The organism is Nitratidesulfovibrio sp. (assembly GCF_040373385.1).
Lineage (GTDB): Bacteria > Desulfobacterota > Desulfovibrionia > Desulfovibrionales > Desulfovibrionaceae > Cupidesulfovibrio.
Genome location: NZ_JBDXXH010000005.1, coordinates 57,672 through 115,342 on the forward strand (window position 1 = coordinate 57,672; position 57,671 = coordinate 115,342).

Below are 57,671 nucleotides of genomic sequence, written 5' to 3' on the forward strand. Positions count from 1 at the left end.
CGCATCCCTCTGCGGTGTTTCCGGAACGCAAGGGGGCCGTCCCCGCAAATGCGGAAACGGCCCCCCTTATGTCACCTATCGGCTGAAGTCACGCTTACTTGAGGTTTTCCGCCAGAAGTTCGGCGATGTGGCCGACCTTCATGCGGCTGCCGCGCTTTTCGGCGCCGCCGCGAATCTGCATGATGCAGCCGGGGCAGTCGGCCACCATGCGGGTGGCGCCGGTGGCTTCGGCGTTGTTCAGCTTCTTGTCCAGCAGTTCCTTGGACAGTTCCGGGAACTTCATGGAGAAGGTGCCGCCAAAGCCGCAGCACACCGCTTCTTCCTGGGCCGGGCAGTATTCCGAGCCGGAAGACGCGATGAGCGCGCGGGGCTGCTCCACCACGCCAAGGCCACGGCACAGGTGGCACGAGGAGTGGTAGGCCACCTTCTCGCCCTTGCCCTTGAAGTCGTCGGCGGTCATGCCGAGCACGTCATGGACGAAGGAGCTGAAGTCGATGATCTTGGAGGCGAACAGCTTCACCTTGCCCGTCATGTCCGCCTGACCCGCGAGGATGTTGGGGTAGCCTTCCTTCAGGTGCGAGGCGCACGAGGCGCACAGGGTGACGATGTAGTCGTACTTGGCCGCGTCGAACGCCATGACGTTCTGGCGCGCCACGTCGATGGTGGCCTGACGTTCGGCCATCATCTGCACGGGCAGGCCGCAGCAGCTCTGGTCCATGGGGAAGTCCATCTCCACCCCGCGCGAGGCCAGCACCTTGACGGCGGCCTTCATCTGCTCGGGGTAGACGAAGTCCTGCACGCAACCGGAGAACAGGGCCACGCGCAGCTTGGCGCCCGACACGCGCGGACGGATGGTTTCCCATTCGTCGCGGAAGGCCTTTTCCGCAATGGCGGGCAGCGCGCGGAACCCGTGGTCCTTCATGAATATCTGCGGCAGATGGCGCAGATACGGGGTGCCGCCGGTAACCGGCTTCTGGGCGTACTTGCCGAAGCGCAGCAGGGTGTGGAACAGCTTGCGGTTCTTCAGCACCTTGCCGAGCAGGGTGGCTTCCACGGGTGCGCCGTCCTCTTCGCTGAGGCGGGCGCGGATTTCCTTGATCAGGCGGGGCAGGTCGATGCCACCCGCGCAGATGCTCTTGCACGATTCGCAGTTGATGCAGTTCTGCACCAGGTTGCGGGCCTTGTCCTTGCCATGGAAGAAGTAGGTGAGGATGAGGCCGATGGCGCCGATGTAGATGTGGCCCATCTTGTGGCCGCCCACCAGGCGGTACACCGGGCACACGTTGGCGCACGCGCCGCAGCGCACGCAGCGCATCACCTGCGAGAACAGCGGGTCCTGGGCCAGGGCGCGGCGGCCGTTGTCCAGGAACACGATGTGCATTTCCTTCTTCTCGTCGGCGGCAGCCTTGCACTCGTTGGCACCGGTGATCCAGGTGACGTACGAGGTGATGGCCTGGCCGGTGGCGTTGCGGGGCAGCACGCGCAGCGACTTCAGGGCATCGTTCAGGCTGGGGGTCAGCTTGTCCAGGCCGCACAGGGCCACGTGCACGCGGGGCAGGGTGGTGACGAGGCGCGCGTTGCCCTCGTTGGTGACCAGGCCGATGGTGCCCGATTCGGCAATGGCGAAGTTGGCGCCCGAAATGCCCATGTCGGCGGTGGCGAAGTGCTGGCGCAGTTCGCGGCGGGCCACCTTCACCAGGCGCTGGATGTCCACTTCCTGCTTCTGCTTGGTCACCTCGGAAAAGAGGTCGGCCACCTGATAGCGCGAAAGGTGGATGGCGGGCATGACCATGTGGGTCGGCCCTTCGTGGCGCAACTGGATGATCCATTCGCCAAGGTCGGTCTCGATCACTTCAAGGCCGTCGTCCTCCAAGCGGTGGTTGAGCAGCGTTTCTTCCGCCGTCATGGACTTGGACTTGACGATCTTCTTGCAGTTCGACGCCTTGGCGATGCGCGCGATGATCTCGTTGGCCTCGGTGGCGTCTTTGGCCATGTGCACCTTGACGCCGCGCTTTTCGGCCTCTGCCTTGAACTGGGCGTACAGGGCGTCCATGTTCTTGGCGGCGGCGTCCTTGGCGTCGGCCACTTCGGCGATCATGGCCTTTTCGTCAAGCCCGCGGAAGGCGTTGGCGCGGCTGACGGGGTAGGCCGTGGCGAACTTGTCCATGGCCTCGCGCAGAAACTCGTTGTCGAGGGATTCGCGCAGTTCCTTGCGGTATTCTTTCAGGGTCTTGGCGGTTTGCATCGACTAGTCCTCCAGCATCAGGATGTGCAGTTCCAGCGGGCCGTGCACGCCGATGGCCAGCACCCGCTCGATGTCGGCGGTACGGCTGGGCCCGGTGATGAACGCGGTGTAACGCGGCGTGCCGGTGTTGATCAGCGCGTTGACTTCCTGCTCGCCCTCGAAGGCCGTGGCCCTGATGCGCGATTTGGGCAGGATGGCCATGTGGATTTCGCTGATCATGGAGGACAGGCGCAGTTCCTCGCTGGTGGAGTCGATGACGCAGGTGCCGGTTTCGGCGATGGCAAGGTCGGCGTGGGCCACGCCGATGTCGATGCCCGCAAGGTGGCCGCGCAGGCCCTCGCGGATGCACTTCACGCCGCGTTCGGCGCACAGGGCCGAAAAGGCGGCGTATTCTTCTTCGGAAAGGTTGGGTGCGGCCACCACCTTTTCCTGCTTGGTTTCGCACAGGGCCTCGGCCTTGTCCGAAAGCTTTTCCTCGCAGCCGGAAACCAGCAGCTGGCAGGCTTCCTTCTTGTCACAGACGTCGAGGGCGTAGGCGAAGGCCTCTTTCAGGTCCTTCAGTTCCACCACGGTGGCGCCGACCGCCTCGGCTTTCTCACGCATGAGCCGGGCAAGGTCATTGGTAGCACTCATCAGTACTCTCCCTTTACTGAATGCCAAGTTGCGCCGTCAGCCGCGCAAGGTCCAGCGCATGCGCCACGAGGTCGGCCCCGCGGCGTATCTTGACCAGTTCGCGCAGCTTCTGGCTGTTCAGGATCTCCTCCATCTTCCGGGCCACGGTGTACGTGTCCTCGCGGACCACGACCACCGGAACCCCCAGCGCCTCTGACCGGGCGCGTATGATCTCATCGGGGGGGATGTTTCCGGTCAGGACCAGGCAAGGGCACTGCCCCTCCAGTGCGACAAGTTGCAGGTCCGTCCGGTCTCCTCCCACGATGGTTGCGCAGTTGGCGTGCCGCCGAAAGTGCGCCATGAAGTTCTCCACCTGCATGGTGCCGATGAGGAACCCATCCACGATGCGGCTGGCCCGCGCCGTGCCCGAGACCATGCGACCGCCCAGGCGGTGCGCCAGCTCCGACACCTTGATGGCGTTGAGGAGCGGGTCGTTGGGCACGATGCCGAGCACGGGCACGCCCCGTTCCGCCAGGAACGGGACAAGCACCTCTTCGGCGTCGCGCAGGTAGCTTTCGGGCACGTCGTTGCACAGGACGCCCGCAAGGGCGTCTCCCAGCAGTTCCTTTGCGTACAGGATGGCATCGTAGTCGATGCCGTGGGCATACCGTTCCACCAGCAGCACCTTGAGGTCGAGACGCCGGACGACCGAAGGGCCGTCCACGCCGCGTGCCTTGCCGGTGGTCAGGAACGCTCCGGCGCCGCCCACCAGCATGGTGTCGTGCCCGCGCGAAAGCGCCCCGTAGGCAGAGGCCACGCGCTCAAGCGCGTTGCCCCCCGACAGGGCTGCCGCCCGGATGTTGCCGGGCATGGTCACGGGGGTGAGCACCTCGGGCGGGGCGGAAAGCCCCAGCACCTCCTGCACCAGCAGGGCGTCCTCGTCGCCGGTCTGTTCGTCCACGGTCCGGGGCAACGTTCCCAGGGGCTTCATGAAGCCCACGTTGCGTCCGGTTTGCCGTAGCGCAAGACCAAGCGCCATGCAGACAAGGTTCTTGCCTGCCCGAGCCGCCGTAGATCCGATGTAGATGCCCACCATGTCCGTATGTCCGTTGTACGCAAGGCCTTGGGGTGGTCCGGGGGAACCTTGGGCCGTGGCCGCCAGCGGCCCCCGGGGACTCCGGGCATGGCCCGGAGAAACCCCGCCGCACGGTCCGGAAACCGATCCGGGCGGCGGGGAATATGGCGTCTGACAAGGGCCTGTTGTCGCCATGAGGATTTTTGTTCTCTGCCAAGGAAGAATCGCTTTTTATGGAGGGCGTGCCGCAGCCGTTAGGTGAGCGGAGCGAACCTTACGGATGAGGACCGCAGAGCGTACTCTTGTGGTATTCAACCGGAATAAAAAGCTGTTCTGACGAAGGCAGAGGGCAAAAGGCCCATGGCGGCGGCAGGCCTAGTTCTTGCCGTTCAGCACGGCAACAGTGGTCTGGGCGATTTCCAGTTCCTCGTTGGTGGGCACCACCAGCACGGGCACGCGCTGGCCGGGCTTGCCGATGTGGCGCGCCTGGCCCGAACGCTTGGCGTTGACCGCCTCGTCGATGTCGATGCCCAGGATGTCCATGTCCTTGCACACGGCAGCGCGCAGGAAGTCGTCGTTCTCGCCGATGCCGGCGGTGAACACGATGGCGTCCAGCTTGCCCACCACCACGGCGAACGAGCCGATGTACTTGCGGATGCGGTAGACGAACATCTGGAAGGCCAGTTCGGCCATCTCGTCGCCCTTTTCACGGGCGGCGTGGATGTCGCGCATGTCGTTCATGCCGCACACGCCCTTCAGGCCGCTCTGCTTGTTCATCACGGTGTCGATTTCGGCGCCGGACCAGCCCTTCTTTTCCATCAGGAAGGGGACCAGGGCGGGGTCGATGTCGCCGCAGCGGGTGCCCATCATCAGGCCTTCCAGCGGGGTGATGCCCATGGTGGTGTCTACGCAACGGCCGTTCTTCACGGCGGCCATGGAGCACCCGTTGCCGAGGTGGCAGGTGATGATGTTCAGTTCGTCCAGGGGCTTGCCCAGGAATTCTGCGGTCTTCTTGGTGATGTAGCGGTGCGAGGTGCCGTGGAAGCCGTAGCGGCGGATGCGCAGCGTCTTGTACAGGTCGTAGGGCAGCGGGTAAAGATACGCCTTCTTGGGCATGGTCTGGTGGAACTCGGTGTCGAACACGCCCACGGAAGGCGCGTGCGGGAAGAGTTCTTCCGCCACTTCGATGCCCGCAAGGTTGGCGGGGTTGTGCAGCGGGCCCAGCGGAATGTAGTCGCGGATGATGCCCTTGGCCCATTCGTCGATCTTGACGGACTGCTTGATTTCTTCGCCGCCAAGCAGCACGCGGTGACCCACGGCGTAGATTTCGCTCTTGTCGGCGATGACGCCCTTCTCGGCATCGGTGATCAGGTCCACGACTTTCTTCATGCCTTCGACATGATTGGCGAACGCCTGTTCGAGGACGATCTTTTCCTCGGCGTCGGTGTCGGGCTTGATCTTGTGGGTCAGTTTGCCCATGCCTTCGCCGATGCGCTCGACAAGACCGGAACACAGGGACTTCTCGGTGGTCATGTCGATGAGCTGGTACTTGATGGACGAGCTGCCGGAGTTGATGACGAGTACGTTCATGCGGGTCTTTTCCTTTCGGGGTGTGGCCCTCCGGGGCGTGTGGGCGACCCGGAGGGGCGGGTGCCGGGGGGAGTGTGGGCTGGCCCCCGGCTGTGGTTGCAAGTGTCCGGGGCTATTCCCAGATTGTCCTTTCGCCCGTTGGCTGACCGACCCGAAGGGCGCGGTGCGTGCCCGTTGGGCGAGCTTGCGAGCCTTACGGGCATCGAGCGCAGAGCGGTCAAACTTCGCCTTCCATTGCTTTGCTGTCCTTATCCGTAAGACTCGCGCTACGCGCTCGCCAAACGGCTAAGGCTCGGTCAAATACGAGAAGAGTACGCTCTGCGGTCGCCATCCGTAATGCTCGAAGACTCGCATAACGGCTGCCGCACTCCCTCATGGCAGGCTCGTTTTCCTTGCCAACGAACGAAAATCCTAATCTGGAAACAGCCCCAGGAAGATAGGGCTGTCAGCCTAGATAAGGCCCTTCTCGGCCTGCGCCTGAATGGCGGTGATGGCCACGGTGTTCACGATGTCGGGCACCGTGCAGCCACGCGACAGGTCGTTGACGGGCTTGTTCAGGCCCTGCAGCACCGGGCCGATGGCCACGGCCCCGGCGGCGCGCTGCACGGCCTTGTAGGTGTTGTTGCCGGTGTTCAGGTCGGGGAAGATGAACACCGTGGCCTGACCGGCCACCTGGCTGCCGGGAAGCTTGGTGCGCGCGACATCCATGTCGATGGCGGCGTCGTACTGCAACGGGCCTTCCAGCAGCAGTTCCGGCGCGCGTTCCTTGGCGATGCGGGTGGCCTCGATGACCTTTTCCACGTCCGCGCCCTTGCCGGACGAGCCGGTGGAGTACGACAGCATGGCCACGCGCGGCTCGATGCCGAAGATGCGCGCGGTGTGGGCCGAGTTGATGGCGATTTCGGCCAGCTGTTCCGCCGTGGGGTTGGGGTTCACCGCGCAGTCGCCGAAGGCCAGCACGCGGTCCTTCAGGCACATCAGGAACACGCTGGACACGATGGAGAAGCCGGGCTTGGTCTTGATGAACTCGAACGCCGGGCGGATGGTGTGCGCCGTGGTGTTGATGGAGCCGGAAACCATGCCCTCCGCGTCGCCCTTGTGCACCATCATGGTGCCGAAGTAGGTGACGTCGTTCATGGTGTCGCGGGCGCGTTCGATGCTGACGCCCTTGTGCTTGCGCAGTTCGAAGTAGGCCTGGGCGTATTCCTCGAACTTGGGCGACAGGTTGGGCTGGATGATCTGCACGCCGTCCAGGGCGATGCCCAGTTCGCTGACCTTGGAGCCCACCTTGTCGGCGTCGCCCAGCAGGATGATGTCGGCAACCTCGCGCCGGGCCAGGATGTCGGCGGCGCGCAGGATGCGTTCCTCCACCCCTTCGGGCAGCACGATGCGCATGCGGTTCTGCTTGGCGCGCTCGATCAGGTTGAACTCGAACATCATGGGGGTGATGCGGCTGGACTTGCGGTTGATCAGGCGGCGGCCCAGTTCCTGGCTGTCCACGCAACGCTCGAACAGGCCGAGGGCGGTGTTGATCTTGCGCTCGTTGTCCGGCTCGATCTTGCCGTACAGCTCGTTCAGGGTCTGGATGGTCTTGTAGGTGTGGTCCTTTACCGACAGGATGGGAATGGGCACCCCGGTCCAGCCTTCGATGAGGCGGTGCACGTTGGGCGCGGGCTGGATGCCGCCGGTCAGCAGCATGCCCGAAATGTCGGGATAGGCGCCGGAAAGGCGGGTGGCGAGGCCGGTGAGGATGATGTCCGAACGATCACCGGGGGTGATCACGAGGCAACCGGGGGTGACGTAGTCGAGGAAATTGCCGATCTGCATGGCGGCGATGACGTAGTCGTCCACCAGGGTATCCATGCGGCCATGGCCGTACAGCACCTGGGCGTTCAGCCACTTCTTCACGTCGCCCATGGTGGGCTTGCCCAGGGTGGGTTCCTCGGGCACCACGTACACGGCCAGGGGGTTGGAGCAGTTGACCTTGCACTCCAGGCTGCTGATGACCACGTCGCGTTCGGCGTCGGTGACCGAGGCGCGGTTGATCACCGCGGCCACGATGTCCAGCCCCTTTTCGTCCAGCAGGTCGATGGTCAGCTGGGTGGAGGCGACGATTTCGTGGGCGGTCTTCTGCTGGCCATTGGCCACCACCATCACGGGGCAGCCGAGGTTGGCGGCGATGTCGGCGTTCAGGTCGAATTCGAAGGCGGCATCCTTGCCCAGAAAGTCGGTGCCCTCGCAGAGCACGAAGTCGTAGCTGTCTTCCAGCTGCTTGTACTTCTTCAGGATGTTTTCAAGCAGCGTGGCGTGCTGACCGTTGTTGATCAGCTCCCGGGCGTCCTGCAGCGAGTACGCGTAGGTGTCGGCCACGGGGATGTCGAGGTTGAAGTGGGTCAGGATGAGGTTGGTGTCGTGGTCCACCGCATCCGTGACGGGCCTGTTGATGATGGGGCGGAAGAAGGCGACCTTGCGGATGTCGCGCAGCAATAGCTGCATCATGCCGAGCACCACGGCGGACTTGCCGCTCTTCGATTCCGTCGCGGTGATGTACAGATTGTTGGCCATGCATATCTCCTTGGTGCCCCGCACCCGGGTGGGGTGCGGCACTGGGCGGGCGCGGCGAGGCGTCCATGGATCGTACATCGGCGGCACGGCCGCCGGTGTTTCCGGGCCTGGCCCGGTGAGCCAAACGGCCCGCGGAACATTCCGCGGGTCCGAAATCCCCTGACGGGGGGCCGCCGTTCGGCCCCCCGCCGGGGAATGATACCAGAGCGCGGCGCGGCATGCGCGCCCGATCATCAAGTATATAATCCGTGGGCACGGCCAGGCCGCGCCCGCTCGCCATCCTGTCTGACCTGCGGCGCGGCGTGCGCGCCCGATCATCAAGTATATAATCCGGGGCACGGCCAGGCCGCGCCCCGGATGTCCGTTCTACCGCAGCGAATCCGCGTACAGTTCGATGGAGTGCTTCACCGCCACCTTGGCCCCATGCTGCGAGAGCATGTCGGTCATTTGCAGCATGCAGGCGGGGCAGCCGGTGGACACCACCTGGGCACCGGTGGCCAGGATGTTGTCGCGCTTGCGCTCGCCGATTTGCTTGGACAGTTCGTAGTGGTACAGGTTGAAGCTGCCGCCCGAACCGCAGCAGCGGTCGCATTCGGCCATTTCCACCAGTTCGTACTTGGGGTTCATGCCGATGAGGGCGCGCGGCTGCGAGGTGACGCCGAGCGACTTCTTCATGTGGCAGGAATCGTGGAAGGTCACCTTCACGCCGCCCTTGGCCGGGGCCTCGGGCGAAACGCCCAGCACGTCCACCACGAACTGGTTCACGTCCATGACCTTGTCGTGCAGGGCGCGAATCTGGTCGCGCATGGGGGCCGGGTAGTCCTCCATGAGCTTGGGCCAGATTTCCTTGATGGTGGCGGTGCAGGTGGCGCACGGGGTCACCAGGTAGTCGAAGCCGCCCTTGGAGAACAGGTCGAGGTTGATCTTGACCAGTTTGTCGTAGGCCACGCGGTCGCCCGACGAGATGGCGGGGATGCCGCAGCAGGCCTGGCCTTCGGGCATGTACACGCCAACGCCGTGGTATTCGAACACCTTCAGGCAGGCTTCGGCCACGCTGACGAACATCTTGTCGCCAAGGCAGCCCGGGAAGAAGGCGACGCGCTTGCCGCTCTTGCCCGCCGGGGTGTCCAGCGCCTTCACCTTGCTGTGCAGCGACTGCGTGGCAAGGCCCACGAAGTGACGGTCGCCGATGATGGGCGACAGCACCTTGGAGCACGAGGAGCCGAGCAGGTCGTCCACCTTGCTGGTGAAGATGCCCTGGAACTTCGAGCCGATGTCGAGCAGGGCGTTGAACAGGGCGGGCTTGGTCAGCATGCCGCGCAGGATGGCCTTCTTGACCGGCGAGAGGCCCATGTAGGTGTTCACGATGACACGGGCACGCAGGAAGATGTCCATGACCTTCACGCCCGACGGGCAGTTGGCCCCGCACGAGCCGCACAGCAGACACTTGTTCAGCTTTTCCTGAACACCGGCCGCGTCGTGGATCATTTCCTTGGCAAGGTTTTCGAGCAGCGCGATCTTGCCGCGCGTAACGTCCGCCTCTTTCATGGTCTCGGCAAACACGGGGCAGACGGCCTGGCACATGCCGCACTTCATGCAGCCGACCATCTGGTCGTCCAGCTCGTGCAGCAGCTTGGCGAGTTTGGTAAGGTCTGCCATGGCGTTAGGCTCCGATGATCTTGCCAGGATTCAGGATGTACTTGGGGTCGATGGCACGCTTCATGTTGCGCGAGAACTCGATGGTGGCCTTGGAGGTTTCCTTCTCCATCCACTTCGACTTGGCCATGCCGATGCCATGTTCGCCCGACAGGGTACCCTGCAGCGAAAGGGCCACGTCGAAGATTTCGTCCACGGCGTGTTCCACGCGCTCGAACTCGTGCTTGTCGCGGCGGTCGCACATGATGGTCGGGTGCAGGTTGCCGTCGCCCGCGTGACCGAAGGTGCCGATGGTGATGTTGTACTTGGCCGCGATGTCATTGATGGCCTTGACCATGGCAGGAATCTTGGAACGCGGCACGGTGGCGTCTTCAAGCACGGTGGTGGGCTTGGCGCGGGCAAGGGCGGGCAGCGCGTTGCGGCGGGCTTCCCACAGCTTGAACTTTTCGGCGGCGTCCTTGGCCACCTTGATTTCGATGGCGCCGACCTTGTTCAGTACCTTTTCCACCTTCTCGGCGTCGTCGGCCACCTGACCGGCGTGGCCGTCCACTTCGATGAGCAGGATGGCCTGGGCGTCGCGCGGCAGGCCGGCCTTGGTGAAGTCGTCAACGTAGCGGATGGTGGCCTGGTCCATGAATTCCAGGGTGCAGGGCACCACGTGGGCGGCGATGATGCCGGCAACGGCCTCGGACGCCTTGTTCACGTCGTCGAACACGGCCATCATGGCCTTGGAGGCCTGGGGCGGCGGCACCAGCTTCAGGATGATCTGGCTGAACACGCCAAGGGTGCCTTCGGACGCCACCATGAGACCGGCGAGGTTGTAGCCGGTCACGCACTTGACGGTGCGCGAACCGGTCTTCACCAGGCCGCCGTTGACGTCGAAAAATTCGATCCCCATCACGTAGTCCTTGGTCACGCCGTACTTCAGGCCGCGCAGGCCACCGGCGTTCTCGGCCACGTTGCCACCAATGGTGGACACGGCCTGCGAACCCGGATCGGGCGGGTAGAAGAGGCCGCGCTTGGCCACTTCCGCCGCGAACTTGGCGGTGACAACGCCGGGCTCGACCACGGCGTACAGGTCTTCCTCGTTGATTTCGATGATGCGGCTCAGGCTGTTGGTCAGGATGACGATGCCTTCACGCGGGTCGGGGATGGTGCCGCCGGAAAGGTTGGTGCCCGCGCCGCGAACGGTGATGGGGTTGCCGTTCTCGTTGCACAGGCGAACGACCTTGCCGAGCTGCTCGGTGGTGGTGGGGCGCACCACCAGGGCGGGCACCACGGCTTCGAGCACGGCGGAATCGTAGGAGTACGACTGGCGGTCGGCCTCGCTGGTGAACACGTTGTCCTTGCCGACGACGGCTTCGAATTCCTTGATCAGGGCTGCACTGGGCATGCGGATAATCCTCCGGGTCAAGCGTTGCTCCACCTCCGTCACCGGGAAAGGGCGAGGCGGCGGAAACCGTAACGGAGCGGATGGCCCCACTCCTTTCCTGGCTGTATGTTCAGCCACTCCTCTGTTGAAAAGGGGGGCGGGGCGTTGCCCCGCCCCCCTTGCACCTCGAAACTAGAACAGGTTGGAGTACGCCCCGAAGCTGAACACGCTGGCGATGATGCCCACGACGATGCCGTAGAGGGCAAAGGGCCAGAAGGTACGCTTCAGGATCATGCCTTCGCGGCCGATCAGGCCGGTAACGGCGCAGACGGCAACGATGTTGTGGATGCACACCATGTTGCCCATGGCGCCACCGGCCACCTGGGCGGCCACGATGATCTGGCGGGGCAGGTTGAGCTGCTGCGCAACGCCCCACTGGAATTCGGCGAACAGAAGGTCCGAAACGGTGTTCGAACCGGTGATGAACGCGCCAAGGCCGCCCACGTAAGAGGCCAGCATGGGCCAGGCGTTGCCCGCAAAGGCGGCGACAGTCTTGGCCATGGCCAGGGGCATGGAGGGGTAGCTGTTGGGGTTCAGGGCCACATCGGCCACGCCGGAACCGCGGAAGATGGACACCAGGGCCACGGCGGCGAACAGCGCGATGGTGGGCGCCTTCATCTTGGAGAACGATTCGGCCCAGGCCTTCTTGACCGCGTCACCCTTCATGCCGTGCAGCACGATGGTCAGCAGGGCCACAAGGGTGAAGGGAATGGTGCCGGGCAGGTACAGGTAGTCGATGGAGGCGGAAACGCCCTTGTAGCCGAGCAGGTTGGCGAAGGGGATCTTCTGGGCGGCCAGGAAGCCTTTCAGGCCCAAGGCGGGAATGCGGGTCAGCACCAGGATGATGCCGATGAGGATATAGGGCAGCCACGCCATGAGCTGGCTCATGTGCGGCTTGAATTCGGTGTTGGTGCTGGTGGCGATGGAGCCGGTCCATTCAGCTTCCCAGGTGGACTGGGGGCCGAAGTCCCAGGTTTCCTTGGGCACGCAGAAGCCCTTCTTGGCGCCAGCCACGATGATGCCAAGGCCCACCAGGCCGCCGATCAGCGACGGGAATTCGGGGCCCACCAGCCAGGCGAAGGTGAGGTAGGGCACGATGAAGGCCACGGCCGCGAACACGCAGAACTGCCACGCGGCAAAGCCTTCGGACCACGACTTCTTCTGGCCGTAGAAACGGGTAAGGAAGCCCAGCATGAAGATGGGCAGGATGAAGATCATGGGGCCGTGCATGGTGGTGACCCACTGGCCGATGACCTTGGCGAAGGTGCCGAAGTCGGTGAAGTTCAGGCCGGGGTTGGCGGCGGCGGCGTCCTTGACCAGCGGGGCAAGGAACTGGAGGCCGATCAGGATGGGCGTGCCCACCGCGCCGAACGACACGCAGAACGAGTTGAACACAAGGCAGATGACGGCGGCGGCCAGCGGCGGAAAGCCGAGGGACAGCAGCAGCGGGGCAGCCAGCGCGGCGGGCGTGCCGAAGCCGGCGGCGCCTTCGATGAAGGCCGCGAACATGTAGCCGATGATGATCGCCTGAATGCGCCTGTCACGGCTGATGTTCTGCATTCCGTACTGGATGGTTTCCATGCCGCCGGAATATTTCAGGGTGTACAGGATGATGATGGCCCCGAACACGATGATCAGCACGCCGATTGCGGTGATCACGCCCTGTAGCGACAGGGCGGCGATGTAGCCCACGGGCAGGTTCCAGGCGCCAATGGCGCCAAGTACGCAGACAAGCCAGGCCAAGGGCATGGCGCGGGTGGAGGGCCAGCGCATGCCGACCATGAGCACCAGGGCCACAAGGATGGGCAACAATGCCACCAATGCAAGCAGTTCCAATGACATCAAAACGCTCCTCTTCTGTTGTGCGTGACCCGCCCCCGGAGTGCACCCGCCGGGATTGGGAAAGGTATGTAAGTGCCGGAGGGGTTTGCACCTCCCCTCCGGCACTGTTCTACCAGGTAGGGTTATTCAGCGGCCCGACCATCGTCGCAGGCGTCGCCACCCTTGCGCCGGGCATGTTCCGGCGTTTCGGTGACGGCGCAGAAGCCGCTATCCCCGTTTCCCACGGTCACCGGTTCCCCGGCGGGGGCGGTAACGGCGGGAGCTTCGGAGATCTGCTTCAGCAGCAGGTAACGTTCGTTGTACTCCTTCTCGATGGCCGCGCGCAGGCGCTTGGACTCTTCGGGAGCGATCTTTTCGAGGGCGGCGTAGCGGGTTTCACCAGCCATGAATTCCTGCATGGTGCCGTTGGGCGCCTTCGATTCGAGCACGAACGGGTTCTTGCCTTCGTCGGCAAGTTCGGGGTTGAAGCGGTACAGGGGCCAGTAGCCGGATTCCACGGCCATCTTGGCTTCTTCCATGGACTTGCCCATGCCCTTGCGCAGGCCCTGGTTGATGCAGGGGGCGTAGGCGATGATCAGCGAGGGGCCCTTGTAGGCTTCGGCTTCCTTGAAGGCCTTCAGCACCTGCTGCTTGTTGGCGCCCATGGAGACGCAGGCAACGTAGACGTAGCCGTAGGTCATGGCCATGCGGCCAAGGTCCTTCTTGCCGGTCTTCTTGCCCGAGGCGGCGAACTTGGCGATGGAGCCCAGCGGGGTGGCCTTGGAGGCCTGGCCGCCGGTGTTGGAGTACACTTCGGTGTCCATGACCAGGATGTTGATGTCCTCGCCGCTGGCCAGCACGTGGTCCACGCCGCCGTAGCCGATGTCGTAGGCCCAGCCGTCACCGCCGAAGATCCACACGGACTTCTTGGTGAACAGGTCGCTCATGTGCCACAGCTCGTCCAGCAGCGGATGGTCGTCCGCGCCGCCAAGCAGGCCAAGGATTTCTTCGCCGTACTTCTTGGAGCCTTCGGCGTCGTCCTTGTTGTCCAGCCAGCCCTGCAGGGCGGCCTTCAGGTCGGCGTCGATGCCCAGCGAAAGGGCTTCGGTCACCACGTCGGACAGCTTCGCACGGCGCTGGTTGTAGGCCATGCTCATGCCGAAGCCGAATTCGGCGGCGTCTTCGAACAGCGAGTTGCCCCAGGCCGGGCCGTGACCATCCTTGTTGGTGGTGTACGGCGTGGTGGGGGCGGAAGCGCCCCAGATGGACGAGCAGCCGGTGGCGTTGGCCACCACCATGCGTTCGCCGAACATCTGGGTAAGCAGCTTGACGTACGGGGTTTCGCCGCAGCCCGCGCAGGCGCCGGAGAATTCCATCAGCGGCTGCTGGAACTGCGAGCCCTTCAGGCTGTCGCGGGCCATCAGGTCGTCCTTGATGGCGATGTTGGCGTCGGCGTAGGCGAGGTTGGCAACCTGGTCGGCCATCTGGGTTTCGATGGGCTTCATGACCAGGGCCTTGTTCTTGGCCGGGCACACGTCGGCGCACGAGCCGCAGCCCATGCAGTCCTGCGCGTACACCTGCATGCGGTACTTCAGGCCGTTCAGTTCCTTGCCCTTGGCTTCGATGGCCACGAACGAGGCAGGCGCGCCAGCCAGTTCGTCATCGGCGGCCAGGATGGGACGGATGGCCGCGTGCGGGCACACGAACGAGCACTGGTTGCACTGGATGCAGTTTTCGGACAGCCACTCGGGCACGGTGATGGCCACGCCGCGCTTTTCGAAGGCGGCGGTGCCCACCGGGAACAGGCCGTCGGGTTCGAAGGCCGAAACCGGCAGCTTGTCGCCCTGCTGGGCCAGGATGGGACGCACCACGTTGGTGATGAAGTCGGGGTCCGAGTTGCCCACGGTGGCCGCGTCGGCGGCGGTGGCCCAGGATTCGGGGTACTTGATCTCGGTGACGGCCTCGATGGCCTTGTCAACGGCGGCCACGTTCATGGCCACGATCTTTTCGCCCTTCTTGCCGTAGGCCTTGTGGATGGAATCCTTCAGCAGCGCCACGGCCTGGTCGAAGGGAATGACGCTGGACAGCTTGAAGAACGCCGTCTGCATGATCATGTTGATGCGCCCGCCAAGGCCCACTTCGGTGGCCACCTTCACGGCGTCCACGTTGTAGAACTTCAGCTTCTTGCGGGCGATGGTGCGCAGCATGGAGGCGGGCAGTTCCTTCTCCATGTCTTCCACGCTGTTCCAGTGCGAGTTCAGCACGAAGGTGCCGCCGGTCTTGATGCCGTCGAGCACGTCGTACTGGTGCACGTAGGCCGACTTGTGGCAGGCGACGTAGTCGGCGCTGTTGACCAGGTAGGTGGACTGGATGGGGCTGTTGCCGAAGCGCAGGTGCGACACGGTGAAGCCGCCCGACTTCTTGGAGTCGTAGGCAAAGTAGCCCTGGGCGTACATGTCGGTGTTGTCGCCGATGATCTTGATGGCCTGCTTGTTGGCGCCCACGGTGCCGTCGGCGCCAAGGCCGAAGAACTTGCACTGCACGGTGCCGGTGGGCACGGTGTCCACGCCTTCGATGACTTCCAGCGAGGTGTCGGTGACGTCGTCGATGATGCCCACGGTGAAGTGGTTCTTGGGGCCGACAACCTTCATGTTGTCGTACACGGCCTTGGCCATGGCCGGGGTGAATTCCTTCGAACCCAGGCCGTAGCGACCGGCGAGGAGCTTGGGCATTTCGCCGCGCTCCATGAAGGCGGTACACACGTCAAGGTACAGCGGTTCGCCCAGCGAACCGGGTTCCTTGGTGCGGTCGAGCACGGTGATGGTGTCGGCGGTGGCGGGCAGCACCGACAGCATGTGGTCGATGGAGAACGGACGGTACAGGCGCACCTTGATCAGGCCCACGCGCTCGCCCTTGGCGTTCAGGAAGTTGACCACTTCCTCGATGGTTTCACAGGCGGAACCCATGGCGATGATCACGCGCTCGGCTTCGGGGTGGCCCACGTAGTCGAACAGCTTGTAGGAACGACCGGTGATTTCGCCGACCTTCTTCATGTAGTTCGCCACAATGCCGGGCACGGCGTTGTAGAACGAATTGCAGGCTTCACGCGCCTGGAAGTAGATGTCGGGGTTCTGCGCGGTGCCGCGGATGTGCGGGTGTTCCGGGTTCATGGCGTTCTGGCGGAAGGCTTCCACCTTCTCCCAGTTCACCACTTTCTTCATGTCGTCGTAGTCGATGACTTCGATCTTCTGCAACTCGTGCGAGGTGCGGAAGCCGTCGAAGAAGTGACAGAACGGCACGCTGGACTCGATGGCGGCCAGGTGGGCGACGAGCGCCATGTCCATGGCTTCCTGCACCGAGTTGGAGTTCAGGAAGGCGAAACCGGTCTGGCGGGCGGCCATGACGTCCTGGTGGTCGCCGAAAATGGACAGCGCGTGCGAGGCAAGCGCGCGGGCCGAAACATGAAAGACGCCGGGAAGCAGTTCACCGGCGATCTTGTACATGTTCGGGATCATCAGCAGCAGGCCCTGCGAGGCGGTGAAGGTGGCGGTCAGCGCGCCGGCGGCCAGCGAGCCGTGCACGGCGCCCGCAGCGCCCGCTTCGGACTGCAACTGGCGGACAGACACCGTCTGCCCGAAAAGGTTCTTCTTGCCTTGGGCGGCCCATTCGTCCGCCGATTCACCCATGTTGGACGAAGGGGTGATGGGGTAGATGGCGGCGGTATCGCTGAGCGCGTAGGCGACGTACGCAGCAGCGGTGTTGCCGTCCATGGTCTTCATTTTCTTGGCCATTGATCTCTCCTTGGGATTGCTAACCTTGAAGCGGGGGTGAAAGGTCAGCCGTGCCTTGCGGCGCGGTCCTTGGCATGACTCCGGAATGAAAATGACCCGGAGGTGGGCATGAACCCGGTATCGTGCCTTGTCATGCCGGCCCTTGTGGCGCGGTTTCGCTGCCGTTGCCGGGCCGTTGGTGTCGCGTTGCGGCGTGTGTCCGTCTGCCTGGCCTTTGCGGGCGGCGCCCCGGTCCCCGTGATCCCTGCGGACTCCGTGGACGCGGCACCGGCGCGTGAAGGCGGGCGGGCAGGCTGCGGCCCTTACGCAACAACAAGAAGTGTGCCAGTTCCGTTACGTCGGCGCGTAGGCTGCATCCTCCTTGGATTGTTGAAGTATCGATTCTTCATATGAAACTGACGCCAGCAGGTGGTCCGAAAATCCGGACGGCAGGCGTTGCGGCGCATGAAAAGGCGGGGACCGTGGAATGGCAGCGCCGTAGCCTAACGCCGCCGGATTGAATGGTCAAACGGTTCGTCGGGGCGGATTTTGCCCCATGTCCGAAAAAACGGATGGGGGAAGGGGCAGGAAGGCTACGTCCGAAAGGTAGGACACCTGCCGGGGGGATGTACCCGCAGGTTACCCCGCCCCGCTCACAGTGACATATTATTCTTTTTCAGCAGGGCATAGAAGTGCGAGCGTGACAGGCCGGAGACGTCCAGCATCTCCTGCAGGTTCCCGCTGGCTTGCCCGATGAGGATTTCAAGGTACTTGCGCTCCATGAGACGCTTGAAGCCCTTGAGCGGCGGCAAGGGGCTGGTGAAGGCGGCATCCGGGCCATGCAGGCCATCGGCGCGTGTGGCCGGCGGCACCATGTCCCGTGCACCGCCGGAACCGTCGCCGTTGCCGGCGGTGGGGCTGGTGGCGGATTCGCTTCCGATGCCGCCTTCGCCCGTGGCGGGGCGGGCGATGGCGGCACGGGTGATCTTGATGCGGATGTCCTGGGGCAGGTGCAGCGCGTAGAGCACGCTTTCCAGCCCGGAAATGACGAACGAGCGCTCCAGCACGTTGTACAGTTCGCGCACGTTGCCCGGCCAGTCGTACTGGGCCAGATGCTGGAAGAAGTCGGGTGAAAAGCCCTTGTGGGGCACCCCGTACTGCTCGCACAGCCGGTTCACGTGGTAGATGGCCAGCGGCTTCAGGTCTTCCGGGCGGCTGCGCAGCGGGGGCAATTCCACGTGCACGGTCTTCAGCCGGAACAGCAGGTCCTTGCGGAATTCGCCGCGATCCACCATGGCGTCCAGGTCGCGGTTGGTGGCGGAGATGAGCCGGAAGTCGCTCTTGATCTCCTGGGTGCCGCCCACCGGGCGGAAGGTGCGCTCCTGCAGGAAGCGCAGGAACGAACGCTGGATGGACAGGGGCATCTCGCCCACCTCGTCCAGGAACAGGGTGCCGCCGTCGGCCAGCTTGACCAGGCCGTCGCGGTCGTTGAGGGCGCTGGTGAAGGCCCCCTTGCGGTGGCCGAACAGGGTCGATTCCACCAGGCTTTCGGTCAGTGCCGCGCAGTCCACCACCACAAAGCCGCCCGCGCGACGGGTGCTGTTGCGGTGAATGGTGCGGGCGAAAAGTTCCTTGCCGGTGCCCGTTTCGCCGGTGACCAGCACGTTGGCGTCGGTCGAAGCGGCATGTGCCACCAGGTCGAAACACTGGCGCATGGAGGGGCTGGTGCCCACCACGCCGTCCAGGTCCAGCGCCACGGTGGCCGCATCGCCGTGCGACAGCTTTTCCTCGCGGTATTGCAGGGCCCGGTGCAGGGTGAGGGTGGTCTGCTTGATGGGCGAGGGCTTGACCAGATAATCCCACACGCCGCCCTGGATGGCCAGTTCCGCGCCGTCGGGGTCGCCTTCGCCGGTCAGGATGATGACCTCTGGCCGCGACGGCGAAAGCCGGATGCGCGGCAGCGCGTCCAGCCCGTTGCCGTCCGGCAGGCGCACGTCCAGGAAGACCACGTCGACGTCGGCGGTTTCGAGCTTGCGCAGCCCCTCTTCCAGCGTGTGGGCCGTCTCGCAGGCGTAGCGCAGGCGGGCCAGCAGGCTGGCGATGGTCTCGCAGACCTGGATGTCGTCGTCGATGACGAGGATGGTGGGCACGCTTGCTAGCTCCCCAGCCGGGCGAACACCCGGCGGATGGCGTCGGCCAGGATGTTCCGGTTGTACGGCTTGTGGACCATGGCCTTGATGTTTCCGGCGACGGCCGCCCCTTCGGCTGCCACCTCGCGGCCCGAAACGAGGATTATCGGCATGTTCGGCGCAATATCGCCCATTTTGCGGGCAAGCTCAAGGCCGTTCGCTTCCGGCATGTCGAAGTCGGTGATCACCAGGTCGAAGGCGGCGGGGTGCTCGCGCACGGCGGCCAGCGCCAGCAACGGGTTCTTGAAGGGCCGCACGGTGTAGCCGAGGCTCTCGAGCACCCGGGGAATGGTGTGCAACTGGTCGTCGTCGTCCTCGACGAACAGGATGCGCTCGCTGCCGGTTTCCGGAACCAGCAGGGCCGGGTCGATGAGGCAGGCGTCCTGCGCGTGCATGGGCAGGTGTATCTCGAATTCCGTCCGCCGCCACGGCACGCTGGCAACGCGCACCGCGCCCCGGTGGCCCTTGATGATGCCGTGCACCACCGCAAGGCCAAGGCCGGTGCCTTCGGTCTTGCCCTTGGTGGTGAAGAACGGGTCGAAGATCTTGTCCACGATTTCCGGCGCAATGCCGGGGCCGTCGTCAGCCACGGTCAGGCGCAGGGCGCAGCCCGGTTCCATGCCCAGTTCCTGGGCGCGCTCGTCGGACAGCATTTCCTGCTCCAGGTTCACCTCGAGCACGCCGCCCGTGTCGCGCAGGGCCTGGAACGAGTTGGTGCACAGGTTCATGAGCACCTGGTGGATCTGGGTGGGGTCCGCCCTGGTGATGGACGGGCGCAGCGGGATGGCCTTGCGGATCTCGATGTTGCGGGGCAGCGAGGCCTTGATGAGCACCAGCGCCTCGTTGAGCACCTCGTTGATGTCGGCGATGACGAAGCCTTCCACGGAGGGGCGGCTGAAGGTCAGGATCTGCTTGACCAGGCGGCTGCCGCGCTGGGCGGCCTTCAGGGCGCGCATCAGGTCGTTGCAGGTCAGCGAGTCCGCCGCGATGTCGCTGATGGCAAGTTCGGTGGAATTGATGATGGACGTAAGGATATTGTTGAAATCGTGCGATATACCGCCCGCCAGCGTGCCGATGGCCTCCATCTTCTGCGACTGGAGCAACTGGCGCTCCAGCCGGATGCGCTGGGTGACGTCTTCGGCGGTGGTCAGAAGGCCCACCACGTCATCGTCCTGTGGGTTCGCGTGGCCTGCCTGGCCCCCGCGGTCGCTCAGCAGGGGCACGCGGTTGGTTTCCAGCCACACCGCCTCGCCGCCGGGCGAGGTGATGGTGATCTTGGTCTGGTAGCGCGGCTGGCCGGATCGCACCACGGCCTCGTCGTCGTCGTGCACGCGGGCGGCGTCCTCTGTGGAGGGCAGCACCTCTTCGTCGGTGCGGCCCAGCAGCGCCTCGGCGCTGTCCAGCCCCACGAAGCCGAGGAACGACTTGTTGGCCCCCATGTACTTCAGGTCGCGGTCCTTCCAGTAGACGAACTGGGGAATGTTATCGAGCACCAGTTGCAACATGCGCTGCGAGGCGGAAAGGGCCCGCTCTGCGGCCTTGCGCTGGGTGATGTCTTCCGCGTAGCCCTCGATGTGGCGTACCTTGCCCGCCTCGTCGCGCTGGGGGCGCATGGTCAGGTGCATGGTCACGGTGTCGCCGCCGGGGCGATCCACGCTGGAATCGAACGAGATCACCGTGTCCTGCCCGGAGCCTGTCCCACTGCCCGTGCCCGGCATGCCCGACATGCCCGATATGCCCGACAGGTCAGACATGTTCGGCGCGCCGTGCAGCCGGGCGAAGGTGCCCGTGCCCGACGCCAGCAGCAGGGCGGGTGAGGCATAGCCCGACATGCGCGCCATGGCCGGGTTGGCGTCCAGGTAGTCGCCGTCCGGGGTAACGCGGAAGATGCCCAGCGGCGAGCTTTCGAACAGCGAACGGTATTTTTCCTCGGCGGCGCGCAGCCGGTCCTCGGCCTTCTTGCGGTCGGTGTAGTCGAAGACCACGCCCACCAGGCCAGCCACCGCGCCCCTGGAGTTGCGGTAGGTGGCCTTGTGCATGATGATGGAATGGGGCGAGCCCTCGGGCCCGGGCAGGGTGGTTTCATAGCTGGCCACGCCCGGCTCGTGCATCAGGCTGGTGTCGGACACGTCGCGCAGCATGGCCACGCCTTCCGGCCCGGCCTGCCATTCGTAGCGGCCCAGCAGCGCTTCGCGGTCCACGCCGAAGAACCGCTCGAAGGCCACGTTGCATTCGCGTACCCGGCCATCGGCGTCCTTGCTGTAGATGGGGATGGGTATGGTGTCCATCAGCGAGCGCAGGAACGACAGCTGATCCTTGATCTTGCCTTCCACCCGGCGCTTTTCCAGGATGTTCATGACCAGCAGCACCAGGGTCACCGACAGGATGACCATGCTGACGATGATGGTCCAGAAGACCTGCTTGTTCAGTTCGTAGAACCGGCTGGGCTCGTTGATGATGATGCGGTCGGGCGGCAGTTGCGAGGGGCTGATGAACAGCCGCTGCAATTCGTTGTTGTCGAACATGAAGGCCTGGTCGGCCTGCTCCACGATGGGGATGGACGAGGCGCGGATGCCGCTCAGCACCTGCATGGCCATGCGCGCGGCCATTTCGCCGTGGCGCACCCCGGAGATGAGCTTGCCGCCCACTATGCCGTGCCCCAGCAGAAAGGCCCAGTTGCTGTACAGCGGCGCGCGCGAGGCGGCGTGCACCTTTTCCAGCAGTTCTTCGGCCGAGTAGAACTGGCCGTCGATGTCGCGGTAGATGGGCACGAAGTAGAAGAAGGTGTCCGGGGTCTGGTCGCGCACCCAGTCCAGCATCTGGTCCAGGCTGTATTCGCTCCATTCCTCCACCACCAGGCGGTCCTTGAACGGGCCCAACTGGGCCATGACCTGGTTGCGGATGGCCGCGCCGGTGACCGAGTCGTCGCCGATGATCACCATGCGCCGCAACTGCGGGTTCAGGCGCAGGGCCATCTCTATGTTGTAGGCCACGTCGTAGTTTTCGAGCACCCCGGTGATCTCGCGCCCGGTGGCGCGCAGGGTTTCGGGCTGCACGTCGTTCAGCCCGCAGAACACTATGGGCACGCCGGGGAACAGTTCTTCGCCGAACTGGAGCAGAAAATCCACCGCCACGTTGTCCGAGGCGATGATGATGTCGAACTTCTTGTTGCGGAACTTGTCGCGGTACAGGGCGTACAGGGTGGAAACCGTGTCCTGGTAGTGGAACTTCTTGGAGTCCATGTATTCCACCTGGAACACGATGCTGTACGGGCTTTCGGCCAGCGTCTGGCGGATGCCCTCTTGGATGTGGTCGGACCAGGCGTACCCGTTGTGGTACGAGTTCAGGTACAGCACGTTCTTGCGCGCGCCTTCCTGCGCACCCAGCGAACCGGCGGCGCCGGTGGCGGACGTGGCGGTGTCCGGGGATTGCGGCGACAGGGGTGACAGGGGGAGCTGGGGGGCCTGGGCCGGGGCAGCCCAGGCGGACGCGGGGCCGGAAGGCAGCATGGCACCGAGCCGGGGGGAGTGCGCCGGAGCCGATGCCAGACACAGCGACAGGCACAGCAAGAGGGCCAGCGCTGCCAGCACGAACGCCGGGCGGCGGAGCGGAATGCGGCATGCCGTCTGGCGGAGCCGTGGAAAAAAGGCGGAGCGGCGCGGGGGCCGGACCGGCGGGAACGGGCTGGTATGCATGCGGAGATTCCGCCGAAGGCTGTGGTGCGAGGGAGGGTGGAGCGCCGGCCAGACAGACCAGAGGGGCCAGACAGGCCAGACAGGCCAGGCGGAGCAAATGACCGGAGTGGCCAGCGCGACCGGGGTGCCCCATGGGCCGGGTTGCCCTGGCTCGCCATTGCAGGCGGTGGCGCCTGCGGGCGGCCCCACCGGAGTGGTGCCAGGGTGATGCCAGGGTGATGCCAGGGTGATGTTTGACCGCACGGTTTGCAGTAGTGCCACCGTGAGTGCAACTAATGCTGGACTTCCCCGCCAAGGTCAAGGTCCGCGCCGTGCGGCGTGGTTTGCCGTCACGTTTCATATGGTCACACCCGGCCTTACCGGCCACGTGCAGTCGCATCAAGCCGCGCTTGTGCGGGCTGCCCGCCGGGGATATTCTGGCTGGTATGGCCCAAGCGGTCCCGATGCGGCACGATCCCGGCCCCGGCCAGGCAGTCGGTGCCGCGCGAAGATGGATGGGGCACGGGAATGCCCGGAAGGAGCCGACAATGACGGAACAGGCTGCGCGGCGCGACGCGGAACGCAAACGGGATGTCACGGACGAATTCACCTGCGGGCCACCCCCGGAAGTAGGGGGCGGCGAGGCCGCACGGGATGGAACGGCCACGGGCAGCCCCGACGACTACGAGCGCGTGGGGCCTTCCTGGCGCGACGACACCTGCGACTTGTGCGAGGAATATCGCTTTCTGCTCCAGGTGCTGGGCAGCGAGGCCGAGGTGTGGAAGAGCCTGCAACAGCAGTTCGGCATCGTCACCCAGCGCACCCAGATGATCTTTGGCGTGGGGGCGCTGGCCATTTCCGTGGCCGGGTTTTCCGGTCACCGGCTGGCGGCGGCCGGGCCGTTCAGCGGGCTGACCCTGATGGCCGGGCTGCTGTGCATCCTGGCCGGGCTGTTCGTGGCGCTGTACGGCGTGGTGCGGGTGCGCTGGATGTCCAGCCTGCGCGGTGACACGGTGGAGGCCAGCTTTCTGCGGCTGCTGGCCGTGCGCAACCGCAAGACGCGCTATTTCCTGTGGTCGCTCAAGCTGGTCATCGTGGGGCTGGTGCTGTACGTGGCCGCGCTGGGATATTTCCTGTTCCGGGCCTCGCTGGGGCTGGTGCCGCTGGTGTAGCCTGGCCACGGCAGGGAGAGGGCAGGACCGGCACCGGGTTGCAAGGGCCGGGGCGTGGGGCGTGGCTGGCCGGGTTTGCCGGGCTGCGTGCCGTCAGGGTGCCGGAACGCCGGGCTGACGGCGTCGGAATGCGCCGGACGGTGTCGTATTTTCGACATGGCCCGGCATGCGTTTGCGGATAGTATGCAAATACAGTGGGGTATGCGCTCGGCAAGGCTCTTGCATCACACGGCGGCATGGCGGAATTCCGCCGGATTCAACGCAAGGAGGCTTCCCCATGCTGTTTCTGCTTGGCGGTAACGACAAAAAGGCGCGCAAGGCCGAGACCGCGCAGACCGAAAACCTTGAACGGGTGCGTGAACTGTTCCTTTCCGGGCGCTTTCCCGTGGTCACCACCGACGGCGTCGAGGACCGCAGGATAGGCCGCGTGCTGGGCCTGGTGGCCTGTCGCGGCTATGATTCCGACGAAACGTTCTTCGGCATGGCGGCCCGCGCCGTGAACAAGGGCGCCCAGGCCATCGTGGGTTACCAGGAGAACGTGGCCTTCCACCCCGACGGCTCCAAGTATTTCTCCTGTTACGGCACCGCCGTGCAGTTCAGCCGCGAGGAAAAGGACGGCGGCAACGGCAACGGGCCGTTGCGCTTGCAGGCGTAAGGGCGCACCGCCCCTTGTCCATGGCGTGAAGCAGGAACAGCGCGGCAGGGTGACGCCCGGCCGCGCCTTCACGCGTTGCCGCGCACTCCGTCCGCACCGCGTGCCTGTGCACGGTCACTCCGCGGTACCCGGCATCCCGCAACGGCAGCGGCCCCGGCCATCGGCATTGCCGACGGCGGGGGCCGCTGCTGTGTTGCCGGGCGTGGCGCGCGGCCTGCCCGGCTATTTGGCGAACATCTTCTGGGCCATCTGCCAGTCTTCCGAAAAGTCCACTTCGATGCAGCGGTGAGCGCTGACGTCCACGGGCACGAAGCGCAACCCGCCGTGGATCATGGTTTCCAGTGCACGCTCGAAGTAGTCCTGATCCTCGCATTTCTCCAGCGCCGCGCACAGGGCGGGCAGGTCTGCCGCCAGTACCTTGTTCACGCCCACGGCCTCGCCCTCGCCGTTTTCCACGCTCTTGGAGATGGCGATGATGTGCCCGTCCTGCGCGGTACGGTACTTCACTTCCTCTTCAGCGCATTTCTTGCGGTCCACGGCCACGGCGTTGGCGGGCGTTTCCAGCACCAGGCGCAGTACCTCGGGGTCGAACACCACGTCGCCGTTGGCCCAGATCACGTCGTCGTTCAGGTCGCGCGCGGCGCAGAGCAGGCTTTTGGAGGTGTTGGTGATGTAGAACACGGGGTTGTACCGGAAATACACGTCCGGGTGGGCCTCCATGATCAGGGTTTTCTTGAACCCCACCACAACGATGATTTCCCGCACGCCGTGCTCGTGGAACAGGCGTATCTGGCGGCCAAGGATGGATTCCCCGTCGGGAAGGACGGAAAGCGACTTCGGAAAGGGGCGGCCAAGGCGGCTGCCCACGCCTGCGGCAAGAATGATGGCTTTCATGCGCGTGCTCCTTTGTTGGCGAACTGCTCGACCAGATACCGGCCCAGGCGTTCCGCAGCCTTGCCGTCCTGATGGGTGAAGGCGAGGGCGCGCAGCCGTGCCCGCGCCTCGCGCCAGGGGTCCTGCCCGCCGTCCAGCATGTCGGCAAGGGCATCGTACAGGGCGTCCTGCGTGCGTACGCAGGTGCCGGGGGTCATCTCCCCGTAATCGTAGAGCAGCTCCCGGTTGCGCGAGACGTAGTCGTCGTAGTCGTAAGGGTAGAAGAGCATGGGGCGATCAAGCAGGAGATAGTCGAAATAGATGGAAGAGTAGTCCGTGATCAGGGCGTCGCAGTGCGCCAGCAGGGGATAGGCGTCGCTGAGGGCGTCGGCCACGCGTACCCGGTCGGTAAGCCGGGCCTGCTGCTGGGCCACGTAGGGGTGCAGCTTCAGCACGAACAGCACGTCATGGCGGCGGGCAAAGTCGTCCAGACGGGCAATGTCCATGGCTCCGCCGTCGAACGGCGTGCCGCCCCGGTCGCGGAAGGTGGGCATGTACACCACGCAGCGGGTGCCGCGCTGGCGGGCCTGCACCATGTCGTCGTACAGCGCCCGGTCCACGTTGATCAGGTCGAGCGCGTCGTGAGGGCGCAGCAGGGCATCGTTGCGCGGGTAGCCCAGTTCTGGGAAGGCCCTGGCGCCGAAGGCCCTGCCGAACGCGGTGCGCGTGAAGTAGGGCGAGGTGGACAGCACGGCGTCGTACCCGGTGTAGGCAAACCGCAGATGTGCGGCCCGTTCGGGCGTCATGTGGATGGTTGTCGAGGTGTATTCCGGCTCGCCGATGGCCTTCAGCGGTATGCCGTGCCAGAGCTGCATGGTGCGCGCGGTGTGCAGCACGGGCCACAGCAGGGGGGATTCCTTCCAGCCGAAGTCGTCGCAGACCACGAGGCCCGCGCGCAACAGCAATTCCAGGGCGCCATCGTCCGTGGACAGCAGCACGGGCAGGCCGTGCCCGCGCAACGTGGCGGCCTCGGCCGGGTCGGTGGTCACGAACCAGCAGGTCAGCTCGGGCACGTGGCGATGGCAGTGCAGGAAGGCGTACTTGCCGTTGTCGATGAACCGCCCCCCGCCGCGCCCCATGAACATGGCCAGGCTGGCCTTGCGGGGGATGCGGCGGGCAAGTTCCGCCAGCTTGTGGGAGGTGGTGCTCATGGCTGTCCGTTCCGGAAGGGGAAATCCCGGATGCTTCGGTTACAGGTCGGTGTGCAGCAGCAGTCTGGGAATGTCCGGTGCCAGGACCGTGCTGGCCGCGCTCCACGAAAGGCCCACGCCGAACCCCGCGAAAACCACCCGGGCGTCCCTGCCTTCGGGCAGTCCGTCGGCGCTGGCGCAAACCAGCAGCGGGATGGAGGCCGAGCCGCAGTTGGCGAACCGGCCGATGATGTCGGGGGCCTTGCCCGCAGGAATGTTGGCGAGGCGTGTGATGCCCTCGTTGATCATCTTGTTGGCCTGGTGCAGGTAGAACATGTCCACCTCTTCACGCGTCAGCGACGCTTCCGTCAGCAGGGCGTCCACCACCTTGGGCACCACGGCATGGGCGAATGTGAAGACCTTGACGCCGTTCATCTGGAAGAACGGCGGAGCGTCGGACGGGCGATAGCCCCGTCCGGGCTGGGTGATGCTGCCCGCGCCCCCGCTGTCCGTGCCGAGGATGGCGCACAGCCCGGCGGCCCCCGGCGTGAATTCCAGCGCGGTGGCCGTGCCCGCGTCGCCAAGCAGCATGCGGCTCTTCAGGTCGTCGGGGGCGGTGGCCCGCGAGATGGTATCGCCTGTCAGCACCAGCGCCCTGCGCGGTCCGCCGCCCGAAAGCAGGGAGGACGCCAGCCACAGTCCGTGGGTGAAGGCGGTGCAGCCCATGAGGGCATCAAGGACGATGCACTGTTTTCCCAGCCCCAGGCGGTTGTGCAGCGCATAGCCCGAAGGGGGGATGATGTCGTCCGGCGTCACGCTGGAGAACAACAGCACGTCCACACTGTGCCTGTCCCACCCCAGGGTGTCGAGCAGCCTTTCGGCGGCGTGCGCGCACAGGTCGCCGGACGTGGTCGACGGCAGCGCCCGGTAATGGGCGGACGTTCCGGACATGGCGGCGGCGCGTTGCAGCGAGGCGCGTTCTTCGTCCGAGGGGCACTGCGCGAGAAGCATGTCCACGGTTTCAAGGGTGCCGGGCAGGGCCGCCGCCATCCCCGCGATGCGCACGTCGGGGATGCGTACGCGCCGTGATGCACTGGCGGCATCGTTGGGTGTGCCGGAATTGCTCATGTTGCCTCCTGTAACGAAAGATCCAGCGGGCCGTGCAGGGCCACGCACGCGGCGTACATGGCGGCGACATCGTCCGCGAACGCGGGCGTGCGCCAGGGGCGCTGCGTGAAGAGCAGGGAGTTGAACCGGGTCCTGAAGGCCGGAAATTCATCGTCGGACAAGGTGTCCACATGCTGCGGCAGGGCCATGCGCAGGTGCTTGAGCACGAGGTGCAGCAGCAGGAAGGAAAAGATCATTTCAGGGTACGCCAGCATGTCGCGCAGGGCGTCCTTCAGTGCGGGGCGGATGGCGTCCGCCTGTTCCCGGACCAGGGTGCAGCGGTGCGATGCTGCCGGGTGCCGGTAGAAGGCGTCGGCCAGCGAGCAGGCGTCGAAATCCGTGACGGTTCCGTGCAGGTCCACCACGGGAAGGTACGGGTATATCCTGCAAATCAGGGGTCGGGCCGCCCATGGCGTGCACAGCCCCTGGCGCTTGCAGCGCAGCAGGTGAACCGTCAGGGGCGAACCGTCGGGCAAGGTGAAGGCGTGGTGGCTGACCTGCGCCGTGCCCTCCGGCCCGGCCAGCGCGGCGTAATGCCCGTATTCCTGCGCAAGGAAGGGCACCACCACGCTGCCGCCGGAATTCAACTGCGTGAAATTGGCGCAACAGTACCCGCCGCACGTCTTCCAGCAGTCCGGCGCCTCCACGAAGGGCGTGGCGTAGAAGTCACTCCAGGGCAGGCGCGCCATCGGGCTTCTCCGTGCTGGACCGGCCAAGCAGTTCGGCCAGGCTGCCGACTTGAAGGAAGGTTTCCGGCTCCGCGCCGGAAAGGTCGATGGCAAGGGCGAGGCGCTTTTCCAGTTCGGTGACCAGCAAAACGAAGTCGAAGGAATCGAACCCCGCCTCCAGCAGGTTGGTGCGCGCGTCGAGCGTGACGGAGAGCCCCTTTTCGCTGGCGACGGACGTCATGATGTCGATGATGGTGTTCTGGATGACGGCGGGGGCGTTCATGTCAGGCTCCGATCCGCGCCCGTATGGCGGGCCGGTCCGTTTTGCCGTTGGCGTTGACGGGAAAGTCGGCGAAGGGCACGAACCGCGCGGGCACCATGTAGTCCGGCAGCAGTGCCTGGCACCGCTGCCGCGCCCGTTCCGGCGGGATGTCGCCGATGATGGCGGCCACCAGCGAACTGACGGCCCCGGACGCATCGGTCACGGGCAGCACCACGGCCTCGCGGATACCCTCCACGCGGGACAGGGCGTGCTCTATTTCGGCCAGTTCCACGCGGTGCCCGCGCAGTTTGACCTGCGAGTCCCTGCGGCCGCTGAAGACAAGTTCGCCCTCGGCATCCATCAGGGCCAGGTCGCCGGTACGGTACCAGCGCAGGCCCTGCGCGTCGGTGACGAACGCCTGGCCGGTTCGCTGCGGATCGTGCAGATAACCTGCCGCAATCTGGCTGCCGCCAAGCCACAGCTCGCCCACCTGGCCGTCGGCCACGGGCAGGCCCGCCTCGTCGCGGATGCTGGCCCGCTGCGGGGCGAACGCCAGGCCAATGGGCACAAGACCGTTGCGGCAGCGCGCGGGCGACGTTTCAGGGTTCCAGGTGTGCTGCGTGATGGCGATGGTGGCTTCGGTGGGACCGTACAGGTTGACGACGTCCGAGCCGGGTGCGGCATGCGCCCACTGCGCGGCAATGGCGGCGGGCAGCGCCTCGCCGCAGAACAGCGAAAGGCGCAGCGAAGGGAAGGCCCCGGGGGGCAGCTGGCCGCACCGGGCCATGGTGGCGCCCACGGTGGGGACGGAGAACCACGCCGTCAGCCGGTGTCGGGTGATGAAGGAGCCGGGCAGCATGCGGTCCGCGCGTGAGGGGCAGCACAGGCAGGCCCCGGCCTGCCAGGTGGCGAACATGTCGTGCACGCTGAGGTCGAAGGTCAGCTCGAACATCTGCGAACAGCGGTCTGCGGGGGTCAGGGGCAGGGCTGCGCCGACGTGGTCGAAATATGCCCCGGCATTGGCATGCGAGATGGCGATGCCCTTGGGCGTGCCGGTGCTGCCGGAGGTGAACATGACGTACGCGGGCTGGTGCGCCTGCACCGGTTCCGGCTCGTCGGGCAGGCTGGCGGCCATGCGCCGCAGCGCGGCGGAGTCCGGGTCGCACGGGCGCAGCAGGGCGCTGGCGTTGCCGGGGGCCGTCAGCACGAGGGGGCATCCCAGTTCGTCGGCCAGTGCCCGGGCGGCTGCGGCCGAGGTCTGGTCGCAGACGACGGCGCGGGCCTCGCCCGCACGGGCGATGGCCGCGTTGCGCGCGGCGGGATAGGCGGGGTTGAGCGGAATGTAGGCATGCCCGGCGGCCAGGACGCCGAGTATCCCCGCGCAGGCGTGCAGACCCACCGGGGCAAGCACCGCCACGTGGCTACCCGGCGGCAGGTGCGACAGCCCGGCCCGTGCCAGTTGCGCCGCCTCGTGAAGCTCCGCATAGGAGTGGCGGGCGTCGCCGGCCGCAAGGGCGCAGGCGGAAGGATGGCGCAGGGCCGAGGCAAGAAAGCGCCGGGCAAGATTCGTCGTCATGTCACTTCACCCGCTTCAGGTATCCGCCGGGTGCCTCGCTGATGCCGAGGCGGGCGTCGATGGCGGCGTCGACCTCGAAATCGTCACGGGTGGCAAGGAACGCGCGCACCGCCGTGAGAGGGTTGTCGTTCCTGTTCCATGGCCTGTCGGAGAAATCCGCATCGGAATGGGCGATGGCCGTGTCGAAGACCACGCAGTAGCTGCCGGGGGTAACCAGCGGCCCGTAGGCGCACAGTTCGGCCAGCACGTGGGCGTGGGTGTGGTTGGAATCAAGCAGCACCATGACCCGTTCGTGCCGTGCCGCGGCCTTGGCGGCTTCCGCCACCACGGCATCGTCGATGCTGGAGCCCTCGATCATGTCGATGCGGCGCGAGAGCGGGTGGTCGATGATGGCCTGCCGGTTGTGCGCCCTGATGTCGATGTCGATGCCCAGTACCCGCGCCCCGGCGGGGCCGCCGCACAAGGCGCACAGTTCGAGCAGCGAGGCCGAATAGATCAGCGACCCGCCGTGCGCGATGCCGGTTTCGATGATCAGGTCCGGGCGCACGGTCCACACCAGTTCCTGCACCATGACCATGTCCTGGGGAAACTGGATGATGGGGCGGCCCAGCCATTCGAAATGGTAGGTGTAGCGGAGCGTTTCGGCCTTGTTCATCCAGTCCTGCGAAAGCTGGCGGAACGAGGTGTCGGCGCCCTGGCGCGCGATTTCCGTGGCGCATTCCGCCTTGAACTTCCTGTACGGCATGTGCGTTCCTCGGAGTTAGCGTGAAAAGACGGGGCGTGCCGGGTTGCCGAGCACCGTGGTGCCCTCGGCCACGTCCTTCAGCACCACGCTGCCCAGCCCGATGGTTGCGTCATCCCCGATGGTCACGCCGGGCGGGATGATGGCGCCTGTCCATATGCCGACCCGCTGGCCGATGCGCGTATCCGCGAGGATGGTGGTGCGGGCGAAGATGGTGGCACAGGCCCCGCAGGTCACGTCCTCGCCCACGTAGGCGAAGGGGTAGATGGTGCAGAAATCGCCAAAGTCGTCGCCCGCGCTCAGCACCGCCTGCGGTCCCACCGTGCAGCCCGTGCCCAGCCGCACCGTGGGCGCGATCATGGCACTGGGGTGGACAAGCGTCAGGAAGGGCGCGCCCATGTCCAGCAGGGGGCGCAACAGGGTGGTCTTGTTTTCCGGCTTGCCCATGGCGGCGACGAACACGTCGCCGGGCTGCGGCGCGTATCCGTCGATGGGCAGGACGGGCAGGCCGCGGCCCGCCTCGCCAAGCTTGTCCAGCAGCGGCGCGGGGTCCTGCGCCACAAGGTTGTCCAGAAACCCGGCCACGGGCACCCTGGTGTCCTGATGGCGCTGGATGTCTTCCAGGTATCCGAAGAATACCCTGCCGAGTCCCGACGCGCCGACGATCCAGATGCGGCCGCAGCGGGGGTGATGCAACGAACTTGCTTCCTGCCAGTTCATGGACGGTCCTGTCGGTTGCTGCCCCGGCGGGGCGTTAGCGTATGTGCCCCACGGACGCGAACACCTGGCCGCAGGGAACGTCGTTGGCCAGCACCTTGGCGCGCAGCAGCCTGCCGCCGGGCAGCAGGGCGTCGCGCACGACCTTCAGCGGGGTGTCGGGGGCCGGAACGTCCATGGTCACGGCGGCCAGCAGCCATACCTCGCCCTCGCCCAGCGGTTTGCACTGCAGGCAGATGCGCCGGAACAGGCTGTCCGTCATGCGGATGGCCGGGAACGGCCACGCGCCGGTGAATGCCGCCTCGCCGGGGGTTTCGGCGATGGCGGCCATGGCGGTGGCCTCGGTGTCCTCGATGCGTTCCAGGGGCTGCACGGGGTCGAGGGCGCGGATGTTCATGAAGCCTTCGCCCTCCGCCCCCCGCCATTCAAGGGTGGCCACGGTGTCGTCCGTGGTCTGTGCCGCCCCGGCCGGGGCATCGTCGATGCGCAGCCGGTTGGTCAGGATGGGCTTTTGCAGCTTGAACGAGAACCAGGCGAGGCCCGGCAGGCCTGCGGTGGCCGCCTCGAACAGGGTGGAGGCGTGGATGTAGGCGCGCGCCCCCAGAAAGGGAATGGTGATGGTCCTGGTGGACGTGGCGGACATGTTGGACATGTTGGACATGGCGTGCTCCTCGCGTGGCGGGGTTGCGCGTCGGGCGGATGCGGCGGGCCGCTACCTGTCCGTCAGCAGTGAGATGAGCTTCGACACCTTGAAGTAGCCCTCGTTCACGAGGTCCGCGTCCTCGGGCACGCTGATGCCGCACTTGGAGTCGATGTCCATGATCAGCAGCAGGCAGTCGAGCGAGTCGAGTATCTTTGCCTCGAGCATGTCCGTATCCACGGTCACGGTCACCTCGCGGTTCTTGATCGCCGTGAGGGACTCGTTAATTATCCTGAGCGCTTCCTGCGTATCCATAAAAGGCTCCTGCGTCGAGAAGTTGCACGGTGCGCGTCCGGCTCAGTCGCCGGCGCAAAGGTCAAGGATGACTCCGGCGACACGTCCCATGTCCGCGTCCGTCATGTCGTGATAGCTCGGCAGGTTCACCGCGCGCCCGGCAATGGAGTAGCTGTTGGCGTTGCCGTGTCCGGGGGTGAAGTCGGCCTGGCCCGAAAGGGGGTGAAAGAAGCTGCGCCCGTCTATGTCCGCCTGGGCGAACCGCTCCAGCACGGCGGCCTGGGTGACGCCCGTCTCCGGCGCAAAGACCACGGTGGGCATCCAGTAGCTGTTGGTGGTTCCGGCGGGTTCCGGGTTCATGGTGATGAGCCCCGCCCCGCGTGGGGCCGCCAGCAGCCGGGCATACGTCTTGAAAATCTCGCGCTTGCGGCGCAGCAGTTCCGGCAGGCGGGCCAGTTGGGCACGGCCCAACGCAGCCTGGATGTTGGACATCTTGTACTTGAAGCCGAGGGCGCTGGCCCAGAACTGGCGTGCATCGCCCGGTTGGCGTCCATGGTTGGCCAGCATGGATGCCCGCGCGTACAGGTCCGCGTCGCTGGTCACCAGCATGCCGCCTTCGCCAGTGGTCATCACCTTGGTGCCGTGGAACGAGAACACGCCGACGATGCCCCGTGCGCCCGCGTGCACCGTGCCCCAGCACGATCCCAGCGCCTCGGCGGCGTCCTCGACCAGCCAGAGGCCGTGGCGGCGGGCGATGCCCTCCAGCCGGTCCAGGTCGCACAGGTTGCCGTACAGGTGCACGGCGATGATGGCGCGCGTGCGCGGGGTGACGGCGGCCTCGACCCGGTCGGGGTCCAGGCACCACGTGTCGGGCAGGATGTCCACGAAGACCGGGGTGGCTCCAAGATGGCACACCGGCGCCACCGAGGCGATCCAGTTGGTGTCCGCGATGATCACTTCGTCGCCCGGCCCCACGCCCAGTGCCGCGAGGGCAAGGTGCAGGGCGCCGGTGGCGCTGGATGTGGCAAGGCCATGGCGCGCGCCGAGATACGCCGCGAACTCCGCCTCGAAGCGGACGAGGTCGGCATAGCAGTCCGGCCCCCAGCCCGTTGAGACGGCCTGGTGCACCGCGCGGACTTCCGCGTCGGTGATGGACGGCTTGGCGTACAGGATGCGCTGCATGGACGTGCCCCGGTTACCAGACGGTAAGGCTGGGTATGGCGGTGACGAACTGCCCGCCCCACTCGCGGATGTAGGCAAGCTGCTGCGATATTTCGTCCTTTAGGTTCCAGGGCAAGACCAGCACGTAGTCCGGTTTTTCGGCGCGGATGCGGTCTTCCGTCACCACGGGGATGCGGCTGCCCGGAAGGTACTTGCCCTGCTTCACCGGCGAGGCGTCCGCCACGTAGGAAACCAGGTTGCTCTTGACGCCCGCGTAGTTGAGCAGCGTGTTGCCCTTGGCGGCGGCACCGTATGCGCCCACGGACTTGCCCTGGCGCGCCGCCTCGATGAGGAACTGCATGAGGGCGAATGCCGTCATGTCGATCTTTTTCTGGAAATCCGCATAGTACGGCAGGGTGTGCATGCCCGTGTCGCGCTCCAGGGCAAGGTAGCGCATTTCGTTTCCGGTGGATTCATGGCTGCCTCCCGCGCGGCAGGCGAAGATGCGCAACGAGCCGCCGTGGGTGGGCAGTTCCTCCACGTCGAAGATGCGCAGGCCGTGCGTGCGCAGTATCTGCGATACACTGGTGACGGTGTAGTAGAAGTAGTGCTCGTGGTAGATGGTGTCGAACTGCACGTCCTCCACGAGCCGCTTGAGGTACGGGAACTCCATGGTGACGACGCCGTCCGGCTTCAGCAGGATGGCGAGCCCCGACACGAAGTCGTTGATGTTCGGAATGTGCGCGAACACGTTGATGCCGCAGATGAGGTCGGCGTGCCTGCCCGCGCGGGCAAGGTTTGCCGCGAGGGTGCTGGTGAAGAAGTCGGTGATGGTCGGTATGCCCTTGGTCTGGGCCACGCTGGCTGCACCGGACGAGGGATCGACGCCGAGCACGGGAATGCCCAGTTGCACCGCGTGCTGCAACAGGTATCCGTCGTTGGACCCCACCTCGATGATGCGCGACTTGGGGCCGAGCCCGAACCGTTCCGCCATCATGACCACGTACTGCCGGGCATGCTCGACCCACGAGCGGGAGTACGAGGAGTAGTAGGCGTAGTCGTGGTTGAAGATGTCCTGCGGGCGCTTGTAGTGGGGGCCCTGGACGAGCATGCACGTCGTGCAGACGTATGCCCGCAAGGGGTAGTACTGCTCGGGGAGGGCGCACTGCTCCTTCGTGAGGAAGGCGTTCGACGGGGGTGACGTTCCGAGGTCCGCGAAGACCTCCGTCAGGCTCGACCCGCAGAACAGGCAGGTTTCGGTGGCGTGTGTGTGCATGTGCCCTCCCTCATGTACCGAAGTTACACGGAAAGATGTTGGGCCGTGAGATACTTTTTGGCGAACGCGAGCTTCAGTTGCTGTTTCTGGACAATGGAGATGTCGAGTTCCTTCAGCAGTTCGGCCATGGCAAGAAATTCATGCTGCCGGACGAATACCGAGGGGTCGTCCACGTCTATCTTCAGTTTGCACGATTCCTTGAACCGACGGATGCGTTCCTTGGCGTTTTCCTTCGGCCTGGGGTTTCTGCGGACGTACATGCTTTCCGGAGTGTGCCGGAAGGTGCCGTGCAACAGAATGCTGCCCAGAAAGAACAGGTCGGAGGGGTTGTGCGGTTCGTGCTTCATGGCCGCCAGGGCAAGATCGCGGCGGATCAGCCCGTATACCATGGAACCGTCCGTCAGGTGCTGGGCCAGCGTCAGAAGCCGGTCCAGGCCGTTGGCAGAGGTCAGGCCGCGCTTGTCGGGGAAGGAGTAGCGGGACTTGACGGTGCCGTCGTCGAGAAAGTGCACCGCATCGGTGTAGGCAAGAACCACGTCGTCGGATTGTTCGAAGCAGGCGTGCAGGTGCGCCAGGTGACCTTCGGGCAGCAGGTCGTGCGCGCCAAGCCACATGAACAGGTCTTCCGTCGCATTGTCGATGCACGTCATGAAATTGTACCGTGCCCCCTTGTTCTCGGGGGTGGTGAACAGCTTCACGTTGGCGTGCGCCTGTGCGAACTCGCGGCATATTTCCGTCGAACCGTCCGTGGAACCGTTGTCGGAAACGATGATCTCGCTGGCGCCCTGCGCCAGGGCGCTGCCCAGCGTGTGCCTGATGTAGTTCGCCTCGTTGTAGACCGGAATGCCGATTGTCGCGTGTATCATGTGCGTACCATGCGGTGGCGGAATGTCGGGACCTGGTTTCCACGTCCCGGAGCGTGGCGTGGGTGATGCGCGCCCAGTGGTTGTGGCTCGGCGGAATCAGAAGGCCGTCTGCCCTGGGGTGCCTATGTGAGGGTGTGTAAAGCAAGTTTCGTTCCACATTGAAGGGTGGCGCGTGGCCATCCAACATGCCGTGATGCATGAACTACCGGAACGGAAAGCGGGCGGATCATTGTGACGGGCAGCAAACGGGGCGGCGCGGGAAGCGCGGCAGGACGGGAAAATCTTGCTTGCGTCAGAATTTGGACATGCGCGGGTCACGGGAGATGCCCCGCAGTTTCGGCCCTACCCCTTTCGCGCATCGAACACGCCGATGTAGTGGGGGCCGCGCCCCCCGCGCGAACAGGCGTCGATGTAGGCGCACGACGCGGCAATGGTAGCGTCGAACAGGGGGACCAGTTCCGGCATGCGGCACACCTCGCCGATGTAGGCGCGGGTGGTGTCGTGGAAGAACGTGGGCGGCAGGGGCGATTCGCCGTGCAGGTATTTCAGCGAGGCCAGGGTGGTGTTGGCGTAGACCGTGGTGTCGAAGCCGTGCGCCCGGCAGCGCGCGGCGATTTCCACGGGGTGGAACAGGTGCTTGTCTTCCGCCGTGCTCTTGTCGATGTCCTGTCGGCAGTAGAATTCCACCATGCGCCGGAACAGGTCCACAAGTTCCAGTTGGCGCGGTGTCACCTCCACCCCGCGCGCGGCGGCCAGTTCCGGCATCTGGGCCACCAGCACGCCCATCAGCAGCAGGGCCTCGCGGCAGGGTTCCTCGAACACCAGGTGCCCACCCGGGCGCAGTACGCGCGCCGCCTGGGCCAGAAAGGCGTCCACGTCGGCCACGTGATGCAGGGTGGCGCGCATGGCGATGCACGACAGGCTGGCATCGGGGATTTCCTGCATGGCGTCGCCGGACAGGATGCCCAGCCGGACGGCGCCGGGACCGAACGTGTCGGGGCCGAACGTGTCGGGACCGGGCATGTCGGGGCAGCCCATGCGGGGGGCGGCATGGACGCTTTCGTCCGCCTGCCACGCCACGCCGTGGGCATGCAGCCGATCTCCCAGAATGCGCAGGAACCCCGGCGAGGTATCGGTCAGCAGCAGCAGCGGAAAGGGATTGTCCACCGCAAGGCCAAGGCTCAGGTAGCCGAAGCCGCAGCCTATCTCCAGCGCCGGGGCGGACATGTCCGCGCCCGTGGCCCGCAGCAGGGCCGCCAGCCCCTGCCCGGCGTCCAGCGGGGCGGGGTCTTCGCCGTGGTGGGCGGTGTAGGCGGACTCGTCGTGGAAGAACGGGCGGGCATCGCCCAGCAGCAGCACGCCGTCCTGGGTGCGTTGGCCAGCCAGCCATTCACGGAAGGGACGGGCGGCGTCGGCTGACGCATCAGGAAATGCATCAGCGGGGGCGGCGGGGGATTCGGCGGAGCGGGCGTCGCTCGTCATGGTGTCGTTCCGGGGGCTGCAATGCCGTGTCATGCGGGCATCTCCTGCGCGCGGGGTGTGCGGAAGGGGTGAAAGGCCGGGATGCGGGGTGCTTCAGGCATGCCCGCGTTCCAGAACGTCGGCGCAGCGGGCCAGTGCCGGATCGGGATGGATGGCCGCCAGCGCGCGCAGCCGGGCCAGCGCGTCCGGGTCCGCTGGCAGGGCGCGGGCCTCTGGCCTGTGCAGGGCGGCCAGTTCCACGGGCAACCTGCGCTGGTCGGCGGGCAGGAAGAATGCGTCCGGCGCGGCGGCCAGGATGCGCACCACCCAATCCGGGGCGTTGCGCAGGATGGCGCGCACCTTCTGCACGAATTGCAGTTCCTGCGCCACGGGCAGGGGGCAGCGGTCGCATACCGTGCCCGCCGTGCCGCCGGTGCCGGAAGGATTCTTGCTCCCGCCGTCCGGTGCGCCGTCTCGGGTGTCCCCTCCGCACGCCGCAAAGGCCGCGCGCGAGCGGAGAAAGGCCGGGGCGTTCCATGCCGCGCTAAAATCGGGGTGCGCATCCAGCCGGGTGAAATCGTCGTCGGCATCGGTGGCCACGCAGCACGGGCCGAACGCGCCGTCCGGATAGATCATGCCGCTGTAGTACAGCCAGTCGCAGCGGCGGTGGGTACTGCCCTTTCCGTCGATTCCGCCCGTTCTCTCCACTCCGCCAACCGGGTCCGTTCCCGTGCCCGCCGCCGTATCCACCGGGGTGGGCGCGGGCGGCATGCCGTCGGCCACTAGCCGTTGCACCAGCGTCTCGCGGCGGGCCAGCCCCGCCTCGTACGCCGGGCCGGAAATGGGCCGCTCCGGCATGGGGGCGGTCATGGGGTGCACTCCCTGCTCGCCGGGGTCGCCGGGCGGCAGGGCGTAGCCGGGAAAGAATTCCAGCAGGTCCAGCCCCATGTCCTCGGCCATGGCGCGGGCCGCGTCCACCTCGTGCTGGTTGTGGGCGAACAGCAGAAAGCGCCATTCCAGCAGGGGAAATTGCAGCCCCATTTCCCGCTTGCGCCGGGCCAGTGCCGCAAGGTTGTCCATGACCAGCGCGAAGTCGCCCCCGCGCCGATATTGGGCATAGGTGGCCGCGCTGGCCCCGTCCACGGATGCGCTGAGCATGCCGAGGCCGGAGCGCAGCAGGGCCTCTTGCCGGGCCGGTGTCAGGGGCACGCTGAGGTTGGTGGACACCACGGTGAAGGCCTCTTCCCCGGCGGTGCGGGCCAGGTGTTCGTGCAGGCGCGGGTGCAGCAGCGGTTCTCCGGCGCTGAAGTACCAGGCCAGGAACAGGTCCGGGGCCACGTCCGCAGCCAGCCGCTCGTGCAGGGCCGCATCCATCAGGGATGGCTTGCGGCGGATGGTGCCATTGCCCACGGCGCAATACGGGCAGTGCAGCTGGCACAGGGTGGCGCAGTCCACGGTGAGGTCGAAGGGGTGGTGCGTTACCTGCGCGGCCCCGGCGCGGCGGGCGCGCAGGGCCAGCAGGAAGTTGGCGTACTTGCGCGTTTCACGCCGGGGGTCGCGCACGCGGGGCAGGATGTGCGGCAGGGCCAGGTCACCCACGGCGGGCCTCCCCGGCATCGCGCGCTGTGGCGCCGTTTCCTCCGGCGAAATAGCTGCGCTCCTCGTCGGTAAGCACCACGCGTTCGGCCACCGGAGGCGGGCCATCGGCGACCGGCATGCCGTCCGGGGCGCCCGTGCTCACCATTTCCTCGCGCCAGACGCCGGGCCGCGCCGGTTCCCGCTCGCGCGCCATCAGCACCAGCCGCTTGGAATGTTCCAGCAGCCGGGCAAAGCGCCCCGGCGCGTGCAGGCCGTTTTCGCGCCCGTCATGGCTGCGGACGGAATACAGGGTTTGCGGCACGTGGACGAAGCGCGCCCCGCCCAGGGCAAAGCGCAGGAAGCATTCGTGGTCGTCGGCGTCGGCGGTTTCGTCAAAGGGGCCGAAGCGGTCATGCAGGGCGCGGCGGTACAGTTTGGCTACCCCGCACAGGTACCAGTTGCGGAACGAGGCATCGAAGGAATGCTCCGGCAGGCGGAATTCGCGCAGGATGCGCAGGTCGTCGTCCACCACGAACATGTCGGCGTAAGCGAAGTCGGCCACGTCATCCAGCAGTGGCCGGGCCAGTGTGGAAAACAGTTGCGGGTGGCAGATGTCGTCCGCCGGGACGAAGGTGCAGTAGTCGCCCGTGCAGTGGGCCAGGCCCCGGTTGTAGTTGGCCGTGGAGCCGCCGTTGGCCTCGGCCCGCAGGAACACGATGCGGCGGCCCGTGCGTGCGTAGCGGGGGTGCACGGCGCGCTCGATGACGTCCGCCGCAGCGTCGTAGCGGCAGGCGTACGAAGCGGTGGCCCCGGCCACGTCACGCAGGAAGCGCCGGATCACCGCCACGGAATCGTCGGTGGAGGCGTCGTCGGTGATGACGATTTCCAGGTTGGGGTAGTCCTGGAACATCAGCGCATCGAGGCAGGCCCCGATGTACCGGCCATGGTTGTAGCTGGGCACCACCACCGAGATCAGTGGATGGCCGGAGCGCGCGGCGGCGCGGGGGTGTTGGTCCGTGCTCATGGGTGCTCCGTTGCGGGCGTTGCCGCGTCGTTCCCGGTGTTCCCCCCGGTGTGTTCGGCCCCCGGGATTCCGTAGTAACTGGCCCGGAACGGCGCGGGGTAGTCACCGGCGTTCAGGATGGCCTGCGCCAGCCCCGGCGGTGGCGAAACGGGCGTGCAGGCCAGCAGGGCGGCGTTGATGGCCGCCGGGTCGCGCAGCAGGTCCACCGGCAGGCGCAGGCCGTAATCCCACGCGGCCATGCGTTCGGCGGGGGCGCCCAGGTCGAAGGCGACGGGATACAGCCCGGCCAGCACCGCCTCGGACAGGGTGTAGGAATACGTTTCCGGCCACACGGCGGGCAGGAAGGCCAGGTGGTAGCCGCCGTGGCCGTTTCCCGGCGTCGCGTTCGCCCTGCTTCCGTCCGCCCTGCTTCCGTCTGCCGAACCGAGCAGGTCGGGCAATTCTTTTTCGTCATAGCGGCCCGTGACGGTCACCCCAAGCTGGCGCAATGTTTCGTCGCGGTCGGTGTAGCCCACCACGGTGAAGTGCAGGGGCAGCCCCGCCTCGCGGGCGTGGCGGGCGCAGGCTTCCAGCACGTGCGATCCCTTGTGCGGGCCGATGGCCCCGATCACCGCCACCCGCAACACGTCGTCGGACTTGCGGGGCGCGGCGGCGGGGGCGTCCCCGTGCCGGGCCATGCCCGCACGGGCGAGGGGTGACGTTTCCGGGTGGGGCCGCACGGTGATGCGCGCCGCGCAGCCGGGAAAGTGGCTGGCCAGCCGCCGCGCCGTGTCGTTGCTGGGCGTGAAGACCCTGCGCGCGCCCTCCAGCAGCGTTGCCCATGCCGCGCGCCAGCGCACGATGTCCGTGTTGCCGAGCTGGGGCGTTTCCGCCGCGATGCATGCCCCGCAGCGCCACGGCGCGCCGTGCGCCCTCCCTTCGTCCCCGTCCAGCGCCGTGGGGCAGGGGTAGCCGTCCGGTCCGATGCAGGTGATGCGCGGGCATAGGGCGGACAGGTCGTGTGCGGTGACGTCGCAGGGAATTTCCAGCAGCCGGGCCACAAGGGGCAGCAGTTCCGGCGCGGCATGGGGGTAGCCCGCCAGGTTGTGCACGTGGATGTGGGTCACGCGCAGTTCGGCCAGCACTTCCAGCAGCGCGCCGAAGTCGGGTGGCAGGTCGAAGGCCAGATTGGGCAGGTGCAGGGGACCGGTCCCGCAGGCGGGACCAGCGCCGCAGGCAGGACCAGCATCGCAGATAGGGGCGGACCCGCAGGCGGGCAGGTTCAGGGTCCACACGCATCCCGCGTCGTTGGAGCGCGGACGCAGCACCAGCGCGGGCGTGCCTTCCGCCGCCAGCCGGGCGCACAGGTCCCGCACGTGGCGTTCGGTGCCGCCGCCCCAGTTGTGGGTGACCATCAGCACCGGACGGGCCGCATCGGTGCCCGGCGTGTGCGCCGTACTGTGGTCAGACGCGTGCGTCGTGCCGGGAAAGCGCCGCGCCAGTTCGCCGCGCAGCCGGGCCAGGTCCAGCGCCCGGCGGGCCGGGCGGGCCGGGTCCGCCGCGCAGTGGGCGGCCACGGTGCGCAGATAATCGGGGTACATCCGCTGGATGGTCGCGAAGGCGGCTTCCTTGAGCGGGGCGGCACCCTCGCCGAAGGACATCTCGCCCGCGTGGCGCACGAAGACGTCGGCGGCCAGCAGATGGCGCCAGCCCAGCGCGGCGGCGCGCATGCAGAAGTCGTTTTCCTCGCCGTAGCCCCGGCCAAAGGTGGCCTCGTCGAAGGGGCCGGTTTCCGACAGGCAGGCCCGGCGGATCAGCATGCAGAAGCCCACCGCCGTGGGAATGTCCACGGCCACCCCGGCGTTGACCGTGGCGGCCAGCGCGTCCAGCCTGGCGCTGCCCAGTTCCAGCCCGGCGCGGTTGTCGCGCTCGGTCACCGGGTAGCTGCAAATGGTGGCGTTGTTGGACAGCGGGGTGACGCTGCCCGCGTCGGGCCGGGCGGACAGGTGCGCGGCCATGCGCCCCAGCCAACCGGGAAAGACCAGGGTGTCGGAGTTCAGCAGCACCACGTCGCGCTCGGGGTGCAGCACCATGCCCGCGTTGACCGAGGCCACGAAGCCCCGGTTGGCCGGGTGCTCCAGCAGTTCCATCAGCCCAAGCCCGGCCAGGCGGCGCAGGGCTGCCGCCAACTCCGGTTCCGGGCTGGCGTCGTTGACCACCACCACGTGGGCGCGGGGGGCGGCGGCGTCTGCCGGTTCAAGGTCCGCGCGCAGTATGGAGTGCAGGCAGGCCAGGGTCTGGTCTGTTCCCGCGTACACCGGCACGATGACGTCGATGACCGGGCGCTGCGGCGCGCCGTCTGGTACATCGGACAACGCGGCCCGGCGTGCGGCCAGTTCGGTCCATGCGGTTCCATCTGCAATGGCGGGCGGCGCGGGCCACGGCTCGCGGGTGTCCGGCTCGATGATGGATGGCCGTTCCGGGGCGGTGGCGTCCAGCGCGGCCAGCAGGCGGGCGCGGGCGTCTTCCGTGACTGACGGAGCTGTCGGGGCTGTCGGGGCAGTCGCCGTTGTGCCCTCCATCCCCGCCGTCCCGGCCAGCAGGGCTTCTGCCGCGCTGGTCGCCGTGCGCAGGGTGGTGATGCGCCCGTGCTGGCGACCGGAGCGGGCATTGGCCGCCACGCAGTGTTCCTCGGCCCGCTTGCGGCGCAGGTCGGACAGGGCCAGGTCCAGCCGCGTGGCAGCGGGGATGCGTTCTTCCGGCTGGCCGTAGGCGCGGGTTTCCAACAGGGCGCGGGCGAGATGGGCGGGGTCGCGGATTTCCGTGCCGCAGGGCGCGGGCAGGCTGCCGTCTTCCAACCGCTCGCGCGGGATGCACAGCAGCGCGCCTTCTTCCGCCGCGCCGAACACGTTGCGGCTGGCCCCCCGGAAATTGGCCGGGTTGAAGGCGGGCAGGCGCAGGTGGAACACCGCGTAGCCCCAGGCCAGCGCCTGACGCGCGCAGGGCCAGGCCCGCGAAAAGCCGGGGCATTCCAGATGCAGCACCGGGCGGCAGGCCCGGATGGTGTCCGCCGCCCCGCGCAGGATGGCGGCCTCGTCCCCTTCGGCGTCAACTTTGATGAGATCCAGCCGTCCGCCGGTACCCGGCCTTTCCGGGGGGGGCAGATGCAGCCCCAGTCCGTCGATGGTCAGCAGGGGGATTTCGTCCGTGGTGCGGGCCGGGTCCTGCGGCGCGCCGTCCGCAGCCAGCAGGCGCACCGCGCCCAGATTCTGTCCTTCCGGCGCGGCAATGCGCGGCACCCGCGCCGTGCCCGTGTGGCCTGCCGCCCCGGCCCGTACCGGCGTGACCACGTCCGCAAGGCCGTTCACGTCCACGGTGCGTTGCAGCAAGGCGAACACCTCTGCCTGCGGTTCCAGCGCGGTGACATGCCCGCCTGACCCGCTGCCCCCGACCATGCGGGCAAAGGCCACGGCGTGGGTGCCCACGTTGGAGCCAATATCCAGCACCCGCCCTCCCGCTGGCACGTAGGGGGCCAGCGCGTCCAGTTCCGCCTGCGCCCACTCGCCGTAGATGGCCAGGGCCATGCCCACCGGGCCGTCGAAGTCGAAATGATGGATGATGCCCTGGCGGCAGGGGGTGGCCATGACGTGATCTTCGAGGTGCGGGGGCAGGTCGCCGGTCAGGACAGTTGCTGCCGGGGCGGCGCTGGTGGCCACGTCGGCTCCCACCGCAGCCATGCCCCGGCCTTTGGCCCGCTCGTCCCCGCCTTCCCCACCATCCGCCGCGTCGTCGTACAGGAACAGTTCCAGCGGCCCCACGGTGAACAGGTCGCCCTCCCGCTCCGAAGGGTCGAACCGGACGGAGCGCAGCACCGTCTCGCCGCGCATGGCCGTTTCCACGTCGGCGCGGGTGAAGCCGTTCATGTGCGGCACGGAATGCAGGGTGCGGTCGGCGTACACGGCCCCGCTTTCCTCCAGCCGGAAATAGGCCTTGGCGAAGTTGTGCTCGCGGAATTCGGAGAGGTTGGCCGAGCGCACGTTGACCATGGCGATGCGCCCCACGGCCACGTCCGGCAGGCGGTAGGTGATGCCGGGGTCGCCGGTGGTGGCGCGGAACACTGGCTGGATGGCGTCCAGGTGTTCACGGTCCGGGCCGCCGTCGAGCCCGGCAGGCAGCGCGGTATCCGGGGCGCCGCCCGCCACGGGTACGGCGTTGGCGATGCGTTCCGGCCACACCAGCAGGTGGCGCAGGGGGCGCGCCTTGCGCAGTTCCGCAGCGAAGGAGATGCCCGATTCATCGCGCAGGTTGATGTTGCACAGTCTGGGATCGTCCGACGCGGCGCAGGGGGTGCGCCGCGCGGTGAACCCGCATTCCTCCGCCGCCCGGCGCAGGCTGGTGAAGTCGTGCAGCCAGCGGTGGCCGCCCATGCGCAGGCCGGTGTTCACGGCGTCCATGCCGTTGCGGCAGCGCATCACGTCGGCGAAATAGTCGCCGCTGCCCACAAGCACCGCCGGGTCGAAGCGCTGGCCGTAGGTCCACAGCTGGCCGATGTCCGGGGTGAGCAGCCGGGCCACGCCGCCTGGGCGCAGCAGCACGTTCATGGAACACAGGATGTACAGTTGTTCGGTGAGATAGAAATGCTCGATGACGTCTTCCGCGTAGAAGGCGGCCACCTGCCCGGCAAGGCGGCGCGGCCACACGTCCAGCAGGCGGCATTCGCGCACCCGCGCGTCGTGGGGCAGGAAGTCCAGGTTCACGAAGCCGTCCAGCACCGCGCCGCCGCAGCCCAGATGCACGTAGGCCCCCGTGGCGTCCGCGCCCTGCCAGTCGTCGTGCGCCCAGGCGAACCACGCGGCCAGCCGGGGGTTGCAGCGGGACAGACCCGCCATGTCGGGAAGGGCGAGGGCGGGGGGCGTGTCGGTCATGGTGGTGTCAGTCGGGCTGGTCATGTGGGGCGGTGTCCTGCAGGTGCGGGCGGTTATGTGCGGCGGCGGGGTGGCGCGCGGGGTCCGGGTCCGGTCTGGTCCGGTCTGGTTCAATCGGGTTCGGTTTCGTTCGATCGGGGCCGGGCGGAGTCCGGGGCCGCGTTCAGGCGCGGGGCTTCACGCCCATGCGGCCCGTGTAGTCTGTCCGGGCCAGCAGCGGCGGGGTGGCCCCGGCGCGGGCCAGGTCCGCGAAATAGGCGTCCACGGCGCGGCCCACGCCGGGAAAGTGGCCGTAGTCGTCGATGCACAGCACCCCGCCCGGCGACAGGCGCGGGTAGAGGTGGGTCAGTTCGTGGCGCACCGAGTCCGCATCGTCGGTATCCAGATGCAGCAGGGCGATGGCGTCCGGCAGGGGGCCGCCGGGAATGGTGGCCTGCACCGGGCCGCGCAGCACGTGCAGCCGCTGCGCCGGGTAGCTGGTGCGGGCAAAGTTGGCCATGGCTGCGGGCAGCACGTCGTCCTTAGGAAAGGCTTGCAGGGTTTCTCCGGTGATGGAGGCTTCCTCCACCCCGTCGGGAAAGCCCCGGAAGGTGTCACACCAGAAAAGGTCGCGGTCCGTTTGCCCTGGCTGGCACAATTGGGCCAGCACGGCGGCGCAGAAGCAGGCCGAGCCGCCCCGGTACACCCCGCATTCCAGCAGCGCGCCGGGAACGCCGATGGCCGTGATGTGGCGCAAGGCCAGGTACAGGGCGTGGAACCGCTCCACCGACAGCAGCGAATCGTCGCGCCACGCGAAGTAGGCGTCCCAGAACAGCGCGTCGGTGATGTCGGGGTAGCGGGGGCGCGGGTCTCCCCGTTCGGAGTTGATGGAGGCGGCGTTCACGGGGCGTTTCCTGTGGCGGCTTGGGGGGTGATGTCGGGGTGCCCGTCGTGGGCGGCCAGGGCCATGCCCCGTGCGGCGTCCAGGCGCGAGGCCACCAGGGTGGCTTGCGCCCGTCCGATGGGGATGGGGCGGTAGGGCAGGCTGGCGGATTCGCCGGGGGGGGGATTGTGCGGACCGGGGGCGCCATCGGCGGCGCGTTCCGGTGTGCTTCCTGTCGTGCTGTCCCCCGCAGGCAGCAGGGTCAACGCGCCGTCGCGGCACCATGCCCCGGGCAGATCCTGTCGCCGGGCGGGCACCCCCGGCGCGGAAAGCACGGAGCCTGCCGCGTCCACCCGCTTGAGGTGCGCGGGGTGCACCGGCGCGGGCGATACGGAGCACGCGGGCAGGCCGCATCCCGCGTTTGCGGGGGCAAGGAATGTGGTGACGAAGGCGCGCAGGGTGGCCGCATCCAGCAGGGCGGCCCGTCCGTCGATGCACAGGATGTCCCGCCCGGAAAATTCGGGCGCGGCGGTGGAAATGTCAGGTCGAATCGCGTAGCCTGCCGCAAGGTCGCCCGCGTTCAGCAGCGGCACCGTCCACGCGGCGCGGCGGCGGGCAAGAAATTCCGGCAGGGGCAGCAGGTCCAGCCCGTAGCGGCGAGCCACGGTGCGGGCCATGGCCCCTTCGCCGCACACGGCCAGCGGCACGTGGGGCAGGGCGGTGCGCACCGCGTCCAGCACCCGGCACGGCGCGGGTATGCCTGCGATGTGCAGGTACGGGCCGTCCGGTGAGTCCGGTTCCTCCCCGCCGTCCGGCACGCCGGGTGACTCCTGTCCTTCGGGCGGCAGCACCACCACGCAGGCAAGGTTGGCAGGGTCCGCCATGCTCTCCATGCCGGGGGAGGCAGGCACAGCAGGCACGCCGGGCCGGGCGTCGGCCTCGTGGTTTCGGGAGACGGGGTGCGCGCCGTCGTATGCGGCCACATCCGCCGGGGTGCACGCCGGAAACGGGTCATCCCCGTCCAGCAGCAGGCGGCACGTGGCGAGATCCCACGGCTCGTCGATGTCCACGCCCTGCCGGGCGGACAGCACGTGGGCCAGGGGTTCCGCCGGGGGCGCGGGAATGTCGGTCATGTGCTGCCGAAACCACGGCTGCACATGGTAGTACGGGCGGTTGCAGGTGATGGAAAACGCGCCGCATTGCAGCAACCGTTCGCCGTCCGGGTGGTCATGGTCCGGGGCGTGACGCTCCGTACCATCGTCTGCCTCCGCGTTCTGCCCACCGTTCAGCGGACGGAAATCCGGGGTCAGGAATTCCAGCGACACGGCGGGCAGCCGGGCCACGGTCTGGAGCGAGGGGCGGTTGGCAGCCGCCAGCCGGTCCACGGCGCGCCGCATCTCGTCCGGGTGCAGGCAGGGGTGGGTGGCCGAAACGGACAGCAGAAAGTCGGGCACGCGCCGTTCCACTAGCAGCATCCACACCTGTGCGTAGACCCATGCATCCAGCGGTGACGCTTCGTCCGTGGCCAGTTCCGCCGGGCGCAGGAAGGGCACGTCCGCCCCGGCATCTCGGGCCGCCGCCGCGATGTCCGGGCAGTCGGTGTTGACCATGACCCGCGTGACGGACGCCACAGAGCGGCAGGCCGCCACGGCCCGCGCGATGAGCGGCACGCCGCTCACCATCCGCAGCGCCTTGCGGGGCACCCCGCGCGAGCCGCCGCGCGCGGCAATGACGGCCACCACGTCCCAATCCGCGCGCGGGATGTTCACGTCGCGCCGGGCAGGGTCGCGCAGGCGCTGGTGACGCACCTGTCCGCAATGCATGATCCAGTCGTACAGGCTGGACGAGGGCAGGCCGTGGGCCAGCACCCGGCGTACGGCGCTGTCCGCGCGGCCCAGCCATGATTCGGTCACGGCCAGCACGCACTGCTCGGCGGGCATGATGGCCGGGTCGGGTAAATGGGGAAAACAAGGTACATGAGAAAGGCTGGGCAGGGGGGACAGGCCGGGCGCGCCCGAAGCATGGCCGGGCTGCGCGGGCGAAAGAGGGTGCGGCGCGTTCATGCCCGGTCTCCCTGGTTTCCCCGGTTTCCAAGGTCGGCCCAGTCCGTCCTGTCCGTCCCGACCGCCCGGTCCCCCAAAACGGGCGCGGTTCCCTGTGCCATCTCGCGCCGTGCCGCATGCACCACATCCGGCAGGGTGACGGCAAAAAAACGTGCCGCCGGACCGTCCAGCGCAAGGTCCAGCTGCCGCCAGTCGCGGGCGGCGGCCACGGGGTCGCGGGCCAGTGCTGCGTAGGCAGCGCCGTATGCGGCGGCAATGCGTTCCGGCTGCCAGTGGGCTTCCATCCACGCGCGCGCGGCGTGGCCCACCTCTTGCGCGTCCGCAGGATGGTCAAGCAAGTGGCCCAGCACGTGGGCCGCATCCTCCAGCCGCACGTCGACGAACGGGCAGGCATCGGTTTCCGCCATGCGCGCCAGCACCCGGCGGCAGCGGCCATCCAGATGGGCCAGCACCGGCTTGCCCTGGGCCAGTCCTTCCAGCCCGGTCAGGTGGCAACTGCCCGTGACCAGGTCGTCCACCACGATGCGGGACAGCCGTTTGGCGGCAAGGGTGGCGGCCAGCGGGGTCTTGTGCATCAGGTGCCAGCTTGCCCCGCGCGGCAGGCAGGCGGAGCGCACGGCGGCCTCGGCCTCTGGCCGGGCCTTGGTGTTCCAGCGGTCGGCCCAGGCCGAATGCAGCCGGGTGGGCGACAGGAACACGTCGTGGCGCAACGGGCCGTGCAGGGCCGGGTCGTGCGGCAGGTGGTCCGCGTCGTGAATGGGCAGGGGATTGGGCACCACCCGCGCGCGGGGGTAGCAGCGTTCCTGAAACTGGCCCACCACCAGCGCGGGGATGGGCTGGGCCAGCAGCGCGGCGGGGGTGATGCCCATGCGGCCCGCCACCAGCCCCGGTTCGCTGTGGAACTGGCGGAGGACGAGCGTGCCCTTATCCGCCAGCGCCCGGAAATCGATGGGGGCAAAGTGGCGCGAATCCAGGTCCAGATAGTTGTGAACGTGGAGAATGTCGGCGTGTTCCGCCAGTTCGCGGGCGAGATCCGGCGTTTCGTCGAACACCACGTCCTGCCCGAAGTCCTCGCTGCCGTAGCGTGTCAGGTCCACCAGCCGGGCCGTGCAGCCGGGCAGGTGGGCGTTCAGCGCCCGGACGAGCCGCAGCGGCGCGCCCGCCAGCGGGGTGATGGCGAAATGGACGACGCGCATCACGCGGCCCCGGTCCTGGTCCGGACCCCGGAATCGGTCGGAGAATCCGTGGGGGAACCGGCTGCGGGATTCGGCGCCGTCCTGCTGCTGTCCATGGTGCCGTCCTCTTCGTCCGTATCCCCCGTCTGCACCGGCATGGCCAGCATGGCGGGCAAAAGCTGCCCGTCGCGCGGCAGGTCCACGGTCAGGGAATTGCCGATCACCGCGTCCCACAGTTCCGGCGACAGGCCGTCGCCGGGGCTTTTCACGGTAAGGTCGTCCGGCATTAGCACCGTGCCCGCCGGAAGATTGCGCGCGGCCACCAGGCTTTTGCGCAGCTTTACGGCCATGGCCGCCTCGTGCGGGGTGACGCGCTTTTCGGTCACGCCCATGGCCCGCTCCACCTCGCGGATCATGCGGACCATGCAGGCAAGGTCGTCCGGCTCCAGCGAGGCCTGATGGTCGGTGCCGCGCTGGGTGCGGTCGAGGGTGAAGTGGCGTTCCACCAGGCACGCCCCGCGCGCCACGGCAGCCACGCTGGGGCCGATGCCCCGCTCGTGGCCGGAATAGCCCACGGGCAGGCCATAGCGCAGGGCCAGTTGGTCCATCACCGGCAGGGCGATGTCCGCCTCGTCGCAGGGGTAGCTGGAGTTGCAGTGCAGCACCACCACGCCGCCGTGCCCGGTGGAAAGTTCGGCCACGGCCCGGTCCACCTGCGCAAGGGTGCTCATGCCCGTGGACAGCACCACCGGCAGGTTCAGCGCGGCCATCCGGCGCAACATGGGTACGTTGACCACGTCGGCGGAGCAGACCTTCAGCAGTTCCACCTTCAGGTCGGCCAGCACGGCAAGGCTGGGCGCATCCCAGGCAGAGGCGAAGAAGACCATGCCCAGCGATTCGGCCAGTTGCTTCAGTTCCGCGAACTGGGCGGCGGAAAGTTCCAGCGCGTCGCGGTGTTCGCCGTAGGTGGCCCCGAAGCTGTTGGGGCCGCCATAGGCGGCGCGGGCACCTTCGGTGGTGAGCAGGGCGGAGGTGTCGCGCTTCTGGAATTTCACGGCGTCCGCCCCGGCGCGGGCGGCTTCGCGCACCATGCGCCGGGCGGTGTCCATGTCGCCCTGATGGTTGTTGCCCACCTCGGCCACGATGAAGCACGGGCAGCCGGGGCCGATGCGCCTGCCGGAGGCCAGGGTGATGCAGGGGGCGGCGGTGCCGCCCGCAATGTTGGTGGATGCGTTCATAGCAGCACGACGACCTCCCGCGCCGATTCCGGCATGCCGGGCATGGCCAGCAGCTGTTGCTGGATGGCGCGCTGGTGCGCGAACGAGGACACCACCACCGCGTCCACGGCCAGCAGGCCGGGTTCGGTCAGCAGGGCCGCCGGGGGCTGCACGGTGTGCCCGTGGAAGGGGGTGCCGTGCTTGGCGGCATCGTTGTCCACCACCAGGGTTACCTCGAAGGGGGTGCCTTCCAGCGCCGCCAGCACCACTTCGCCCGTTTCGGCGGCGCCGAACAGGGCCAGACGCAGCGTGCCCAGACGCAGCGGGCCAGCAGGTTGGGGCGGCAGGCCGGGTTCGGGGGCCGGGGCGGATATCCTGCCCCGCCGTTCCGCCAGCGGTTCCAGCCGGCGCCGCACCAGTTCCTTGATGGAGGCAAACCCCCGCACCATCTCGGCGCAGTACTGTTCCATCATGTTGCGCCGCGCCTCCTGCCCCTTGTCGGTAAGGCGGTAGGCAAAGCTTTTGCGGTTCACCGGGGCGAACTGGACCATGCCCTCTCTGTGCAACTCCGCCAGGTACTGGTTGACCATGGCGCTGCTGGTGCGGCTGAACCGAGCCAGTTGGGTCTGGCTGAGCCGTTCGTTTTCGGTCAGCGCCTGCACCACGGACAGCAGGCGCAGCTTCTTGGACGGACGGATGTAGTCCTTGCCCTGGAAGAACATGAGGCCCCCGGAAAATCGTTCAGTATGTTTATGATCGATTTTCGCAGGCTGGCGGGGTTGTGTCAAGCATGGTGCGGAAAATTCATGGCTGGCGCGGTCTGGCGGGCAAAGGGCCGTGTCCGCGCGGGGTTGGCGTGGGGGGGCACGGGAGGGCACCCGGGGATGCCGGGCGCAAAGGGCAGGGGGCACGGGGAAGGGGTGTCGTCACCGTGTCGTCCCGGAGTTGTGGCAACACGGACATGCATGCGGAATGTTGCCGGGTGCATTGCCCTTGCGGATGCGGCCCGCGCCGATGTCGTCCGCCCGTGCGGGGGCGGCAGGGCACGGCACCACCGTTGCATGCGCGCGGGGCGGCGGCGGATTCTGCCGCCTGCCCCCCCGCCCCGGCCATCGCCTTGTTTACGGCGGTTATCCTTGACGCATGGCGGCTTCCGGGGCAGTGCTCATGAACGCGCGGCGCACGGGCATGGGCCCGCTCGGGGGAGTTCAGGCCGCCGCGCGCGAGACACCACGGACCCACGACCATTCGGGGCATGTCACGCCAGGGGCATGCCGCAGGAGCATCAATGGCATTGTTCGGCAAGAAGGACGAGGAGCACGCGACAAACCTGGTGTTCCAGCAACTGCGCCTTGCGGCGGACCGCCGGGCGCGGTTCTACGTGGTGGTACGCACCCGCGACGGCAAGCAGCATTCGCTGCCCGGGCTCATCGATTCGTACGAAGGCCCCACCCTGCTCATCGACATGTCCAGCGGGGTGCGGCTTTCCTCGGCATGGAAGGGGCAGACGGTGGAATGCTACTTCCGCATCGTGGCCATGGCCCCCCAGCGCACGGAACAGCATTACATGTTCGCCTCGCGCATTCTCGACATCCGCGCCCTGTCCACCGGGCTGATCGTTGAACTGGAAAAGCCCGCCGCCATCGACTCGGGGCAGCGCCGCCGCAGCGTGCGGGTGCGCCCGGTGCCGGAACTGGTGGGCCTGCTGGAAATGTGGCGCGACGAAGCCCCCGACGACGGCCCGTTGCCCCTGGCGGCGCTGGAAGGGTATCTGCGCATCGCCGGTGCGCCTACCCAGTGCCTGCTTGGGGCGGAGGGACAGCCCGCGCAGGCGCCCCAGACCGCGTCAGGCCCGGTGGCGGAATCCGTGGCAGACCCGCAGCCCGGCCTTGTGGACATTTCTGCCGGGGGCATGCGCGCCTGCATCGCCCCCCGCGCGGGAGTGAGCGGCGAAAAGGGGCCGCTGGCACGGGGCGACAAGGTGGTGCTGCGCGCCATCCTGCACTGGCCCGGCGGCGCGCATCAGCCCCTGGACCTGCTGCTGAAGGCGGAGGTTTCCACCCGCATGCACACGGGCAGCGTGGTCGGCGGGGTGGACGTGGGCGTGGAATTTCTGTTCGACGGCAAGATCGACGTCGACGGCACGGTGACCTGGGTGCCCGTGCGCGACGGGGTGTACCGCGCCGCCCAGTGGGTGAACGCCGTGTACATGGAGTACATGCGCAAGGTGCGCTCGCAGTAGGGGTATTCCCGAAGCATCCGTTCGTGGGCTTGCGAGCCGTGCGGACATCGTACGCAACGTCCGGCCCGAAGGGCGCGACCCGACCCTTCCTGTCCGCCGCGAGCCTTCAGCAATGGCCGCCGCACCCGTGCAGGGCGCGGCGGCCTTTGCATGTCCCGTCTGCACGCTGATTTAACGGTACATCTGCGTGGCGTGATTTGACAATATTCGCATGGCCCCCCGCTTGACGCACCTGCCGCCGGATGGTCTACAGGACTGTCGGTCTCATTGCATCGGACAACGCATCGTGGGCATCATTGGCATCACGGGCATCGGGGTGCTGGCCGGACGGCCACGGGACGAGCCGTCCGCACCGGTCCTGACAGGCCTTGCCGGGCCCGCGCGGCGTCATTGCAGCAACAACCGCTGGAGGTACTGGATGAAACGGACCATCGTATTGCTTCTGATGATGTTGGCGGCCGTGCTGGCGTTCGGCCCCAAGGCCGAGGCCGCCGAAGGCAAGACCTTCCGCGTCGGCATCTCGTCCGACCCTGAATCGCTCGACCCGCACATGCAGCTTTCCGGGCCCATGCTGGCCTACTCGCACTGGGTGTTCGATCCCCTGGTGCGCTGGACCCAGGACATGAAGTTCGAACCGCGCCTGGCCGAAAAGTGGGAACAGATCAACCCCACCACCGTGCGCTTCTTCCTGCGCAAGGGCGTCAAGTTCCACAGCGGCAACCCCTTCACCGCCGCTGACGTGGCCTGGACCGTCAAGCGCCTGAAGGAAGCCCCCGACTTCAAGGGCCTGTACGTGAAGTTTGCCGAACCCAAGGTCGTCGACGACCACACCATCGACATCATCACCACCGAACCCTACGGCCTGGTGATGAACCTTGCCACCTACATTTTCCCCATGGATTCCAAGTTCTACACCGGCACCGACGCCGCTGGCCAGCCCAAGGGCGCCGTGGTGAAGAACGGCCCCTCGTTCGCCAACGAGAACGCCTCGGGCACCGGCCCGTTCATGGTGGCCCAGCGCGAACACGGCGTGAAGCTGCTGCTGAAGGCCAATCCCAACTACTGGACCAAGCGCGGCAACGTCGACACCATCGAACTCACCCCCATCAAGAACGAAGCCACCCGCGTGGCCGCCATCCTGAAGGGCGACGTGGACTTCATCACCCCCGTGCCCGTGCAGGACTACGACCAGCTGGCCAAGAACCCCGATGTGGAGCTGATCACCATGGCCAGCACCCGCATCATCACCTTCCAACTGAACGGCAAGCGCAACCCCGCCCTGGCCAACCCCAAGGTGCGTGAAGCCATCATTGCCGCCACCGACCATGCGGGCATCGTGGCCAAGATCATGAAGGGCTACACCGTGGTCACCCACCAGCAGGCGCCCAAGGGCTACCCCGGCTACATCGCCGACCTGAAGCCCCGTTTCGATCTGGCCAAGGCCCAGAAGCTGATGAAGGAAGCGGGCTACGAAAAGGGTCTGGAACTGACCATGATCGCGCCCAACAACCGCTACGTGAACGACGAAAAGGTGGCCCAGGCCTTCGTTTCCATGATGGCCAAGATCGGCATCAAGGTGAACCTGAAGACCATGCCCAAGGCCCAGTACTGGGATGAGTACGACGCCCAGGTTGCCGACATCCAGATGATCGGCTGGCACCCGGATACCGAAGACACCGCCAACTACGGCGAATACCTGCTGATGTGCATCAACAAGGACACCGGCATGGGGCAGTACAACAGCGGCAACTACTGCAACAAGAAGTACGACGCGCTGATCGAGGAAGCCAACCGCACCACCGATCCCAAGAAGCGCGACGCAGTGCTGCAGGAATCCGAGAAGCTGGCCTACGACGAGGCCGCCTTCGTGCCGCTGCACATGGAACCGCTGTCGTGGGCTGCCCGCAAGACGGTGAAGAACGCGAAGGCGATCATCAACGTGCAGGACTTCCCCTACTTCGGCGACGTGGTGATGCAGTAACAGTGAATGAGCGCGGGCGGTTGCAAGACCCCCGCGCTTTTTCGACGGATTTGTGAAGGCGGGCGGGCAGGGGAACACCCCTTGCCTGCCCCGCCGAAATTTTGTAGCCCACCGGGCGGGGATCACCCCGTTACCGACGCGCGGCATTCCGCCGCCCCCCGCATTCCGGCTTTTGGCTGGGCATTCCGTCAGCCATTCCGGACACGCGGCGGGCGCTCCCAGCAGGCTCACCGGAACATGGTGCGCCGATCGTGGCCGGGTTGCGGACAACGCCGCGCACGCCGTTTCGCGCCTTCGCGCTTTCGTGGCCGCCGCGTGCGGTCCCGCTGCCCCTGCCCCGCAGGGTGCCATGGGTCGAACCATGGCCGGGACGTTCGCACGCATCAGGCCGCTGCGCGCGGGCGCTGCCGCCGTCACTCCGCCCCCGTTCCTGCATCGTGCGGCCCCCGCACCGTGCGGGAGCCCGCATCGCACGGGGGCCGTATCGTGTGGAGGAAGGACGCGCGGCCCGCGGCTCCGCGGCAACCAGCAACGCCGTTACCGGCAACGAGACGCACATGTTCGCATTCATCATCCGCAGGGTGGCGCAAGCCCTGCTGGTCATGTTCATCATCAGCTTCATCGGGTTCGCCATCAAGCAGTCCGTTGGCGACCCCACGCGCGAGATGGTGGGCGTGTCCGTATCCGTCAAGGAACGCGAGGCCCTGCGCGAAAAGCTGGGGCTGAACGACCCGTACCTAGTCCAGTGGGCGCGCTTCACCAAGAACGCCGTGCAGGGCGACCTGGGCACTTCGTACTTCTACCGCAAGCCCGCGCTGGACGTGATTCTGGCGAAAGCCCCGGCCACGCTGGAACTGGTCTTCGTGGCCCAGTGCATCATCGTGCTGATCTCCGTGCCGGTGGGCGTGTATTCCGCGTGCCGTCCGCGCTCGGTGCTGTCGCGCCTGTTCATGGGCATCAGCATCGTGGGGGTTTCGGTGCCGGTGTTCCTGACGGCCATCTTCATGATCTACATCTTCTCGGTGCACCTTGGCTGGCTGCCCTCGTTCGGGCGCGGCAACCCGGTGGAGATATTCCCGGGGTGGACATCGGTGCTGACCACCTGGGCCAATTTCAAGCACATCATCCTGCCCTCCATCGCCCTGTCGTCCATCATGCTGCCGCTGTTCATCCGGCTGATCCGCGCCGAGATGAAGGAAGCGCTGGAAACAGAGTACGTGAAATTCGCGCGGGCCAAGGGCCTGCCCGAATGGCGCGTGGTGATGGTGCACGCCTTCAAGAACACCCTTCTGCCGGTCATTACCGTGGGCGGCGTGCAGCTTGGCATCATGATCGCCTTCACCATCCTGACCGAAACGGTGTTCCAGTGGCAGGGCATGGGCTTCATGTTCGTGGAGGCCGTGGAGCGCGCCGATACGGCGCTGCTGGTGGCCTACCTGATCTTTGTGGGTGCCATCTTCGTCAGCGTGAACACGGTGGTGGACCTGATCTACGGTTTCGTGAATCCCATGGTCCGCATCGCGGGGAGGAAGTAGCATGGCCGGTCTTCTGAAACGTTTCCGCCAGTCGTACTTCCTGTATTCCTTCCTGCGCGACCCGGTGGCGGTGACCAGCTTCGCCCTGTTCGTCATCCTGGCATCCTCGGCCCTGCTGGCCCCGGTCATAGCCCCGCACAATCCGTTCGACGGCGCCAACATCGACATCATGGACGCGGAAACGCCCCCCCTGTGGAAGGACGGCGGCAACCCGGCCTTTCTGCTGGGCACCGACAACCAGGGGCGCGACCTGTTCTCGGCCATCCTGTACGGCATGCGCGTATCCCTGCTGATCGGGGTGGGCGCGGTGGCCATGCAGGCGTGCATCGGCATCATGGTGGGGCTGCTTTCCGGCTACGGCAGCCGCAGGCTGGACAACATCCTGATGCGCATCGCCGACGTGCAGCTGTCGTTTTCCTCCTACATGGTGGCCATCTTCCTGGGGGCCATCGTGCAGATGACCTTTGGCGTGGGCCGCTACGAGCAGGTGGCCGTGCCCTTCCTGGTGCTGGTCATCGGCCTTGCGGAATGGCCCCAGTACGCGCGCACCGTGCGTGCATCGGTGCTGGCGGAGAAGAAGAAGGAATACGTGGAGGCGGCGCGGGTCATCGGGCTTCGGCCGTTCCGCATCATGTGGCGGCACATCCTGCCCAACACGCTCACCCCGGTGCTGGTCATTTCCACCGTGCAGGTGGCCAACGCCATCATGAGCGAGGCGGCGCTGTCGTTCCTGGGCTTGGGCATGCCGGTGACCAAGCCTTCGCTGGGCTCGCTGATCAAGTCGGGCTTTCAGTATTTCTTCAGCGGCAGCTGGTGGATAACGCTGTTTCCGGGCGTGGTGCTGATTCTGCTGGTGCTGTCCATCAACCTGCTTGGCGACTGGCTGCGGGATTTCCTGAATCCCAAGCTGTACAAGGACTAGCCCATGCAACCGTTGCTCGACGTATCCAACCTTACCGTCAAGTTCGCGCTGCGCGACACCGCGCTTACCGCCGTCAACGACGTTTCGTTCACCCTGGGCAAGGGCGAGCGCCTGGGCCTTGTGGGCGAATCGGGCGCGGGCAAGTCCGTGACCGGGTTTTCCATCCTGAACCTGGTGTCCAAGCCCGGCTTCATCGCAGGCGGCTCCGTGCTGTTCGAGGGCAAGGACCTGACCAAGGCCAATGCGGAAACCCTGCGCGACATACGCGGCAACCGCATCAGCATGATCTTTCAGGATCCCATGATGACCCTGAACCCGGTGCTGACCGTGGGCACGCAGATGATCGAAACCATCCGCGCCCACATGAAGGTGACCCGCAAGGAAGCCGAGGGCATTGCCCTGGACAAGCTGCGCAAGGTCTACATTCCCTCGCCGGAACGCCGCCTGACCCAGTATCCGCACGAATTCTCCGGCGGCATGCGCCAGCGCATCGTCATTGCCATCGCGCTCTTGACGTCGCCGTCGCTGATCATCGCCGACGAACCCACCACGGCGCTGGACGTGACCATCCAGGCCGAGATCATGGACCTGCTGCTGGAGCTGTGCCAGTCGGAGGACATGGGCCTCATCCTGATTACCCACGACCTTGGCGTGGTCTCGCAGGTCACCCAGAAGATTGCGGTGATGTACGCGGGCGGCATCGTGGAAATGGGCGATACCGGCATGGTGGTGGGCGAGCCGCTGCACCCTTACACGCGCGGCCTCTTGGGCGCGCTGCCGCAGTGTGCGGACAAGGCCGACTGTGGCCTTGCGGATGTG

At 66.8% G+C, this 57,671-nt stretch carries 40 protein-coding genes (1 of these 40 only partly in view); 7 read left to right on the top strand and 33 right to left on the bottom strand.

Annotation, left to right across the window (positions count from 1 at the left end; all coding sequences use genetic code 11):
* Positions 1 to 94 precede the first annotated feature (94 nt).
* From ldhH to ABWO17_RS10625, 11 genes are all read right to left on the bottom strand, one after another.
* On the bottom strand, positions 95 to 2,245 hold the full coding sequence (ldhH, locus tag ABWO17_RS10575; RefSeq protein WP_353118324.1) for an L-lactate dehydrogenase (quinone) large subunit LdhH: 2,151 nt from the start codon (positions 2,243 to 2,245) through the stop codon (positions 95 to 97).
* A 3-nt stretch (positions 2,246 to 2,248) separates the two neighbouring features.
* On the bottom strand, positions 2,249 to 2,878 hold the full coding sequence (locus tag ABWO17_RS10580) for a LutC/YkgG family protein (protein WP_353118325.1): 630 nt from the start codon (positions 2,876 to 2,878) through the stop codon (positions 2,249 to 2,251).
* Positions 2,879 to 2,891: 13 nt separating this feature from the next.
* On the bottom strand, positions 2,892 to 3,953 hold the full coding sequence (locus ABWO17_RS10585) for a phosphotransacetylase family protein (RefSeq protein ID WP_353118327.1): 1,062 nt from the start codon (positions 3,951 to 3,953) through the stop codon (positions 2,892 to 2,894).
* Between the two features lie 354 nt (positions 3,954 to 4,307).
* Positions 4,308 to 5,522, bottom strand: a complete 1,215-nt coding sequence (locus ABWO17_RS10590) for an acetate kinase (RefSeq protein ID WP_353118329.1) — start codon at positions 5,520 to 5,522, stop codon at positions 4,308 to 4,310.
* A gap of 450 nt (positions 5,523 to 5,972) precedes the next feature.
* Complete coding sequence (gene pta / locus ABWO17_RS10595) at positions 5,973 to 8,087, bottom strand: phosphate acetyltransferase (RefSeq protein WP_353118331.1); 2,115 nt, start codon at positions 8,085 to 8,087, stop codon at positions 5,973 to 5,975.
* 366 nt (positions 8,088 to 8,453) lie between these two features.
* The gene (locus ABWO17_RS10600) at positions 8,454 to 9,746 is read right to left on the bottom strand and encodes a (Fe-S)-binding protein (protein ID WP_353118333.1); all 1,293 of its coding nucleotides are present in this window, start codon (positions 9,744 to 9,746) and stop codon (positions 8,454 to 8,456) included.
* Positions 9,747 to 9,750: 4 nt separating this feature from the next.
* On the bottom strand, positions 9,751 to 11,136 hold the full coding sequence (locus tag ABWO17_RS10605; protein WP_353118335.1) for an FAD-binding oxidoreductase: 1,386 nt from the start codon (positions 11,134 to 11,136) through the stop codon (positions 9,751 to 9,753).
* Positions 11,137 to 11,307: 171 nt separating this feature from the next.
* The gene (locus ABWO17_RS10610) at positions 11,308 to 13,017 is read right to left on the bottom strand and encodes an L-lactate permease (RefSeq protein ID WP_353118337.1); all 1,710 of its coding nucleotides are present in this window, start codon (positions 13,015 to 13,017) and stop codon (positions 11,308 to 11,310) included.
* 122 nt (positions 13,018 to 13,139) lie between these two features.
* A complete protein-coding gene (gene nifJ / locus ABWO17_RS10615) occupies positions 13,140 to 16,787 on the bottom strand; it encodes a pyruvate:ferredoxin (flavodoxin) oxidoreductase (RefSeq protein WP_353118339.1) in 3,648 nt (1,215 codons plus the stop codon).
* Between the two features lie 632 nt (positions 16,788 to 17,419).
* Complete coding sequence (locus tag ABWO17_RS10620) at positions 17,420 to 18,916, bottom strand: sigma-54-dependent transcriptional regulator (protein WP_353118341.1); 1,497 nt, start codon at positions 18,914 to 18,916, stop codon at positions 17,420 to 17,422.
* Between the two features lie 5 nt (positions 18,917 to 18,921).
* A complete protein-coding gene (locus ABWO17_RS10625; RefSeq protein ID WP_353118343.1) occupies positions 18,922 to 22,650 on the bottom strand; it encodes a hybrid sensor histidine kinase/response regulator in 3,729 nt (1,242 codons plus the stop codon).
* A 527-nt stretch (positions 22,651 to 23,177) separates the two neighbouring features.
* On the opposite strand from ABWO17_RS10625, the gene ABWO17_RS10630 reads away from it, so the two are divergent.
* Together ABWO17_RS10630 and ABWO17_RS10635 are read left to right on the top strand one after the other, a co-directional pair.
* Complete coding sequence (locus ABWO17_RS10630; RefSeq protein ID WP_353118345.1) at positions 23,178 to 23,801, top strand: hypothetical protein; 624 nt, start codon at positions 23,178 to 23,180, stop codon at positions 23,799 to 23,801.
* Positions 23,802 to 24,078: 277 nt separating this feature from the next.
* Positions 24,079 to 24,456 (top strand): hypothetical protein, encoded by a 378-nt coding sequence (locus tag ABWO17_RS10635; RefSeq protein WP_353118347.1) that lies wholly within the window; start codon positions 24,079 to 24,081, stop codon positions 24,454 to 24,456.
* Between the two features lie 222 nt (positions 24,457 to 24,678).
* On the opposite strand, the gene ABWO17_RS10640 is transcribed toward ABWO17_RS10635, so the two are convergent.
* The 22 genes from ABWO17_RS10640 to ABWO17_RS10745 form a co-directional block, all read right to left on the bottom strand.
* Complete coding sequence (locus ABWO17_RS10640) at positions 24,679 to 25,350, bottom strand: phosphocholine cytidylyltransferase family protein (protein ID WP_353118349.1); 672 nt, start codon at positions 25,348 to 25,350, stop codon at positions 24,679 to 24,681.
* A complete protein-coding gene (locus ABWO17_RS10645; RefSeq protein WP_353118351.1) occupies positions 25,347 to 26,540 on the bottom strand; it encodes a CDP-glycerol glycerophosphotransferase family protein in 1,194 nt (397 codons plus the stop codon). The genes ABWO17_RS10640 and ABWO17_RS10645 overlap by 4 nt, the downstream gene beginning before the upstream one ends.
* Positions 26,541 to 26,579: 39 nt before the next feature.
* On the bottom strand, positions 26,580 to 27,647 hold the full coding sequence (locus ABWO17_RS10650; RefSeq protein WP_353118353.1) for a ketoacyl-ACP synthase III: 1,068 nt from the start codon (positions 27,645 to 27,647) through the stop codon (positions 26,580 to 26,582).
* The gene (locus tag ABWO17_RS10655; protein WP_353118355.1) at positions 27,644 to 28,375 is read right to left on the bottom strand and encodes a hypothetical protein; all 732 of its coding nucleotides are present in this window, start codon (positions 28,373 to 28,375) and stop codon (positions 27,644 to 27,646) included. The genes ABWO17_RS10650 and ABWO17_RS10655 overlap by 4 nt, the downstream gene beginning before the upstream one ends.
* Positions 28,353 to 28,637 carry an acyl carrier protein gene (locus ABWO17_RS10660; RefSeq protein WP_353118357.1) on the bottom strand — a complete coding sequence of 95 codons (285 nt, stop codon included), beginning with the start codon at positions 28,635 to 28,637 and terminating at the stop codon, positions 28,353 to 28,355. The genes ABWO17_RS10655 and ABWO17_RS10660 overlap by 23 nt, the downstream gene beginning before the upstream one ends.
* Position 28,638: 1 nt before the next feature.
* On the bottom strand, positions 28,639 to 30,192 hold the full coding sequence (locus tag ABWO17_RS10665; RefSeq protein WP_353118359.1) for an amino acid adenylation domain-containing protein: 1,554 nt from the start codon (positions 30,190 to 30,192) through the stop codon (positions 28,639 to 28,641).
* Between the two features lies 1 nt (position 30,193).
* A complete protein-coding gene (locus tag ABWO17_RS10670) occupies positions 30,194 to 30,937 on the bottom strand; it encodes a cephalosporin hydroxylase family protein (RefSeq protein WP_353118361.1) in 744 nt (247 codons plus the stop codon).
* Positions 30,938 to 30,952: 15 nt separating this feature from the next.
* Positions 30,953 to 31,654, bottom strand: a complete 702-nt coding sequence (locus ABWO17_RS10675; protein ID WP_353118363.1) for an LbetaH domain-containing protein — start codon at positions 31,652 to 31,654, stop codon at positions 30,953 to 30,955.
* A gap of 34 nt (positions 31,655 to 31,688) precedes the next feature.
* Positions 31,689 to 32,312 (bottom strand): hypothetical protein, encoded by a 624-nt coding sequence (locus ABWO17_RS10680; RefSeq protein WP_353118365.1) that lies wholly within the window; start codon positions 32,310 to 32,312, stop codon positions 31,689 to 31,691.
* A gap of 51 nt (positions 32,313 to 32,363) precedes the next feature.
* Positions 32,364 to 32,606, bottom strand: a complete 243-nt coding sequence (locus ABWO17_RS10685) for a hypothetical protein (protein WP_353118367.1) — start codon at positions 32,604 to 32,606, stop codon at positions 32,364 to 32,366.
* A gap of 42 nt (positions 32,607 to 32,648) precedes the next feature.
* On the bottom strand, positions 32,649 to 33,767 hold the full coding sequence (locus tag ABWO17_RS10690) for a DegT/DnrJ/EryC1/StrS family aminotransferase (RefSeq protein WP_353118369.1): 1,119 nt from the start codon (positions 33,765 to 33,767) through the stop codon (positions 32,649 to 32,651).
* A gap of 13 nt (positions 33,768 to 33,780) precedes the next feature.
* Positions 33,781 to 35,022 (bottom strand): methyltransferase domain-containing protein, encoded by a 1,242-nt coding sequence (locus ABWO17_RS10695; RefSeq protein WP_353118371.1) that lies wholly within the window; start codon positions 35,020 to 35,022, stop codon positions 33,781 to 33,783.
* 23 nt (positions 35,023 to 35,045) lie between these two features.
* Positions 35,046 to 35,888: a glycosyltransferase family 2 protein gene (locus ABWO17_RS10700; RefSeq protein ID WP_353118373.1), complete on the bottom strand. Its 843-nt coding sequence runs from the start codon at positions 35,886 to 35,888 to the stop codon at positions 35,046 to 35,048.
* Between the two features lie 342 nt (positions 35,889 to 36,230).
* Positions 36,231 to 37,370 carry a class I SAM-dependent methyltransferase gene (locus ABWO17_RS10705; RefSeq protein WP_353118375.1) on the bottom strand — a complete coding sequence of 380 codons (1,140 nt, stop codon included), beginning with the start codon at positions 37,368 to 37,370 and terminating at the stop codon, positions 36,231 to 36,233.
* A gap of 93 nt (positions 37,371 to 37,463) precedes the next feature.
* The gene (locus tag ABWO17_RS10710; RefSeq protein ID WP_353118377.1) at positions 37,464 to 38,948 is read right to left on the bottom strand and encodes a radical SAM/SPASM domain-containing protein; all 1,485 of its coding nucleotides are present in this window, start codon (positions 38,946 to 38,948) and stop codon (positions 37,464 to 37,466) included.
* Entirely contained in the window at positions 38,941 to 39,951 is a 1,011-nt protein-coding gene (locus tag ABWO17_RS10715; RefSeq protein ID WP_353118379.1) for a glycosyltransferase family 2 protein, read from the bottom strand. The genes ABWO17_RS10710 and ABWO17_RS10715 overlap by 8 nt, the downstream gene beginning before the upstream one ends.
* Positions 39,948 to 44,879: an FkbM family methyltransferase gene (locus ABWO17_RS10720; protein ID WP_353118381.1), complete on the bottom strand. Its 4,932-nt coding sequence runs from the start codon at positions 44,877 to 44,879 to the stop codon at positions 39,948 to 39,950. Before ABWO17_RS10720 ends, ABWO17_RS10715 begins: the two co-directional genes overlap by 4 nt.
* A gap of 139 nt (positions 44,880 to 45,018) precedes the next feature.
* On the bottom strand, positions 45,019 to 45,738 hold the full coding sequence (locus tag ABWO17_RS10725; RefSeq protein ID WP_353118383.1) for a TylF/MycF/NovP-related O-methyltransferase: 720 nt from the start codon (positions 45,736 to 45,738) through the stop codon (positions 45,019 to 45,021).
* Positions 45,735 to 47,780, bottom strand: coding sequence for a cytidylyltransferase domain-containing protein (locus tag ABWO17_RS10730; RefSeq protein ID WP_353118385.1), 2,046 nt, complete (start codon positions 47,778 to 47,780; stop codon positions 45,735 to 45,737). The genes ABWO17_RS10725 and ABWO17_RS10730 overlap by 4 nt, the downstream gene beginning before the upstream one ends.
* Positions 47,777 to 48,976: a glycosyltransferase gene (locus ABWO17_RS10735; RefSeq protein WP_353118618.1), complete on the bottom strand. Its 1,200-nt coding sequence runs from the start codon at positions 48,974 to 48,976 to the stop codon at positions 47,777 to 47,779. Before ABWO17_RS10735 ends, ABWO17_RS10730 begins: the two co-directional genes overlap by 4 nt.
* Positions 48,976 to 50,193 carry an N-acetylneuraminate synthase family protein gene (locus ABWO17_RS10740; protein WP_353118387.1) on the bottom strand — a complete coding sequence of 406 codons (1,218 nt, stop codon included), beginning with the start codon at positions 50,191 to 50,193 and terminating at the stop codon, positions 48,976 to 48,978. The genes ABWO17_RS10735 and ABWO17_RS10740 overlap by 1 nt, the downstream gene beginning before the upstream one ends.
* Complete coding sequence (locus ABWO17_RS10745) at positions 50,190 to 50,894, bottom strand: winged helix-turn-helix transcriptional regulator (RefSeq protein ID WP_353118389.1); 705 nt, start codon at positions 50,892 to 50,894, stop codon at positions 50,190 to 50,192. The genes ABWO17_RS10740 and ABWO17_RS10745 overlap by 4 nt, the downstream gene beginning before the upstream one ends.
* A 566-nt stretch (positions 50,895 to 51,460) precedes the next feature.
* On the opposite strand from ABWO17_RS10745, the gene ABWO17_RS10750 reads away from it, so the two are divergent.
* From ABWO17_RS10750 to ABWO17_RS10770, 5 genes are all read left to right on the top strand, one after another.
* Complete coding sequence (locus tag ABWO17_RS10750; protein ID WP_353118391.1) at positions 51,461 to 52,414, top strand: hypothetical protein; 954 nt, start codon at positions 51,461 to 51,463, stop codon at positions 52,412 to 52,414.
* 418 nt (positions 52,415 to 52,832) lie between these two features.
* The gene (locus tag ABWO17_RS10755; protein ID WP_353118393.1) at positions 52,833 to 54,395 is read left to right on the top strand and encodes an ABC transporter substrate-binding protein; all 1,563 of its coding nucleotides are present in this window, start codon (positions 52,833 to 52,835) and stop codon (positions 54,393 to 54,395) included.
* Between the two features lie 557 nt (positions 54,396 to 54,952).
* The gene (locus ABWO17_RS10760) at positions 54,953 to 55,930 is read left to right on the top strand and encodes an ABC transporter permease (RefSeq protein WP_353118395.1); all 978 of its coding nucleotides are present in this window, start codon (positions 54,953 to 54,955) and stop codon (positions 55,928 to 55,930) included.
* 1 nt (position 55,931) lies between these two features.
* Positions 55,932 to 56,852: an ABC transporter permease gene (locus tag ABWO17_RS10765; protein WP_353118397.1), complete on the top strand. Its 921-nt coding sequence runs from the start codon at positions 55,932 to 55,934 to the stop codon at positions 56,850 to 56,852.
* 3 nt (positions 56,853 to 56,855) lie between these two features.
* Positions 56,856 to 57,671, top strand: the 5' portion of a protein-coding gene (locus ABWO17_RS10770; protein ID WP_353118399.1) for an ABC transporter ATP-binding protein. Its footprint extends 186 nt past the window's final position; only the first 816 of its 1,002 coding nucleotides appear in the window; the start codon lies at positions 56,856 to 56,858; its stop codon lies beyond the right edge, outside the window.

Bases quoted from the DNA above. Each gene is read 5' to 3' on its own strand.
- ldhH (WP_353118324.1), bottom strand. From the start codon at position 2,245: ATGCAAACCGCCAAGACCCTGAAAGAATACCGCAAGGAACTGCGCGAA.
- ABWO17_RS10580 (WP_353118325.1), bottom strand. From the start codon at position 2,878: ATGAGTGCTACCAATGACCTTGCCCGGCTCATGCGTGAGAAAGCCGAG.
- ABWO17_RS10585 (WP_353118327.1), bottom strand. From the start codon at position 3,953: ATGGTGGGCATCTACATCGGATCTACGGCGGCTCGGGCAGGCAAGAAC.
- ABWO17_RS10590 (WP_353118329.1), bottom strand. From the start codon at position 5,522: ATGAACGTACTCGTCATCAACTCCGGCAGCTCGTCCATCAAGTACCAG.
- pta (WP_353118331.1), bottom strand. From the start codon at position 8,087: ATGGCCAACAATCTGTACATCACCGCGACGGAATCGAAGAGCGGCAAG.
- ABWO17_RS10600 (WP_353118333.1), bottom strand. From the start codon at position 9,746: ATGGCAGACCTTACCAAACTCGCCAAGCTGCTGCACGAGCTGGACGAC.
- ABWO17_RS10605 (WP_353118335.1), bottom strand. From the start codon at position 11,136: ATGCCCAGTGCAGCCCTGATCAAGGAATTCGAAGCCGTCGTCGGCAAG.
- ABWO17_RS10610 (WP_353118337.1), bottom strand. From the start codon at position 13,017: ATGTCATTGGAACTGCTTGCATTGGTGGCATTGTTGCCCATCCTTGTG.
- nifJ (WP_353118339.1), bottom strand. From the start codon at position 16,787: ATGGCCAAGAAAATGAAGACCATGGACGGCAACACCGCTGCTGCGTAC.
- ABWO17_RS10625 (WP_353118343.1), bottom strand. From the start codon at position 22,650: ATGCATACCAGCCCGTTCCCGCCGGTCCGGCCCCCGCGCCGCTCCGCC.
- ABWO17_RS10630 (WP_353118345.1), top strand. From the start codon at position 23,178: ATGACGGAACAGGCTGCGCGGCGCGACGCGGAACGCAAACGGGATGTC.
- ABWO17_RS10635 (WP_353118347.1), top strand. From the start codon at position 24,079: ATGCTGTTTCTGCTTGGCGGTAACGACAAAAAGGCGCGCAAGGCCGAG.
- ABWO17_RS10640 (WP_353118349.1), bottom strand. From the start codon at position 25,350: ATGAAAGCCATCATTCTTGCCGCAGGCGTGGGCAGCCGCCTTGGCCGC.
- ABWO17_RS10645 (WP_353118351.1), bottom strand. From the start codon at position 26,540: ATGAGCACCACCTCCCACAAGCTGGCGGAACTTGCCCGCCGCATCCCC.
- ABWO17_RS10650 (WP_353118353.1), bottom strand. From the start codon at position 27,647: ATGAGCAATTCCGGCACACCCAACGATGCCGCCAGTGCATCACGGCGC.
- ABWO17_RS10655 (WP_353118355.1), bottom strand. From the start codon at position 28,375: ATGGCGCGCCTGCCCTGGAGTGACTTCTACGCCACGCCCTTCGTGGAG.
- ABWO17_RS10660 (WP_353118357.1), bottom strand. From the start codon at position 28,637: ATGAACGCCCCCGCCGTCATCCAGAACACCATCATCGACATCATGACG.
- ABWO17_RS10665 (WP_353118359.1), bottom strand. From the start codon at position 30,192: ATGACGACGAATCTTGCCCGGCGCTTTCTTGCCTCGGCCCTGCGCCAT.
- ABWO17_RS10670 (WP_353118361.1), bottom strand. From the start codon at position 30,937: ATGCCGTACAGGAAGTTCAAGGCGGAATGCGCCACGGAAATCGCGCGC.
- ABWO17_RS10675 (WP_353118363.1), bottom strand. From the start codon at position 31,654: ATGAACTGGCAGGAAGCAAGTTCGTTGCATCACCCCCGCTGCGGCCGC.
- ABWO17_RS10680 (WP_353118365.1), bottom strand. From the start codon at position 32,312: ATGTCCAACATGTCCAACATGTCCGCCACGTCCACCAGGACCATCACC.
- ABWO17_RS10685 (WP_353118367.1), bottom strand. From the start codon at position 32,606: ATGGATACGCAGGAAGCGCTCAGGATAATTAACGAGTCCCTCACGGCG.
- ABWO17_RS10690 (WP_353118369.1), bottom strand. From the start codon at position 33,767: ATGCAGCGCATCCTGTACGCCAAGCCGTCCATCACCGACGCGGAAGTC.
- ABWO17_RS10695 (WP_353118371.1), bottom strand. From the start codon at position 35,022: ATGCACACACACGCCACCGAAACCTGCCTGTTCTGCGGGTCGAGCCTG.
- ABWO17_RS10700 (WP_353118373.1), bottom strand. From the start codon at position 35,888: ATGATACACGCGACAATCGGCATTCCGGTCTACAACGAGGCGAACTAC.
- ABWO17_RS10705 (WP_353118375.1), bottom strand. From the start codon at position 37,370: ATGACGAGCGACGCCCGCTCCGCCGAATCCCCCGCCGCCCCCGCTGAT.
- ABWO17_RS10715 (WP_353118379.1), bottom strand. From the start codon at position 39,951: ATGAGCACGGACCAACACCCCCGCGCCGCCGCGCGCTCCGGCCATCCA.
- ABWO17_RS10720 (WP_353118381.1), bottom strand. From the start codon at position 44,879: ATGACCAGCCCGACTGACACCACCATGACCGACACGCCCCCCGCCCTC.
- ABWO17_RS10730 (WP_353118385.1), bottom strand. From the start codon at position 47,780: ATGAACGCGCCGCACCCTCTTTCGCCCGCGCAGCCCGGCCATGCTTCG.
- ABWO17_RS10735 (WP_353118618.1), bottom strand. From the start codon at position 48,976: ATGCGCGTCGTCCATTTCGCCATCACCCCGCTGGCGGGCGCGCCGCTG.
- ABWO17_RS10740 (WP_353118387.1), bottom strand. From the start codon at position 50,193: ATGAACGCATCCACCAACATTGCGGGCGGCACCGCCGCCCCCTGCATC.
- ABWO17_RS10745 (WP_353118389.1), bottom strand. From the start codon at position 50,894: ATGTTCTTCCAGGGCAAGGACTACATCCGTCCGTCCAAGAAGCTGCGC.
- ABWO17_RS10750 (WP_353118391.1), top strand. From the start codon at position 51,461: ATGGCATTGTTCGGCAAGAAGGACGAGGAGCACGCGACAAACCTGGTG.
- ABWO17_RS10755 (WP_353118393.1), top strand. From the start codon at position 52,833: ATGAAACGGACCATCGTATTGCTTCTGATGATGTTGGCGGCCGTGCTG.
- ABWO17_RS10760 (WP_353118395.1), top strand. From the start codon at position 54,953: ATGTTCGCATTCATCATCCGCAGGGTGGCGCAAGCCCTGCTGGTCATG.
- ABWO17_RS10765 (WP_353118397.1), top strand. From the start codon at position 55,932: ATGGCCGGTCTTCTGAAACGTTTCCGCCAGTCGTACTTCCTGTATTCC.